This is a genomic window from Moraxella sp. TY6, assembly GCF_048551375.1.
Classification (GTDB): domain Bacteria; phylum Pseudomonadota; class Gammaproteobacteria; order Pseudomonadales; family Moraxellaceae; genus Faucicola.
Genome location: NZ_JBLYZJ010000019.1, coordinates 1 through 40843, shown reverse-complemented (window position 1 = coordinate 40843; position 40843 = coordinate 1). Strand labels below are relative to the sequence as shown.

General features: G+C 44.0%; 39 protein-coding genes. 19 read left to right on the top strand and 20 right to left on the bottom strand.

The window, feature by feature from the left end; genetic code table 11:
- Positions 1-239: 239 nt before the first annotated feature.
- The 5 genes from rpmI (at position 240) to ACK1U4_RS11160 (ending at position 5187) form a co-directional block, all read left to right on the top strand.
- Positions 240-437 carry a 50S ribosomal protein L35 gene (rpmI, locus tag ACK1U4_RS11180; RefSeq protein WP_419401860.1) on the top strand — a complete coding sequence of 66 codons (198 nt, stop codon included), beginning with the start codon at positions 240-242 and terminating at the stop codon, positions 435-437.
- 40 nt (positions 438-477) lie between these two features.
- Positions 478-834, top strand: coding sequence for a 50S ribosomal protein L20 (rplT, locus tag ACK1U4_RS11175; RefSeq protein ID WP_419401861.1), 357 nt, complete (start codon positions 478-480; stop codon positions 832-834).
- A gap of 121 nt (positions 835-955) precedes the next feature.
- Complete coding sequence (pheS, locus tag ACK1U4_RS11170; protein WP_419401862.1) at positions 956-1996, top strand: phenylalanine--tRNA ligase subunit alpha; 1041 nt, start codon at positions 956-958, stop codon at positions 1994-1996.
- Positions 1997-2284: 288 nt separating this feature from the next.
- Positions 2285-4687 (top strand): phenylalanine--tRNA ligase subunit beta, encoded by a 2403-nt coding sequence (gene pheT, locus ACK1U4_RS11165; RefSeq protein WP_419401863.1) that lies wholly within the window; start codon positions 2285-2287, stop codon positions 4685-4687.
- Between the two features lie 182 nt (positions 4688-4869).
- Entirely contained in the window at positions 4870-5187 is a 318-nt protein-coding gene (locus ACK1U4_RS11160; RefSeq protein WP_419401864.1) for an integration host factor subunit alpha, read from the top strand.
- A gap of 67 nt (positions 5188-5254) precedes the next feature.
- Here the strand turns inward: ACK1U4_RS11160 and ACK1U4_RS11155 are convergent, their stop codons facing one another.
- The 7 genes from ACK1U4_RS11155 to ACK1U4_RS11125 all read right to left on the bottom strand — a co-directional run bounded on the left by ACK1U4_RS11155 (position 5255) and on the right by ACK1U4_RS11125 (position 12627).
- Positions 5255-6238 carry a MetQ/NlpA family ABC transporter substrate-binding protein gene (locus ACK1U4_RS11155; protein ID WP_419401865.1) on the bottom strand — a complete coding sequence of 328 codons (984 nt, stop codon included), beginning with the start codon at positions 6236-6238 and terminating at the stop codon, positions 5255-5257.
- Positions 6239-6452: 214 nt separating this feature from the next.
- Entirely contained in the window at positions 6453-7142 is a 690-nt protein-coding gene (locus tag ACK1U4_RS11150; RefSeq protein WP_419401866.1) for a methionine ABC transporter permease, read from the bottom strand.
- Between the two features lie 28 nt (positions 7143-7170).
- Positions 7171-7908, bottom strand: a complete 738-nt coding sequence (locus tag ACK1U4_RS11145) for a methionine ABC transporter ATP-binding protein (protein ID WP_419401867.1) — start codon at positions 7906-7908, stop codon at positions 7171-7173.
- 88 nt (positions 7909-7996) lie between these two features.
- Positions 7997-9775 (bottom strand): M61 family metallopeptidase, encoded by a 1779-nt coding sequence (locus tag ACK1U4_RS11140; protein WP_419401868.1) that lies wholly within the window; start codon positions 9773-9775, stop codon positions 7997-7999.
- A 115-nt stretch (positions 9776-9890) separates the two neighbouring features.
- Positions 9891-10910, bottom strand: a complete 1020-nt coding sequence (locus ACK1U4_RS11135; RefSeq protein WP_419401869.1) for an asparaginase — start codon at positions 10908-10910, stop codon at positions 9891-9893.
- 208 nt (positions 10911-11118) lie between these two features.
- Positions 11119-11886 (bottom strand): M48 family metallopeptidase, encoded by a 768-nt coding sequence (locus ACK1U4_RS11130; protein ID WP_419401870.1) that lies wholly within the window; start codon positions 11884-11886, stop codon positions 11119-11121.
- 117 nt (positions 11887-12003) lie between these two features.
- Entirely contained in the window at positions 12004-12627 is a 624-nt protein-coding gene (locus tag ACK1U4_RS11125; RefSeq protein ID WP_419401871.1) for a PH domain-containing protein, read from the bottom strand.
- Between the two features lie 329 nt (positions 12628-12956).
- Between ACK1U4_RS11125 and ACK1U4_RS11120 the strand changes: the two genes are divergently transcribed.
- A complete protein-coding gene (locus tag ACK1U4_RS11120) occupies positions 12957-13214 on the top strand; it encodes a hypothetical protein (protein WP_419401872.1) in 258 nt (85 codons plus the stop codon).
- A 174-nt stretch (positions 13215-13388) separates the two neighbouring features.
- On the opposite strand, the gene hemH is transcribed toward ACK1U4_RS11120, so the two are convergent.
- On the bottom strand, positions 13389-14408 hold the full coding sequence (gene hemH / locus ACK1U4_RS11115) for a ferrochelatase (RefSeq protein WP_419401873.1): 1020 nt from the start codon (positions 14406-14408) through the stop codon (positions 13389-13391).
- A 36-nt stretch (positions 14409-14444) separates the two neighbouring features.
- Positions 14445-15188 (bottom strand): substrate-binding periplasmic protein, encoded by a 744-nt coding sequence (locus ACK1U4_RS11110; protein WP_419401874.1) that lies wholly within the window; start codon positions 15186-15188, stop codon positions 14445-14447.
- Positions 15189-15720: 532 nt separating this feature from the next.
- On the opposite strand from ACK1U4_RS11110, the gene ACK1U4_RS11105 reads away from it, so the two are divergent.
- The 3 genes from ACK1U4_RS11105 (at position 15721) to ACK1U4_RS11095 (ending at position 18388) form a co-directional block, all read left to right on the top strand.
- Complete coding sequence (locus ACK1U4_RS11105; RefSeq protein ID WP_419401875.1) at positions 15721-16089, top strand: FeoA family protein; 369 nt, start codon at positions 15721-15723, stop codon at positions 16087-16089.
- Positions 16090-16217: 128 nt separating this feature from the next.
- On the top strand, positions 16218-18107 hold the full coding sequence (feoB, locus tag ACK1U4_RS11100) for a ferrous iron transport protein B (RefSeq protein WP_419401876.1): 1890 nt from the start codon (positions 16218-16220) through the stop codon (positions 18105-18107).
- Between the two features lie 143 nt (positions 18108-18250).
- Positions 18251-18388, top strand: coding sequence for a hypothetical protein (locus ACK1U4_RS11095; RefSeq protein WP_419401877.1), 138 nt, complete (start codon positions 18251-18253; stop codon positions 18386-18388).
- A 40-nt stretch (positions 18389-18428) separates the two neighbouring features.
- Here ACK1U4_RS11095 and ACK1U4_RS11090 read toward each other — a convergent pair whose 3' ends face one another.
- The 8 genes from ACK1U4_RS11090 to ACK1U4_RS11055 all read right to left on the bottom strand — a co-directional run bounded on the left by ACK1U4_RS11090 (position 18429) and on the right by ACK1U4_RS11055 (position 27776).
- Entirely contained in the window at positions 18429-18989 is a 561-nt protein-coding gene (locus tag ACK1U4_RS11090; protein ID WP_419401878.1) for an NUDIX hydrolase, read from the bottom strand.
- A gap of 231 nt (positions 18990-19220) precedes the next feature.
- Complete coding sequence (locus ACK1U4_RS11085; protein ID WP_419401880.1) at positions 19221-20645, bottom strand: amino acid permease; 1425 nt, start codon at positions 20643-20645, stop codon at positions 19221-19223.
- 173 nt (positions 20646-20818) lie between these two features.
- Complete coding sequence (gene gabT, locus ACK1U4_RS11080) at positions 20819-22081, bottom strand: 4-aminobutyrate--2-oxoglutarate transaminase (RefSeq protein WP_419401879.1); 1263 nt, start codon at positions 22079-22081, stop codon at positions 20819-20821.
- A gap of 221 nt (positions 22082-22302) precedes the next feature.
- Positions 22303-23757 carry an NAD-dependent succinate-semialdehyde dehydrogenase gene (locus ACK1U4_RS11075; RefSeq protein ID WP_419401898.1) on the bottom strand — a complete coding sequence of 485 codons (1455 nt, stop codon included), beginning with the start codon at positions 23755-23757 and terminating at the stop codon, positions 22303-22305.
- A 47-nt stretch (positions 23758-23804) separates the two neighbouring features.
- Entirely contained in the window at positions 23805-24134 is a 330-nt protein-coding gene (locus ACK1U4_RS11070; RefSeq protein WP_419401897.1) for a DHCW motif cupin fold protein, read from the bottom strand.
- A gap of 173 nt (positions 24135-24307) precedes the next feature.
- Positions 24308-25483 (bottom strand): acyl-CoA dehydrogenase, encoded by a 1176-nt coding sequence (locus tag ACK1U4_RS11065; RefSeq protein WP_419401896.1) that lies wholly within the window; start codon positions 25481-25483, stop codon positions 24308-24310.
- 163 nt (positions 25484-25646) lie between these two features.
- The gene (locus ACK1U4_RS11060) at positions 25647-26534 is read right to left on the bottom strand and encodes an IclR family transcriptional regulator (RefSeq protein WP_419401895.1); all 888 of its coding nucleotides are present in this window, start codon (positions 26532-26534) and stop codon (positions 25647-25649) included.
- Positions 26535-26543: 9 nt separating this feature from the next.
- The gene (locus ACK1U4_RS11055) at positions 26544-27776 is read right to left on the bottom strand and encodes a CaiB/BaiF CoA transferase family protein (RefSeq protein WP_419401894.1); all 1233 of its coding nucleotides are present in this window, start codon (positions 27774-27776) and stop codon (positions 26544-26546) included.
- A 303-nt stretch (positions 27777-28079) separates the two neighbouring features.
- Between ACK1U4_RS11055 and ACK1U4_RS11050 the strand changes: the two genes are divergently transcribed.
- Positions 28080-28682 carry an NUDIX hydrolase gene (locus tag ACK1U4_RS11050; protein ID WP_419401893.1) on the top strand — a complete coding sequence of 201 codons (603 nt, stop codon included), beginning with the start codon at positions 28080-28082 and terminating at the stop codon, positions 28680-28682.
- A 91-nt stretch (positions 28683-28773) separates the two neighbouring features.
- Here ACK1U4_RS11050 and ACK1U4_RS11045 read toward each other — a convergent pair whose 3' ends face one another.
- Positions 28774-30531 (bottom strand): D-alanyl-D-alanine carboxypeptidase/D-alanyl-D-alanine-endopeptidase, encoded by a 1758-nt coding sequence (locus ACK1U4_RS11045; protein ID WP_419401892.1) that lies wholly within the window; start codon positions 30529-30531, stop codon positions 28774-28776.
- Between the two features lie 295 nt (positions 30532-30826).
- On the opposite strand from ACK1U4_RS11045, the gene ACK1U4_RS11040 reads away from it, so the two are divergent.
- The gene (locus tag ACK1U4_RS11040) at positions 30827-31579 is read left to right on the top strand and encodes a hypothetical protein (protein WP_419401891.1); all 753 of its coding nucleotides are present in this window, start codon (positions 30827-30829) and stop codon (positions 31577-31579) included.
- A 171-nt stretch (positions 31580-31750) separates the two neighbouring features.
- Here the strand turns inward: ACK1U4_RS11040 and ACK1U4_RS11035 are convergent, their stop codons facing one another.
- Both ACK1U4_RS11035 and ACK1U4_RS11030 read right to left on the bottom strand, forming a co-directional pair.
- Complete coding sequence (locus ACK1U4_RS11035; protein WP_419401890.1) at positions 31751-32392, bottom strand: 3'-5' exonuclease; 642 nt, start codon at positions 32390-32392, stop codon at positions 31751-31753.
- An 8-nt stretch (positions 32393-32400) separates the two neighbouring features.
- The gene (locus ACK1U4_RS11030; RefSeq protein WP_419401889.1) at positions 32401-34275 is read right to left on the bottom strand and encodes a DUF294 nucleotidyltransferase-like domain-containing protein; all 1875 of its coding nucleotides are present in this window, start codon (positions 34273-34275) and stop codon (positions 32401-32403) included.
- A 296-nt stretch (positions 34276-34571) separates the two neighbouring features.
- Here ACK1U4_RS11030 and ACK1U4_RS11025 point away from each other — a divergent pair, with 296 nt between their 5' ends.
- The 8 genes from ACK1U4_RS11025 to ACK1U4_RS10990 all read left to right on the top strand — a co-directional run.
- A complete protein-coding gene (locus ACK1U4_RS11025; protein ID WP_419401888.1) occupies positions 34572-34778 on the top strand; it encodes a hypothetical protein in 207 nt (68 codons plus the stop codon).
- Positions 34779-34795: 17 nt separating this feature from the next.
- Complete coding sequence (locus tag ACK1U4_RS11020) at positions 34796-34999, top strand: hypothetical protein (protein WP_419401887.1); 204 nt, start codon at positions 34796-34798, stop codon at positions 34997-34999.
- Positions 35000-35036: 37 nt separating this feature from the next.
- Positions 35037-35282 (top strand): hypothetical protein, encoded by a 246-nt coding sequence (locus tag ACK1U4_RS11015; RefSeq protein WP_419401886.1) that lies wholly within the window; start codon positions 35037-35039, stop codon positions 35280-35282.
- Positions 35283-35284: 2 nt separating this feature from the next.
- Complete coding sequence (locus ACK1U4_RS11010; protein ID WP_419401885.1) at positions 35285-36061, top strand: prolipoprotein diacylglyceryl transferase; 777 nt, start codon at positions 35285-35287, stop codon at positions 36059-36061.
- Positions 36062-36115: 54 nt separating this feature from the next.
- Positions 36116-36289, top strand: a complete 174-nt coding sequence (locus ACK1U4_RS11005) for a hypothetical protein (protein WP_419401884.1) — start codon at positions 36116-36118, stop codon at positions 36287-36289.
- 49 nt (positions 36290-36338) lie between these two features.
- The gene (locus tag ACK1U4_RS11000) at positions 36339-36746 is read left to right on the top strand and encodes a hypothetical protein (RefSeq protein ID WP_419401883.1); all 408 of its coding nucleotides are present in this window, start codon (positions 36339-36341) and stop codon (positions 36744-36746) included.
- A gap of 43 nt (positions 36747-36789) precedes the next feature.
- Entirely contained in the window at positions 36790-38343 is a 1554-nt protein-coding gene (locus ACK1U4_RS10995) for a radical SAM protein (protein ID WP_419401882.1), read from the top strand.
- A gap of 137 nt (positions 38344-38480) precedes the next feature.
- Positions 38481-40843, top strand: a 2363-nt coding sequence (locus ACK1U4_RS10990; RefSeq protein WP_419401881.1) for an ESPR-type extended signal peptide-containing protein, incomplete at its 3' end; no start/stop codon positions are given.

The window sequence follows — 40843 nt, the reverse complement described above, 5'->3', positions numbered from 1 at the left end:
TCTCTATTCATTTGTCGGCTCTTAGTGACTTGCTTTTTTTTATAATACCTTGTTTTTATTGAAGTGCGTAACTTCAGAACCTAAGTTAAGAAAGATTTGATTAAAAATTACTAGCTAAAAGCATAACCATCTGATAAAATACTGCCTCCCACCTCAAGGCAAAATTTTGGTTAATCACTAATTAATAAAAATTTTTGACAAACAGGTTAATTTTCATTATTGAGAACGAAGAGGCTACTATGAAAGTAAAACTCAAAACTCGCCGTGGTGCTGCCAAGCGTTTCAAAAAAACCGCCAATGGTTTAAAACGTAAACAAGCATTCAAACGTCACATCTTGACCAAAAAATCTCCTAAACGTATTCGCCAATTACGTGGGTGCAAAATGGTACACGTGTCTGATGAAGCCCGTGTATATCGTATGTGTCCTTATATCTAATTGACTGATTAAATTATATTTTTATTATTAGGAGTAAATTATGGCTCGTGTAAAACGTGGTGTACAGGCAAATCGCCGTCATAAAAAAGTATTGGCTCGTGCAAAAGGTTACTACGGAGCTCGCTCACGTGTATTCCGTGTCGCAGTACAAGCAGTAACAAAAGCTGGTCAATATGCGTATCGTGACCGCCGTAACAAAAAACGTTCATTCCGCCGTTTGTGGATTGCTCGTATCAACGCAGGTGCAAGACTAAATGGTCTAAGCTATAGCCGTTTAATCAATGGCTTGAAAAAAGCAAACATCGAAATCGACCGCCGTGTATTAGCAGATATCGCTATGCATGATGCACAAGGTTTCACTGCATTGACTGAAAAAGCCAAACAAGCTCTTGCTTAATTGATTTTCTCATAAAAAAAAGCCATTCGCTTCACGGTGAATGGCTTTTTTTATGACATTTACATTCTGCCTTAAACCCTTTAGAATACTATCATTTTAGCCATCTAACGATAATTGACTTATGACTGATATCACTGCACGCCTCGCCCAATATTCCGAAACGTTAACCGACCTTAGCCAAGACCAATTTGCCGAATTTACCGATTTGGCAAAACATCTGATTGCCACCGCCCAAAATCCGCAAGATTTACAAGCCGTTCGAGTGACTTTAACAGGCAAAAAAAGCCACCTTACCACATGGTCAAAACAGCTCGGTAGCCTAGATGCTGACGGCAAAAAAACCATTGGCGGACAACTGCATGAGGTGCGTAGCCAAATCAACGACCGCCTACAACAAGCCCAAGCCGACCTTGAAGCCCAAGCCCTCGAAGCCAAGCTTGCCAGCGAGTCAATTGACATCACGCTACCTGCTCGTGGACAGAATGCAGGCAATCTGCACCCAGTCACCATGACCGCACAACGCATGGAAGGGTTTTTCCGCCAAGCAGGATTTGAGATTGCGACAGGACCAGAGGTCGAGAGCGATTATTACAACTTTGAGGCGTTGAATATCCCAAGCCACCACCCTGCTCGTGCCATGCACGACACTTTTTATTTTAATGCCAATTATGTGTTGCGTACCCATACCAGTTCGGTGCAGATTCGCACGATGGAACAGGGCAAATTGCCAATTCGTATCGTGTGTCCAGGGCGTGTATATCGCAATGACAGTGACCAAACGCATTCACCGATGTTTCATCAGCTTGAGGGTTTGTATGTCAGCGAATCGACCAATTTTGCTGAATTAAAGGGCTTAATCCATGAGTTTTTGCAGGCGTTTTTTGGCAAAAAATTGACGGTGCGTTTCCGTCCGTCATATTTCCCATTCACTGAGCCGTCTGCGGAGGTGGATATTTTGGCGGATAATGGTAAATGGCTTGAGGTAATGGGCTGTGGTATGGTGCATCCGAAGGTGTTGTCAAATTGTGGCATTGACCCAACCAAGTATCAAGGTTTTGCGTTTGGGATGGGGATTGAGCGGTTTGCGATGTTGTATTATGGCGTGAATGATTTAAGATTGTTTTATCAAAATGACGTTAGATTTTTAAAGCAATTCGCCTAGTATTAAACAAGGTCATTAAAAATGTTACAAACTTATGAGGCACTTATTGCCGAAGAAATGAAAAACTGGCAACGTTCTGACAATAATTAAACCTATCAAATTAGGACTTACGCATTTAACCAAATCGTAGGTTGGGTAGAGCTTGCGATACCCAACAATTTCAATGGTTTATGTTGGGTGTCATTCTTCCACCCAACCTACAAATGGCATTTTTAGGTAAGTCCTACAAATTTTAAATGGTGTATAAAACGCACCTTACGGACACAAAAAAGTTAGAGTAAATTTAACATGAAAATTAGCGAAAACTGGCTACGCCAATGGGCGAACCCAACCCTAACAGCCGAACAAATCGGCGAACAACTCACCATGACAGGCTTAGAGCTTGACGACTTAACCCGTGTCGCCAAAGACTTTAGCGGTGTCGTCATCGGTGAAGTCCTCACTTGCGAACAACACCCAGATGCTGACCGCTTGCGTGTCACCACCGTCAATGTCGGTGAACATAGCGAAACGCCCTTACAAATCGTCTGCGGAGCTCCCAACGTCGCCGTTGGCGTGCGTGTGCCTGTCGCCCTTGTCGGTGCAAAATTGCCACCTGCACAAGGCGATGAACCATTTACCATTAAAAAAGGCAAACTGCGTGGCGTAGAGTCGCAAGGGATGCTGTGTGGTGGTAGCGAAATCGACTGTGATGACGGCGTGGACGGCTTGCTACTATTGCCAAGCGACGCCCCCATTGGCATGGATGTGCGAGCCTACCTTGGGCTGGATAACCATGTGCTAGACATCTCGATTACCCCCAATCGTGGCGACTGCTTTAGCGTGCGTGGGATTGCTCGTGAATTGGCGGTGTTAAACAACCTTGAATTTAAACTACCATTTGACAATGTCACCGCACCTGTGACCGAAAATGATGTACAGGCGGTCAATGTGACAACGACTGATTGCCCACGTTATTACGCCCAAGTGGTCAGCGGTTTGACAGGCACGACCGCCTCGCCAGACTGGCTAAAACAAGCCTTGACCGCCTCCAACGTCAAGCCTCGCAATCTATTGGTGGATGTCACCAATTATGTATTGCTCGAATTGGGTCAGCCGTTACACGCTTTTGATGCCGAAAAGCTAGTCGGTGCGATTACCGTGCGTCATGCCAAACAGGGCGAAACTTTGACCTTGCTAAACGAACAAGACATCACCTTGACTGGCGATGAATTGGTAATTGCCGATGAAGAGGGCGTGATTGCCCTTGCAGGGATTATGGGCGGACTTCGCACTGCCGTGACCGATGACACTCAAAAAGTCGTCATCGAAAGTGCGTTTTTTGCCCAATTAGCGATTGCAGGTAAGGCTCGCCGTTTTGGCTTGCATACCGATGCGTCACAACGCTTTGAACGTGGCGTGGATTTTGAATTGCCAAAACTTGCCCTAGACCGTGCCGTCAATCTGCTACACACCTTGGGTGGTGGCAAAGTCGGTCAAATTACTTTGGTCGAAAAAGTGGAAGCATTGCCAAAACGTGAAGCGGTGCGGTTGCCCGTTACCAGTATCAATAAATTGTTGGGGGCGGATATTGCCACCGAAACAGCGGTAGCGATTTTAAATAGCTTACAAATCAGTACCACTGTGGAAAATGACACGCTAGTCGCCACGCCACCAAGCCACCGTTTTGACATTGCGATTAGCGAAGACTTGGTCGAAGAAATCGCTCGCATTTATGGCTATAACAACATTGCCAATCGTTTGCCTGCATTTGAGGCGAGCCTATTTGACAATAAAACCCAAAATGATTTGCATAATCTAAAAATGGCGTTGGTGAATCAAGGCTATTTTGAAGCGGTGAGTTTTAGCTTTAGCGATGCCAAAATTGAGCAACTGTTTGACAGCAAAAATTTTGCCGAACCGCTTGCCCTTGCCAATCCGATTTCAGCCGATTTGGCGGTGATGCGTAGAACCTTGCTGTCTAGCCTGTTGGCTTGCGTGCAGTATAACTTGAATCGTCAAGCGACCCGAGTGCGTTTATTTGAAACTGGGCTACGTTTTGATGGCTCGGATATTGCCAGTCTAAATCAAGTGGAAAGCCTTGCCTTGGTGGCGGTGGGAACGACCAATCCAGAACAACCGCTTGATAGCCGTGCGATGGATTTTTATGACCTAAAACATGATGTGGAAGCCGTCATGCCTCGCCATGCGTTGAGCCAAATCAGCTATCAACGTAGCCAACAGCCATTTTTGCATAGCGGTCAAAGTGCGGATATTTTGGTCGATGGTAATAATATTGGTTGGTTAGGACAATTACATCCGCAAGTTGCTAAAGCCCTTGATTTGCCAACGACTTGGGTAGCACAGCTTGATTTGCAAGCGTTAATTGCCCTACAAAATGGCGATAAAACCATTGCCTCACCGAGTAAATTCCCACACGTTCGCCGTGATATTGCTCTGCTTGTGGATAAAGCGATTGCCGTGCAAGACATTTTGGCGGATATTCGTGCGACTGGCGGTGAGCTTTTGAAAGACAGTTGGTTGTTTGACGTATATGAGGGCGATAAATTGCCAGAGGGTAAACGCTCATTAGCGTTTGGATTGGTGTGGCAAGAGGCAGCTAGTACGCTTGCTGATGATAAGGTCAATCAAGCGATGCAACAGGTGGTTGAGCGTTTGGCAACCAACCATCAAGCCACATTGCGTGATTAATCATTGGCTTATGTTAGCTACAAAGGCGGATTTTCAATAATTCGCCTTTTTATATGATAAACATTAATTGTCTTATGTTGTTTATCTTATACTTAACATATCTTTGTATTATTTTTGTCGACTAAGAATAGTAAATTTGTTAATATAACATTTTCGGCAGTTGCCATAGGAGAAAAGACAATATGACTAAACCGTCCGATATTGCCAAAACGTTAACCAAGTCTGAAATGATTAATCATTTGATGGAAAATCTTAGTATGACTCGCCAAGAAAGTCGTTGTTTTGTCGAAACTTTCTTTAATGAGCTTTCACATCATTTAATTAATGGACATCAAATTAAATTGTCAGGGTTTGGCAACTTTGAAATCAAAGACAAAAAACAACGCCCTGGTCGCAATCCCAAAACAGGGGAAGCCGTGAGTGTCACTGCTCGCCGTGTTGTCACCTTTAAGGCAGGACAAAAAATGCGTCGTGCGGTGGAAGACAGTTTATTTAATTAAAATTGTTTGTTATTCAAAAAAGGAAGCCGAGGCTTCCTTTTTTATTGATTATTTGAGGTCAATACGATTACTTGGTCGCTGATGCACTCGAAGCGGTAGCGGTTGCACTGGCTTGAGCAGGTGCATTATTTGGATTTTCACCCCAAATCGCAGGGTATTTATAGCCTGGGAACGTTTGGTGAGCGTATTGCTTAAATTCGGCTGAATTATAGGCATTGGTCACGTCTTTAACCCATTGTGCGTCTTTGTCTTTGGTGCGAATCGCTGACCAATTCACATACGCATAGCTTGGCTCTTGGAATAGGGCTTCGGTGATTTTCATACCTGAACTGGTGGCATAGTTACCATTTACCACGGCAAAATCCACATCCGCTCTGGCACGAGGCAATTGGGCGGCTTCTAATTCAACAATTTTGATGTTTTTTGGATTTTCAGCGATATCTGCTTTTGAGGCGGTCAATGGGTCAATATTGGCTTTTAATTTTACCCAACCCAATTCATTGAGCATAACCAATGCACGTGCAAAGTTACTTGGGTCATTTGGAGCAGCGACTGTTGCACCGTCTTTGACTTGTTTTAGGTCGTTGAGTTTACCTGGATATAAGCCCAATGGTGCGGTTGGCACTTGGAAAGCTTCTACGATATCAAGGTTATTTTCTTTTTTGAAGGTATCCAAATATGGTTTATGTTGGAATACGTTAAGGTCGATATCACCATCTGCTAGGGCTTTATTGGGGCGAACATAGTCCGAAAACTCGACCAATTTGACTTTATAGCCTTGTTTTTCAAGCTGTGGCTGTACAGATTTTTTGACCATATCACCAAAGTCGCCCACGGTCGTACCAATGACGATTTCAGGTTTATTGGGGTCAATCCCTGTGCTAGCGGTGGCTTGAGTGGCACTTGCACCTGTGGCAACGCTGGCGGTTGGGGCTGTGCCACTGGCTTGGGCGGTGGTTTCGGTTTTGGTTTCAGGCTTGGTACAGCCAACAAGGGCAAGTCCTGCAATACCCAAACCTGCAAAAAGTTGAGAAAGATTCAAAGTTTTCATTCGGTCACTCCAAAAAAAGGCTAAAAATCAATGTTATCACACTGGATAAATTGGTCATGCTACCTTACCATAATCTTTTCCAAAAGGTTATATTTTATTAGATTATGTATGTGAAATTTTTTCATATTTGGCTTAATTTTTATCATCAATATTATTATCAATAAAAAAAAGCATACCACCTTATAGCAGTATGCTTTTGATAATTCAGTAAATTTTAGCGTTTATCAAGTTTATGAGCCAACATATTGCCCACGCTTTGAATGATAATCACCATAATCACCAATAAAACCACCATAAAAATCATCACGTCATTTTGGTAGCGGTTATAGCCATAGCGAATCGCCAAGTCCCCTAGCCCACCACCGCCAATCATGCCTGCCGCCGCACTGTACGACAACAAGCTAATCATCAAGGTAGTAATACTCAAAATCAGACTGGCACGAGATTCGACCAATAATACTTTGCTGACAATCGTCCATTTACTCGCCCCCATGGATTGGGCAGCTTCGATGATGCCACGAGGCACATCACGCAAGTTTTGTTCGACCAAACGGGCAAAATAAAACACCCCTGCCAATGCCAACGCAAAGGATGCTGCCACAGGCCCAATGGTCGTACCAACCAAAATACGTGTCATCGGAATCACCACAATCATCAAGATGACAAACGGAAATGCTCGCATCAAATTGGTGAGGTTGCCAATACCTGCGTACAGATGCCGACTTTCGCTGAGTTGATTTTTACTGGTCATAAACAATGCCACGCCCAATAGCGTGCCTAATACCACTGAGGCAACGGTTGAGATTCCCACCATGATAAGGGTTTCCCAAAACGCTTGCCAAATCTCGTCACGCATGCCCCAAAGGTTGTCCATTGCGGATTGCCAAGTTAGTTGATTTGCCATGAAAATACTCGTAAATAACGGTTAAAAATCAATCTTCAGTAATTAATAATTGCCCAATATCCGTGGTCGCACGGATTTCACCCTCGTGTACGTCTGCCACTTCGAGCAATGTGCCTTTATCCAACAATGCCACACGATGGCATAATTTGCGAATCACGGACATTTCGTGGGTGACGATGACGATGGTGACGTTAAATTTTTCATTGATTTCTTTAAGGCACGCCAGCACTGATTTGGTGGTGGCAGGGTCAAGTGCCGAGGTCGGTTCGTCAGCGAGCATGACGTGAGGGCGTGGGGCTAACGCTCGTGCGATACCTGCACGCTGTTTTTGTCCGCCTGATAACTGGGCAGGGTAATGGTTAGCACGGTCTGCCAAACCAACAATCTCAAGGCATTCCATCACTCGAGGCATGATATCAGCTTTTTGCCACCCTGCCACTTCAAGGGCAAAGGCGACATTGTCCGCCACGGTGCGGTTTGCCATCAGGTTAAATTGTTGAAAAATCATGCCAATATTTTGGCGTGCATGGCGTAAGTCATGGTTGGACAAAGCGGTCAGCTCTTGCCCATCAATGGTGACTGTGCCTGCGTCTGGGCGTTCGAGTAGGTTAATCAGACGCAACAGCGTTGATTTACCTGCCCCAGAATAGCCCATCAAGCCAAAGATTTCACCTTGGGCAATGTGTAGCGAGGTGGGGTGTACCGCATCAAACCAAGTGCCATTTTGGGTTTGAAAGCGTTTTGTAACGTTATCAAGTTGAATCATGACCAGTGACCACAATAAAAAAGGCTAATTTTACCATAGCTTGTGGTGGAATGTTTAGCAAAGATTGACTAAGCATTTTCCACGATGACTAATTCCAAGCCAACCAGCCCAATTTATCTTGAGCTTTTAGCACCCATTTTTCACCATTTACCACACTACCCTCATCAACAGGCTCAACTTCCAGCACTAGCAATTCATCACGGCGGAAAATGTGACAAACTACCGTATCCTCGCTGATGGCTTGGGTTTTAGCGGTAGATTTTAGCCATTTTTCGGTGGCTTTAATGCCGTCAATCGCCACAATCACATCATTGGCAGAAATCCCTGCACCACTTCCTTGACTGCCCCTTACCACCCGTTGCACTTTTAGCCCGCTAGGGTCGCTCACCACTTTTAGCCCCCATATTAGGCTCGTGTCATCGGTTTTTTCGATATGAACACCCTGCTCGGTCAGCAACTCGGCTAATGGCAATTCGGTCGTACCCTCAACGTAATTGGCTCGGAAATCTTGCCAAACCTGTTTGGGTAAAAATTCACTCATCATCGCATCCAAATTGGCATCGGTCATACCAAAGCGTTGATTCGTTTCTAATTTTGCCTTGCCATAAAAGGCTTTTATCACGTCAAAAATGCGTTTGCCCTGTTGCATCAAGGTCAAATCAAGGCACAACGCCACCAACGCCCCTTTATTGTAGTAGCTAATGCCTGCGTTTGGCGTGTTTTCATCGCTTCGATATAGCTTAATCCACGCATCAAAGCTCGACTCCGCCACACTTTGCAAGGCTCTGCCGTGGGTTTGATGATAGCGATTAATTTGTTCGGCTAATAACTTTAAGTAGCTTTTTTGCGAAATCACGCCACTTTGTTGCAACATAAAATCATCGACATAACTGGTAAAACCTTCAAATACCCACAGCAAATTGGTGTAACCCTCGGTGCTCAAATTGGGGTTTAAAAACACCGCAGGGCGGACGGTTTTGACCCACCACGTATGAAAATATTCGTGGCTACATAAGCCCAAAAAGCGTTGATAATTGTCGCTCGGCTCATCGGCTTCATAAAAACTCGGCAAATCATCACGAGGGGTAATCAGACTGGTGCTTTCCAAATGCTCAAGCCCACCGTAATCATTGGCAGTCGCCATCGTCATAAATAGATAATCGTCAAACGGTGTGTCGCCTAGCCAATCGACATAGCTTTGGCAAATACGGCTTAAATCGCTTTCTAGGCGTTCAAGGTCGCTTTGTTGCACCCCTGAAATGACAAAACGGTGGGGAATCGGTTTGTCATCCTTATTAATAATTTCAAACCAGAACTCGTCCTGCTCGGCAATTTCAAATGGGCTATCGGTCAGTTGTTCGTAATTATCGGCTTGAAGTTGGTAGATGGTTTGGGTGCGTTGTTGGTGCATTTTATCCGCTAAAGCGGTGGCAAGGCTGACTTCCACACCATTCACGTCAATAAAGTCTTGCGGACATAACAATTCAGCTTGAATGGGCTGATGCTCTTGCCCTTGCACGGCTAACGCCAGTGAGGTGAAATTACCATACAGCCGAGTTTCATCGACATACGCCCCTCGCACCGATAAATCATAGGCGTAAACTTCGTAATGTACGGTAATGTAGTTGCCTTGTTGGGCGGTGATTTGCCAATGGTTTTTATCGAGTTTGTTTAGGCGTTGGGTTTGATTATCAATGGTCGCAGACACGGCGGTGATATGCTTGCTAAACTCACGAATCATATAACTGCCTGCTATCCATGCAGGTAGCCAAAGGGTGGGATTGGCTTCATGTGCAGTAAAAGTGAGCGTGACATCAACAAGGTGTTCACGGAAACGGGCGAAATTGAATTGGTAGTGGATGGTCATAATTATCTGCTTTTATCATCAAATTTGTCACATTTTAACAGAATTAAAAAAGCCATATCACAACGATATGGCTTTTTTATGCCTGATAGTATGACAATAATGGTGAAAATATGGTTTATTTAAAACGTTGGCGAATCGTTGGTAAACCGTCTTTATTTACCAATGCCAAAGTCAATAATACACGAGATTTTTGTGGGTTTAAAAAGCCACTGCTAATGCCTTCATCTTCTGGTACATCGACATAGCCATTCTCAACACGAGTCGAACGCACGATAGGAAAACCTTTAGCAGTCAACTCTTTAACACGAGCAATCATCGGTACAGACAAGCTACCTGCCCCAGTCCCTGCAATCACCACCCCTTTTGCTCCATTGGCAATCGCTGAATCTAGCTGTGAGGTATCAGTGCTTTGGTAGCCATAAATAATTTCGACCTTTGGCAAGCTGTCAAATTTGCTTACGTCAAATGACGATTTGTTGGTGATAACTTGAGGGGCATAATAGAATTTTGGGGTCAAGCCAATCATTTGCCCATAACCACCTGCTTCCACTGATTTAAAGGTGTCTGGGGTATTGGCATTGGTTTTGGTGATATAGTAGCCAGAGCCGATACGGTCATTCATCACTACCATCACGCCACGGTTTTTGGCATCGGCATGGGTGGCTACGCTCGCTGATTGAAGCAAATTCATATAGCCATCAGCACTCAAAGAAGTTGATGGACGCATTGAACCAACGAGAACGATTGGCTTGGTCGGTTTGGTGGTCAACGACAAGAAAAATGCAGTTTCTTCAAGGGTATCCGTACCATGGGTGATGACTGCCCCTGCGGTGTCGCCTGCAAGGTCGCTGTTTAATTGCTTGGCAAGTTTTAGCAAAATCTCGTTGCTCATATCATTGCTGTCCACGCTAGCGACTTGGTAGCCTTTGACATTAGCAATGGTTTTGAGTTCTGGCACGCCTTCAATCAGTTTATCTACGTTTAATTTAGCCACACTATAGCGAGTGGTATCGGTATTGCTGGCTGATGTCCCTGCAATCGTACCGCCTGTGGCATAAATATTAAGATTTGGCAAAGCGAATGCTGATGTTGCCATCATCAAAGGTAGTATCATGCTATATTTAGAGATTTTCATAATGTCCTCAAGATTTTTGCTGTTATAGTTGATATTAGTTTTAGGGCGTTGAAAAACACGCCTATCGGCAACTTGGTCATATTATTGTCATAATTGATAACAAATTTACCATTGAATACCCTCAAGATACCGATTGTCTTATTGTATGCCTTTTTTTGATGGCTGACAAAGATTATTTATAATCAAATTAAGTTTGGTGATATCGCTATCATAGCGATTGGTGGCTATCATCATCAAGGTGATTGACTTTTAGACGCTGATGCCAAACTTGATAATCTGGCATCACTCGCTCAACATGCCCCCAAAACTTTGCCGAATGATTGGCTTCATGCAAATGGCATAGCTCATGCACCAACACATAATCCGTACATCTCAACTCAAACTGGGCAAGCCATATACTTAACCGAATGGTGCGGGCATTCGTGCTACAACTGCCCCAGCGAGTTTTCATGGTGTAAGGGGTGATTTTGGTGGCGGATTTTCCGACTTTATGCTCCCAATACAGTTGCCGAATTTCAATAAATTTCACGAGCCAAAACTTAAAGATACTCACCAGCGTTCTTGGAATGTCAGTTGTACTAAAGTCTGTGCTGTGTTTGAAATATAGGGAAAACAACGCTTGAACCGTTATTTTCTCCCCTTCAAAATAAATGTCACTATCAAGAGTTAGATTTTGCAAGTCTTGAATATCGTTGAAGTAGGTGGATTTTTTGGGTTTAAATTTTTGGCGTTTATGTTGTTTTTGCTGAAAGTCGATTGCCCACGCTAGGCGGTTTTGCAGTGATTGGATTAGGGCTTGTTTTGGCAATTGGACAGGATATGACACCGTCATTAATGTGGTAAATGGGGCATCATTATCTAAAGGTTTGAGTCGAAAGTTGATGTTTTTGACTTTTTTGGGTTCAATGATAAGTTTGATATTGGCGTTGGCATACGTTGATAATAGGCTATTTAATATGTTGTTGTGGTCACACATTTCAAAGATTTTTTATGTAGAGGCTTATTGCATCAGCCAAATTCATCACTTTAACACAAGGGCGTAAGTATTACGCCCCTACAAATTTTGCCAATATCCGTATCAATTTACCCATCATTACTGACGCAAATAATGCTCAAAAATTGCCGAAAAGTCATACTGACGAATCGCATTCAACCGCTCGCCATACGCCGTTTCCACCTGTGCCACCGTCTGATTGACCACATCAGGCAAGTTTAGCACCACATTTTCGGACAACTCACGCAAACTAAACATATTCGTTACTGTGCTAAATGAACGCTCTAATACCGCTTCTTTATGGGCGATAACTTTGCATTGCTCACTAATGGCGGTCAAGGCTTTGTAAATATCACGGATTTGTTCGATTTGGTTTTTGTCAATATCAATCGAAAATGCCATACCGCCCAAGCTAAATTTCAGCTCGGCATCCATGTCCATCGTGCCTGCGGTTTCAATCATAATATTGCTGGGCTGATAATAGCGGTATGGATAGCGTTTAAGTAGGCGTCTTTTACTGGTTGCCGACTGCCCATCAAGGTGAATAAAAGCGGTATTGGTAAAGCAATATTCGTCCATTTTGGACTTGATGACAAAGTAGATGCGTTCATTGTCTTCGTGAAAAATATAGTCATCAATGTCAGTTTGGTTAAATTGGCTTGGCGGAATGATTTTACCAATATCACTTAACCCAAAAGCGTCTGAAGCAAGATTTTTAAACATAATTTTTCCTTAATGGTATGGTCGTTTAAACTAAAAATAAGACAGTTTTGTAGGGGGGTATTACATACGCCCAAAATTTTAAAGTCTTGTTTTTGATTTAACTCAATATATTATGCCGTTATGACGTATTTTCCCCATTATCCAATCTTTTATCTTAAAAATCAAAACAAACATCCACCCAATACCAAGCCATTTTGCAAAGTTTAGATAAGCAACACAATTACCACAATTCGTTGAATTATTAACAAAAATAACCGTGGTAGCCAAGCCAAGGCTTTGTTATGATAGTAAAAAATTCCTCAAAACAATACAACAATAGGGAAAATCTGATGAAAAATACCGCCAAAATCCTACAACATCTTACCGATATTGACCCAGACAATTTTGAAGTAGAGCTTGATGATGAGTTTTTATCTAGCCTGCATATTGGCACGGAAGAAAGTGGGCTGACGCTGACCCACCCACAAGATATGGATGAGGCTCGGATTGATGAGGTATTGGTGGAAGATAGCTTTAATGAACAACATTATCCCACCATTCAAGACATCGCCGACCCTGAAGCGGTGGAAGAAAGCTATCGGCATTGATTTTTATCGTTGTCTAAACTAGAAATAAAACAGTCTTGTAGGGACGTATTGCATACGCCCAAAATTGCAAAGTTTAATTTTTGATTGCATTCACAAGCCATCAACGACCAAAAAATAGGGCGTATTCAATACGCCCCTACCGTTTATAGTTTTTTAAACACAATTTATCAAAAATTAATAATACCCCAATAAATTGTCTTGCCACGCTTTGAGGTGGGGCAATGCCAAAGTTTCTAACAAATCAATATGCCCCTCATCGCTGTTTAATGCAGGGATATAATCATAGCTTTTTCCACCTGCCTGTAAGAAAACATCTCGATTTTCCACCGCCAATTCCTCAAGCGTTTCAAGACAATCTGCCGAAAATGATGGGCTAACCACTTGCACTGACCCAACGCCCTGTTTACCCCACTCTTCAAGGGTTTGGCTGGTATAAGGCTTGACCCATTCTTGCTTGCCAAAGCGTGACTGAAAGCTACATTCCCATTCCTCTCGCTTTAACCCCAATGCTTGTGCCACTTGCCCTGCGGTACAGCGACAGCGTCTAGCATACGGGTCGCCTTTGTCCTCGTATGGCTTGGGGATACCATGAAAACTAAACAGCAGTTTTTGCGGTTTACCATGCGTGGCTTGAAAGCGTCTGATACTATCCGCCAACGCCCCAATGTAGAGCGGATGAGCAAAATAATCCTTGATAAAACTGACACTTGGCAAATTGCGTTGCCCCATTCCCCATCTCGCCAATACGTCAAACACCGCCCCTGTGGTGGTGGCAGAGTATTGTGGATATAGGGGCAACATCACGATATGCTCGACTTTATCCGCCGTCAATTGGGTTAACATATCGGACAAAGCAGGCTTGCCATAGGTCATACCGACATGCACACTGACATCACAGGGAAATTTATGTTGGGTTAGGCGTTGCTCAAGTAATTCGGCTTGTTGAAAGGTGATTTTTCGCAGGGGAGAATCACCATCCCACACACTTGCATACGCATGGGCGACTCGTTTGGGGCGAGTGGTTAGCACGAATAAATTAAGAATGATTTGCCAAACAAGCTTAGGGATTTCGATGACCCGTGTATCGGATAAAAACTGTTTGAGGTACGTCCGCACCGCAGGCACAGTTGGGGTATCTGGCGTACCAAGATTGATAAGAATAAGGGCGATTTTTGGGGTGGTAATGGGTTTCATACGGTTATTAGTAAAACAGTGGTGGGTTTGGGCAAGTTATTTTGCTGGCATAATATCTGGCTCAACCCCAAACCATTTTTGGTACATTTGGGTATATTTACCATTTTGAATCAAGGTTTTAATACCTTTATTGATTTGATTGGTCAATTTGGGATTGTCGTTTTTGATTAGTATCACTAATGGAAATGGGCTGTCAAAATATGAGCCATTACCTGTCAAGGTCAGTGGATAATTGGGGTTTTGATTTAGGTAATATCGCAATGTATTACGACTACCGACCCCTGCATCGGCTTGACCTGTGGCGACCGTTTTGAGAAGGTCGATATCTGATGGCACTTCGATTAGCTGAGTATTGGGCTGAAGTAAATTTTTCAGTTCTTTGGCATAAATACTGTCTTTACCTACCACCACTTTTTTACCACTTAAATCATTTATGGTATGGATATTATTTACGGTTTTTTTGACCACGATGGTATCTTTGCCATAATTATAAGGAATGCTAATAAGGTACTTTTGTTGAAGTTGAATATCTTCAATGTCGCTTAACGCAATGCCACCCAGTACGATATCATGCGTACCTGATGGTAAGGTTTTGACCAAACTATCCCAAGCAATCGGTTGAATTTTAACCTTGAAACCTTCCTGCTGTGCAATTTGCTCAATTAAATCAATGTCAAAACCCACTTGTTTTTTGCTGTCATCAACAAAGCTATAAGGTGGAAAATCCGCATCAATCGCCACATGATACACAGGAGTAATTAGATTGGTTTTTTGTTCCATATCAACAGGTGCTGTATCTTTGGTTGTATATGATGACCCATCATTACATCCTGCAACAAACAATAGACTAGCCATCGTAGCTATATGCTCACCTCGTAATACCATTCGATCGCCCTTATTGTCTTTTGCCCAATACTACCTAATCACATATCAATTGTGGTTTATCCTACAATTCATGTGATGATTAGCATACCCTATTTAAATAGTAAATGTCTACCAGTCTGCTGATTATGATTGGATTTTTCTATCGATTTAATATAGATGCAACATAATAATCAATAAACTTAAATACTATCATCAGAAACCTTAGCACACTACTACCATTGGCGAAAGTCTCAAAAAGTAATAAAGACCCACCTGTTAATAAGCTTAAGGCAAGTAGTTTTATCACAAAACATTCGGATACCTTTAACAGAATTTAATAGCCAAAACACCTTGCTTTTAACAAGCAAAAGTATAATAATATTTATTATTAAAAGACAATATCTCTCATTTTCATTATCATTCCTTTATTCATTATGAGAAACATCGTATGACCAGCATACCCTTAGATGCAGATTTTGGTGATTCTTCGCTTCGTTTTAGCCCAATCAATATCCATTCATCAGCCACGCCCCCATCCATGACACCCCAAGAGTGTACTAATGTTCGTGATTTGTTGAGTTTGCCACGCCATCAAATTGTTTATATTGATGCCATCACCACCAACCCTGCTTTTGGTGCGGATGATGCGATGGTGAGTAAACGCTTGTTTGATTTAGGATTTTTACCCAATACTGCCATAAAAGTGGTAGCAAAAGGGCTGTTCGGTCGTCCACCATTTGCCGTGCAGTTGGCAGGTGGCTCACAATTTAGCTTGCGTAAAGAAGAATTAGCAAAAATTCAATGCCGATTGGTGTGATTTTTTATGATTTGACTTTTCGTGACTTGATATCACAATAACATTGGCTTTGTAGGGGCGTATTGAATACGCCCTTTTATTAAAGCCTTATTTATCATTGAATTACCAAGTATGACTTTGGGTATGATATGGCAATTACATTAGCCTTAGTAGGCTCGCCAAACTGTGGCAAAACCGCCACCTTTAATGCGTTGACAGGGGCGAAAGCCAAAGTCGCCAATTACTCTGGTGTGACGGTGGATAAAAAATTCGCCCAGTGGCTAGGTGACCCTAGCATGACGATTTTGGATTTACCCGGTACGTATAGTTTGCGGACGACTAGCCCAGATGAGCAGGTCACTCGTGAGGTGCTACTGGGACAACAGGCAGGCGAAGCACCGCTCGATGGCATTATTGCAGTGGCGGATGCGACCAATTTACGCTTGAGTTTGCGAATGTTATTGGAACTCAAGCAGTTGGGCTTGCCGATGTTGGTGGCGTTAAATTTATCCGATGTGGCAAATGCTCGTGGTGTGGTGATTGACGAAACCGCTTTATCCCAAGCCCTTGGCGTGCCTGTGGTCAAAACCGTTGCCATCAAGCGTGAAGGCTCGGCAAAACTGCACCAACTGCTACAAGATTTTATCACCCATCATACTGCCAATCCCCCTGTCCGTCTGACCGATAGCCAACATTTTCACCAAATTGCCGATACCATTGATAATCTCGATGCCTCTGAATTATATGCCGAGGTTGATGCGATTATCGCCCAAGCCGTGCATGAAAAAGGCGAGTTACCTCATTGGCATGAGCGTGTTGACGGCGTGTTGTTGCACCCTGTTTGGGGGATGATGATTTTACTGGCGGTGCTGTTTGTGATGTTTCAAGCGGTGTATGCGTGGGCAAGTCCGCTGATGGATGCGATTGAGGGGGCGGTTGGCAGTCTTGGGGCGTGGCTTACAGCGACTTTAGGTGAAGGGCTGTTACAAAGTTTGCTGGTTGATGGTGTCCTCGCTGGGGTCGGTGGGGTATTGGTGTTTGTGCCTCAGATTGCGATTTTGTTTTTGTTTATCTTGGTGCTAGAAGATTCTGGCTATTTGCCTCGGGCGGCGTTTTTACTGGATAATTTATTGGCAAAAACAGGTCTGTCGGGGCGTGCCTTTATTCCGTTATTATCAAGCTTTGCTTGTGCCGTGCCTGCGGTAATGGCAACTCGTACCATTCCCAATGCTCGTGAACGCCTTGTGACGATGGCACTTGCACCAATGTTGACTTGCTCGGCTCGCCTGCCCATTTATGCGTTGGTGATTGGGGCGGTAATTCCAAATACGCCTGTGTTGAGATGGTTTAATTTGCAGGGTTTGACGTTATTTGGGCTGTATTTGGCAGGGATTATTTCGGCAAGTTTGGTGGCATTATTGCTGAAATATCTTGCTAAAGTGCAAGGTCAGCAAGGTTTGACCGCCTTAATGATGGAATTGCCAACCTATCGCTTGCCCAATGTGCGTCATATTGCGGTGAGTTTGTGGGATAAAGTTAAGGCGTTTTTGGTGCGTGCAGGGACGGTGATTTTTGCGTTATCGGTGATTTTGTGGGTATTGGTGACGTTTCCCAAAGCCCCTATCAATGCCACTGCTCCTGCGATTGATTATAGTATGGCAGGGCGATTGGGGCGGTTGATTGAGCCGATTTTTGCACCGATTGGCTTTGATTGGCAGACCTGTATTGCGATGATTCCCGGCATGGCGGCTCGTGAAGTGGTGGTCGCAGGCTTGGGGACGGTGTATGCGGTGGGTGGTGATGAGGAAGCGGTGACAGATGGTTTGTCACATATTATTCATCAAAATTGGGGCTTGCCAACAGCGTTTGCATTTTTGGCGTGGTATATATATGCACCGATGTGCTTGGCGACTATTGCGACCATCAAGCGTGAAAGCCACTCTGCTAAGTACACGACTGGTATTGTGGCGTTTTTGTTTGTGTTAGCTTATATCGCCTCTTTTATCACCTATCGGGTGACAGCGATGTTAATAACTTAACAATAAATGGTAGGGGCGTATTGCATACGCCCAATAATCAACATCTCAAAAAGGGCATAAACCTTACGCCCCTACAATACGATATTTATTTTTAGTATTAAATAGTGCGTAAAACGCACCTTACGAATTTAAAGGCAAAAATAATGAATCCTCAATTACAAACACTGATTGTAATTATAATGGTGCTGATTGCCACGATTTATATTTTGCTAAAAGCCAAAAAACGCTTAACCACCAAAAATACTGCTTGTGGTGGGTGTGGTAAGTGTGGACATTCATAAGGGCGTAAGCATTACGCCCCTACATTTTGACTGTTAACAATTATTCCGTTAAATGCACATCTTTCATAATGACTTGTTGATGAATCGGAAAATCCCCCAATTGATGCCCTGCTTTGCGGTCAGCGAAATAATGTTTGAGGGTTTCAATCACATTTTGAAATGCCAAATCTTCCCACGGCATATCATCTTCGCTAAACAACGCACATTCTAAGCTTTCTTCCCCTACCCCAAATTTACCGTCTTTGAGCGACCCAATAAACATGGCATGAATTTGCCCAATATCAGGGATATCATACAAACAATATAGTTGTAGCCCCTCGCCTGTTGCTTCGGCTTCTTCGACACATTCACGGTTGCCCCCTGCCAGCATGGTTTCACCCAACTCCATAAACCCTGCAGGCAATGTCCAATAGCCATGCCGTGGCTCAATCGCTCGGCGACATAACAGCACTTTATCCTCATGGATTAGGATACAGCCGTTGATGACTTTGGGATTTTCGTAGTGAATATAGCCACAACTGGGGCAAACCAAACGGGGACGGCTATCTAATGGGGGGATTTTTTGTTCGGCTGGGTGTCCGCATTGTAGGCAGAATGGCATGGATTATCCTTATTTATTATCACTAAGTAACTAAACAAATTGAAATTATAATCTAATTTTCCGTGGGTTACGCTTCGCTAACCCACCCTACGATATTGAATGTTATAAGATAATTTTGTTTCGGTACTTATTTTATCAATTTCATTCCTATACTAACATTGATTGGCGAATTTGGATACTCCCATAAAAAAAGGCAATCCGTGGATTGCCTTATTTGTTACCGTGTCAAAATTAAGCAGATTTACGTCCACCTGTACCAATACCGAATTTTTGGGCAATGATACCCATGGTGACGATGACCCCTGCCAACATTGAGGTATAGATGACTTCATTGCGTTGTGAACCTTCAAAAATCATCACAATAATAGATGCAATAATCACGAAGATAACCAAATACGTCAACCAAGGGAATAACCACATTTTAAAGCTGATGGGTTTGTTTTCCGCTTCCAGTTTACGTCTCATAAATAATTGTGAGAATGCAATTGCCAAATACACATACAAAGCCACTGTCCCTGTCGCTGTCATCAACACGTCATAGATATCCATTTTCTCAGTGGCAGTAAAATAAATCGCCACAAACGCAAAGAAGCTAGAAATCAAGACGCTCACCCAAGGTGTGCCTGTTTTTTCGCCTGTGACTTGCATGATACGATGGGCATCGCCACGTTTTGACAATGAAAACAGCATCCGAGAGCAAGTGTATAATGCTGAGTTAAAACAGCTACATACAGAGGTTAATACCACAAAATTCACAATATTACGAGCATTGGGAATGCCCAACGCACCCAAAGTCACACTATAAGTCCCATAGGTTGGGTCTTTTAATAACGGATTGTTATAAGGTACAAGACAAACCGCAATAAAAATCGAGCCTACGTAAAACAGGATAATCCGCCACACCACTGATTTGGTGGTTTTGACAATTTCTTGGCTTGGGTTTTCGGATTCTGATGCAGCGACCGTCACCACTTCCGCCCCAATAAAGGCAAACATCACGCCTAATAAGGCTGTCACGACCGCACCCGGCCCATTCGGCATAAAGCCTTCACTGGTCAGATGGGTAAAGCCTCGTGCATCAAGACTGCCCAACGGCCATAGGTTCATAATTGCCAAGCTACCAATGATAAGGAATATGACAATCGCAATGACTTTTACCAAGGCAAACCAAAATTCAAATTCGCCATAGTTTTTGACATTCATCAGATTGACGACCATCAGTGATAAGGTCACTATCAACATATAGCCCCATATCGGTATCATCGGAAACCATAGGTGAAGGATTTTGCCTGCGACATACGCTTCCCACCCCATCAGTAACGCCCAAAAATACCAATATAACCAGCCAATGGTAAAACCTGCCCAACGTCCGATAGCACGGTCTGCATAGGTCGAGAATGAGCCAGTGTCTGGTTGTGACACCGCCATCTCACCTAGCATACGCATGACCAAGACCACCAGCATACCGCCTGCCAAATACGCAAGGACAGCCGCAGGACCTGCATTAGCGATGACTTTACCAGAACCGATAAATAACGCTGCCCCAATCACCCCTGCAATCGAAATCATGGTGAGGTGTCGAGATTTTAAACCGCCTTTTAGTTGTGCTTTTTTTGCTTGGGTGTCATCGACACCTAACTGCAACGATTCACTCATTGCCATGACTAACTCCTTTTAGTCTAACTTGGAATAATGGCTTTAGAACTGACGCAATATCATTGCTTGTAGGTTGGATTAATCCTATCAACCCTAACGTTATCAATACTTTGTGTTGGGTCTTATACTTCGACCCAACCTACCAATAGATTTTTGTGTCAGCCCTAACGAGATTAGGCAAGTGCCTCTTTGATAATCGCCAAAGCTTCATCAAGTACACTGTCTTCAACGGTCAAGGGTACCATCACACGAATGGTATTAAAGTACATACCACAAGAGGCTAATAATAAACCTCGCTCAAATGCTTTGGCTTTAAGGGCATTGGTGGTTTCAACGTCTGGATTGCCTTCGCTATCCACGACATCAAATGCCAACATCGCACCTTTATGACGTACGCATGAAATTTTAGGGTTATTTAAATCTGTTAAAAAAGAAGCAATTTTTTCACCAATCGCTTGGCTACGTGCTAATAAGCCTTCTTCTTCAATGATTTGCATCACTTGTAAAGCAGCAACTGTACCCAATGGGCTACCTGCATACGTACCGCCCAAACCGCCTGGTTGTGGAGCATCCATGATATCAGCACGTCCAATTAATGCTGAAATGGGGAAACCACCTGCCAAGCTTTTGGCACTGGTCATCAAATCTGGCTCAACGCCTAATTGCTCTGTGGCAAACAACGTTCCTGTACGCCCAAAACCTGATTGTACTTCATCAAAAATCAATACGATGCCATGTTTATCACAAATTTCACGTAATTTTTTGGCATACGATGGGGTTAATTGGTGGAAACCACCCTCACCTTGAACTGGCTCAACAATCATCGCTGCCACTTCAGATGGGTCGATATCGGCTTTAAAAATCATCTCAAGCCCACGCAAGGCTTCTTCTTCACTGATATGATTTTCAGGGGCTGGGAATGGGGCATGGAAAATAGAAGCAGGCATTGGACCAAACGATTTTTTATACGGAATCACTTTACCTGTCAAACCCATTGCCAACAGGGTGCGACCATGCCAGCCACCAACAAACGCAATCACCCCCGGACGACCTGTTTTGGCACGGGCGATTTTGATGGCGTTTTCGACCGCTTCTGCCCCAGTGGTGAGCAAGAAGGCTTTTTTGTCGCCACTGATTGGGGCTTTCTCGCACAATTTTTCACATAGCTCAACGTAGCTTTCGTAGTTGGTGATTTGGGCTGAGGTGTGTGAAAAACGTTGTAATTGCTCGCTCACGGCTGCTACGATTTTTGGGTGGCTATGCCCTGTATTTAAGACGGAGATACCACCGATAAAATCAATATAACGTTTGCCTTCTACGTCCCAAATTTCGCTATTTTTGGCTTTATCAGCAAAAATCGGAAAGGCGACTCCTAAACCATTGGGTAAGACTTTTTTACGGCGTTCTAATAGGCTTGCGTTGGTTAGATTACTCATGTCAAACTCCTTTTTTATAAATGATGGTTGGTGTTACATTACGATTTTGGGCGTATGCAATACGCCCCTACAAAATCTATATGATTAATATAGGACTTACGCATTTAACCAAATCGTAGGTTGGGTAGAGCTTGCGATACCCAACAATTTGAAGGGTTTATGTTGGGTGTCATTCTTCCACCCAACCTACAAATGGCATTTTTGCGTAAGTCTTATAATAATTAAGTAATATCAGCACACCAATATTTGGTGGTGACGTATTCTTCAATACCGTATTTTGAGCCTTCACGTCCAAAGCCTGATTGTTTGACCCCACCAAAAGGGGCGACTTCGGTTGATAAAAGCCCTGTGTTTTGGGCAACCATGCCGTATTCAAGCCCTTCGGTCACACGCCATGAACGTGCCATGCTTTGCGAATAAAAATAGGCTGCCAATCCATAAATCGTATCATTGGCATGGCGAATGACTTCTTCTTCGGTTTCAAAAACGAACACAGGGGCGATTGGACCAAAAATTTCTTGGGTGGCGATATCCATATCACTATTGATATCGGTCAAAATAGTCGGTTCAAAGCTGAGAGCAGAGGCTGAATGTTTTTTACCGCCTGCGACCACAGTCGCACCTTTACTGACCGCATCTTCTAGCAAGGCTTGGACTTTATCCATCGCATCTTGGTTAATCAATGGCCCGATTTCAACGCCTTGCTCTAAGCCATTACCGATTTTTAGGGCTTCGACTTTTTTCTTAAAAATGGCTAAAAATTGGTCTTTGACACTAGCTTGGACGTACACACGGTTGGCACACACGCACGTTTGTCCTGCATTGCGGTATTTTGAGATAATCAAGCCTGTGGCGGCTTTTTCGAGGTCAGCATCGTCAAATACGATAAAGGGAGCATTACCACCCAACTCCATAGACAGTTTTTTGACGGTTGAGGCACATTGAGCCATCAATTTACGTCCAACTTCAGTTGACCCTGTAAAGGATAGTTTGTGAATACGTTCATCCGTGGTCAATACATCACCAATCACCGAAGATTTACCTGTGACGATTTGAATCACGCCTGCAGGAATACCTGCACGCACGGCAAGTTCACCCATCGCAAGGGCTGTCAGTGGGGTTTCGGTCGCTGGTTTGACAATCATGCTACAGCCCGCTGCTAAGGCTGGGGCAACTTTACGAGTAATCATGGCAGCAGGAAAGTTCCACGGTGTAATCGCCGCACACACGCCTACGGGTTGTTTGAGAATGACATAACGCAAATCAGGGTTGGTGGCTGACATCACATCGCCATACACACGCTTGCCTTCTTCGGCAAACCAACGGATAAAGCTGTTGGCATAGGCGATTTCACCACGTGCTTCGGTCAAGGGCTTGCCTTGCTCGGTAGTCATAATGGTGGCGAGGTCATCGGTGTTGGCATCAATCAAATCTGCCCATGCCATCAGTAGTTCACCACGTTTTTTGGGGGTCATTTTTGCCCATTCGACTTGAGCAGAGGTGGCATAATCCACAGCTTCCACCACTTCTTCACGGCTGAGGCTCGGAATTGTACCAATAAAGCTATTATCAAATGGGTTGGTGACATTGATGGTGTCGCCACTGTTTGCAGGTCGCCATTGATTATTGATAAGCACAGTGTCTTTGATAAGACTGGTATCTTTGAGATTTAACATCATTCAAACTCCCTGATTGATTATGTGATGGACTGACTGCTGAGGTATTAATCCACAATAAATAACTTCGCCCCTGTGGTAGTTGATGAGCGGTGTGGCACGGTGTCATCAGCGACTTGGTAAGTCATGCCTGCGGTCAATACAAATTTACGTCCGTCTTGTAGTTCGGTATGTAGCTCACCTTCCACACAAAGCAAGATATGACCTTTGTTGCACCAATGGTCTGACAGATAACCTGCTGAATACACCACCGAATGAACATTGATATCGCCAAATTGCAAGCTACGCCATTCTGACGTACCTGTTTCGCCTTGATTTTGGGTGACAGGGACTTGTGTCCAGTCGGTGACTTGAAAGGGAATGTCGGTCATTTTCATGGTGATAGTCCTTATCTTAAATGTTTCAATCCACATCTGCAATGAATATCAAATCCAATATTGTAGGCTAAAAGTAAGACATCAGCCAAACATCTAAAATCTTCAATAGGGCGTAAGCATTACGCCCCTACAACCTATAAATTAAAACGTTGGATTTGGTATCAGAAACTACATTAAGAAAATGCTTGTAAGCCAGTTTGAGCTCGACCCAAAATCAAGGCATGAACGTCATGTGTGCCTTCATAGGTATTGACAGCTTCAAGGTTCATGACATGGCGAATGACATGGAATTCATCCGAAATACCGTTACCACCGTGCATATCACGAGCCACACGAGCGATGGCTAAAGCTTTGCCACAGTTGTTGCGTTTGATGAGGGAAATCATCTCTGGGGCGGCTTTGTCTTCATCCATCAAACGTCCCACACGCAAGGCAGCTTGTAAGCCTAGAGCGATTTCGGTCTGCATATCGGCAAGTTTTAGCTGTACTAGTTGAGTGTTGGCTAATGGGCGACCAAATTGTTTGCGGTCAAGGGTGTATTGACGAGCTGCGTGCCAACAGAACTCAGCCGCTCCCATTGCACCCCATGCGATGCCGTAGCGTGCTTTGTTTAGACAGCCGAAAGGTCCTTTAAGTCCACGGATATCTGGGAAGGCATTTTCTTCTGGCACGAATACGTTATCCATCACGATTTCGCCTGTGATAGAGGCACGCAATGAGAATTTACCTTCGATTTTAGGGGCAGACAGTCCTTGCATCCCTTTTTCGAGGATGAAGCCACGGATTTGACCTTCATCATCTTTTGCCCATACCACAAACACATCGGCAATCGGTGAATTGGTAATCCACATTTTTGCACCTTTAAGCTGATAACCACCATCGACTTTTTTGGCACGAGTTTCCATCGAAGCAGGGTCAGAACCTGCGTTTGGCTCGGTCAAACCAAAACAGCCCACATATTCACCTGTGGCAAGTTTTGGCAAGAATTTTTGTTTTTGCTCTTCTGTGCCATACGCCCAAATTGGGTGCATCACCAAGCTTGATTGCACACTCATGGCAGAGCGGTAACCAGAATCCACACGCTCAACGGCACGAGCAATTAAGCCATACGCCACACTTGATAGCCCTGCACAGCCATAACCATCAATGGTCACACCCAATAAGCCAAGCTCGCCCATTTGACGCATAATATTACGGTCAAAATCTTCGTTACGATTGGCTTGGATAATGTTTGGCATCAATTCATTTTGGCAAAAATCCGTTGCCGAACGATACACCAGACGCTCTTCTTCGGTCAGTTGTTGGTCAAGTAGTAGGGGGTCTTCCCATTGAAAGTTAGGTTTTGACATGGCGATATCCTTTTTTACATTGAACTAAATTCATTCAATTACACGCTACTGTTTCGCAGAATGAAACATTATTTCCGTATAATAAAACCATTAAATCAGACTCTTGACGAGTTGTAAATGATTTTTTGCAAAATCACGAAAAAATCCTTGAGTATTATATTGATTAAATCATGGCGATACGTTGGCTAATCTCTTGTGCCAGTTGGCGTAATGCAGGCAAGACTTGGGTAATCAGCCAATTGACTTGGCTATCAGACGCAGACAGGGCGGTATTGGGATGGGGCGACACACGAGGAACACTGACATTGATGGCGTAATGCGGTCGAGCATTGCTTGGCTGAAATGACTGAGCGGATTGCAGGGCGTGGGGTGGTTGGGAAGATTGAGGCATACCGACAGCCACTGCCAAAATTTCAGGCAAAAACTCACCATCGGATAGGGCATATTGTTGGGTTTGGTATAATAATTTGGCTTGGTTGAGTTGTTCACTGACCCCCTTATATGCCATCGGCGATAGGTGTTGGGCTAGCATGGCAAGCATTTGGGTTTGACTGTCGGCATCACTGGTGGCAAAAAACGCACGCCCAATGGCGGTGCTTGCCATTGGCACTTCTGAGCCGACCTGCAAATTCACTGATACCCTTGCAGGACTGCGATAACACGCCACATATCGCATCACGCCATTGTCATAGGTGGCGATATTCACCGATACTTGATGGGCGATGGCAAAGGCTTGTAGGCTGTCGGCTGTCAAGTTTGAGATATCATACAAGCGTGAGGCAACATGACCCAATTTTAGGGCTTGAATACCGACTTGGTAGCTATTTTTATCCGCCTGTGACAGATAACCTGTCGCAAGTAGGGTAAAAATCAGCCGTGATACGGTGGCTTTTGGCAAGCCTGTTTTTTCGCATAGCTGTTGATGGGTCAAGCTCGGCGTATGGCGGTCAAAACAGGATAACAACATTAACCCACGTGCCAAAGCGGTAACATAGCGTGAGTCATCCGCTTGTTCGGAAAAATAAGGGTCATGTTGTACGGTACGGCTCATGGGAATATCCTATTGAATCACGCCCTGTTGGCGTAGGGTCGCCAGTTTAGCATGACTCAAAATGCTTGACAAAACACTGTCTGTGTCCTCACCGAGCATCGGTGGAGCTTTACGATAACTCACAGGTGTGTCAGACAGCTTGATGGGTGAGCCAATCAAGGTCAAGCTATCCTGCAGTGGATGGGGTAAAGTCACGAGCATTTCACGAGCTTGCACTTGTGGCTCAGCAACTGCTTGGGCGATATCATTAATCAAGCCCACAGGCACTTTTACTGCATGAATCAGCTCAACCCAACGTGAAGCGGTATTGGTGGCAAAATGCTGAGTCAATATACCCACCAGTTCCTCACGATGTTTGACACGGTTGGCATTGGTGGCAAAACGTGGCTCAGTTGGCAATTCGGACAAGCCCACTGCTTGACATAAGGCAGTAAACTGGCTGTCATTACCACAGGCAATGATAAAATCTTGGTCACTGCCACTAAATACTTGATATGGCACAATATTAGGGTGAGCATTGCCATAGCGTTGTGGCACATTACCTGAAGCAAGGTAATTCATGCCTTGATTGGCAAGCATGGCAATCTGCACATCCAGCAATGCCATATCAATGTATTGCCCTTGACCTGTGTTGGTACGATGCAATAACGCCGCCTGAATAGCAATGGTGGCATATAAACCTGTCATCACATCGGTCACAGCTACCCCAACTTTTTGTGGGCCACCACCTGCGATACCATCTTTTTCGCCTGTGATTGACATCAAGCCACCCATGCCTTGAATGATAAAATCATACCCCGGCTCTGAGGCTCTTGGGCCAGTTTGCCCAAACCCTGTAATCGAGCAGTACACCAATTTTGGGTTAATGGCTTTTAGGGTATCATAGTCAAGTTGGTATTTTTTGAGTGAGCCTGCTTTGTAGTTTTCGATTAACACATCGCTGGTTTTGACCAATTCATGAATAATCGCCTGCCCTTCTGCGGTGGCAATATCCACAGCGACTGAATGTTTATTGCGATTGGCGGTTTGGTAATAGGCGGCCTCAAGGGTGGGATTGCCTGTATTGTCTAGCATCCAAGGTGGCCCCCAACGGCGTGTGTCATCACCGACTTGCGGACGTTCGATTTTGATGACCTCTGCCCCCAAATCCGCCAAAATCTGTCCACACCACGGCCCTGCCAAAACACGGCTTAAATCCAATACTCGAATGTTTTGTAATGCCCCTACACCCTCGTTGCTCATATGACGCTCCTTGTTCTATGATTAAATGCGGTGATATAAGAATATCGTTAGGTTAATTTTGTTTCATTTTGTGGAATTTCAATTCTGCTAGATGAAACTATTAATAGGCAGTGTAGCGGCTAAAAAATGGCTTGTCAATCTGATTTGCGGTTGGCTTGACATAATTTTTACGGTAATTTGCTAGAAATATGCTAGGATTGAGGCGTATATTTTGATGAAAACATGGTAAACAAAACAGCAAATCAACCTATTGTTGAAAAAGACTGTGAAATAATGAGCTAAACTTTAACTGCAAAAAATCTTATGACAAAATCTAAATTTCAAAGCCCTCTACTTACCCAACTTGCCGAGCGGATAGCGACATTGCCATTCGACCCTAGCCCACAGCCGTATGCCGTGCTAGTCGCCATCACCGATGAAGCCGAGCCGAGAATGCTCTACTCACTACGAGCCTCCGAAATGCGAGAACACGCAGGCGAAGTATCCTTTGCAGGGGGCAGACGAGAAGACACAGACGACAGCAACCAAGCCACCGCTCTACGAGAAACCTTTGAAGAAACAGGCATTCACCCAAGCCAAGTACAGATTTTGGGCGAGTTGCCGATTCATCATGCCAAAAGCGGTCGCCCTGTCAAACCCATCATTGGGTTGATTCCGCCCAATGTCACACTTGTCCCAGAAGTGGGCGAAATTGCACGGCTATTTTGGGCGGATTTGGCGACCTTGATTGAGCAACCAACGGTGGATTATGCGTATGATTTGGGCGAACAAGTGATGATTTCACCGAGTTTTTTGGTCGATGGGGAAACGGTATGGGGACTGACAGGGCGAATCACTGCCAGTTTATTGGAAATTGGTTTTGATAGAAAAACTGCGTGGTATTTTAAGGTTGAGGATAAACCATAAAAATATATCAACGTAAGGTGCGTCATACGCACTCATTGAATATATTGATTTTAAACGGTGCGTAGAACGCACCTGACAAAGACCTCATCAACTATTTCACCGCCGTCCACGCCAGCATTTCATCCAGCACGGCTTTGGCTTGGCTATTATTTTTGACATTATCAGCATTTATCATACCCACCACCGCATACCATTGCCCAGACTGCCCTTGGATATAGCCTGCCATACTGGTCACATTGTCAAGCGTGCCTGTTTTTATCCACGCCCGCCCAATGGCAGGGTTATTGGGTTGTCGCCATTTAAGTGCCTTAATCGTGCCCGACTCCCCTGCCACGCCCATTGAATTACGATAGGTGTCAAAATTTGGTGAGCGATAAGCGAAATTTAGCAATGCCAACAAACTATTGGGCTTGACTTGACAATCTCGGCATAGCCCAGACGCTCGGCTCATCACAGGGGCGGTGGCATTGGGTAAATGCTGTTGCCACCATGTATTCATCACCGCAAAGGTTTTGGGGTAATCGCTTACGCCTTTGGGCGTGGTTAATTGGCTGTCTAAATTTTGACTATCTGCATTTTGATTAGCCAACTTTTTACCCTCAATATCCTTTTTTCCTTCAATATACAAGGGCAATGACAAGGCAATCTGCTCGGTCATCACATTATTGGAATGTTGGTTGATGTCTTTGATTTGCTCACTCAACGGATTGGAAGCCACATAGCCAATGAGTTTGGGGGCGGTAGGTTTGGCAGTGAGTTTCAGATACCAACGCAAATACCACGGCATTGCCTCTGGAATATTGACCTTAGCAGGGGGCAGGTCTGCGGTATCAGCAAAGCGAATCTTGCCTGTAAACTGGGGCATAATCTGTTGCCAATCGGCAGTAATCATGTCCTTGACCATGTTATCGCCATTGGGAAAACTTAGCCATCGCTGTTGTCGCCCACAATGCACCGAAGGCATTTCACTAAACTGCAACTGGGTTGGCGTAACCTCAGCAATCCATTTATCCGCACCAGCTTGGCAAGGGGCTTGACTAAGGGCAAGCTCGGTTGGGGCATTGTAGTTGGCAAGCTTTGGTGTGACCGTCACCGTAAAATGGTCTATGTCATTGGGTTTAATCGTGGGCTGATTCGCTGTGCCAGCATCCTCACCCTCTGGCATGACAGATGGCTCATTGGCTTCGGTAGCAGGGCTAGCAGTTGGTGTTGTAGAGGCAGTTGTTGCAGGAATTGCCGTGGGCTTTGCCACAGGATTTAGCTCAACTTTTAATGTGCCAAAATCGGTTAATAACGCATTGGGCTGGGCATTATAAGGGCGATATCCCCTACCATCAAAGGCATTAATGTCAAAATCCACCCCACGAAATTGGCGATTATTGATAATCAAATCCCCTGTTATCCGCTCAATGCCATGCGACTTGACCATACTTAATAGCTGATAAACCTTGGCACTGTCTAGCTTGGGGTCGCCACTGCCTTGAACAATCACATCGCCATACAACGTGCCTTGCCATAGCATACCGTCTTGATACAATTTGGTTTGCCACACAAAATCTTTACCCAAGCTATCTAAGGCGATAAAGGTAGGGATTAATTTTTGTGTAGAAGCAGGCGTGCGAGGGATATCGGCTTGATAATCAATTAATTTGGGCAAGAATGCACCTTGCTCGCCCTGTTTTCCCAAGGGTTGCACCACCATGCTGACGCTGTCTTTGGACAAATTGGCTTCAAGGATTTTCTGCTCGATAATCGGTGGCAAAACCTCAGCCCATGCTGTCTGACAACCCAACAGCCCAACCATGCCTAAATAAATACTCACATGGATTAATCGAAGTCTGTTACTCATGCCCCAACGCCTTTTTCTGCCCAACCGATGACTTATTAAAAAAAGGGAAAACTTTAGCATAACGCTGTTGCATTTTTCTACATTTCTTTGCAATTTTTATGGGTTTATTTTGCTAAAATGGATATCCTGTTTTCACAACCCCTTTTGTTCTTTATCCTTTTGTTCTTTATATAGTACATTAAGTTAGGATAACTACTTTGGCATTTTGGGCGTATGGCATACGCCCCTACTGACTTATTACTTTTAAACAACGCTATTTTATTGTGTATAGTTTCACTCACCGTATGAGAATTTTATGACTGCAACTCAAAACCGCTTTGCCACCCTTACTGCCATTGCGTTGGCAATTTCATTGACCGCTTGTTCAAAAGCCGATGATAAAGCCAACACCACCACAGCAACTCAGCCTGCCTCTACTGCTTCGCCAGCCTCTGCTACGCCTGTCGCATCTGCCCCTGTGGTTGCTTCAGTTGCCAGTTCTGCACCGACCGTAATCGCCAGTAGCACGACCACGACTGTCACCACTGAAACAGCGTCTGCACCGACCGTTGTTGCTCCTGCCGTGCTACCTACCAACTCAGCAACCACCGCTCCTGCCAAAGCAGAAGGCAACGTTGCTCTAAAAGCGGATTTGACCACCTTATTTAAAACCTTAAATCAGATGGATAAAGACACCATAGCCCAGCAAGAAAAAATGGCAAAAAAAATGCAAAACGCCAAAACCCCTGCTGACCAAGCCTCATTCTTTAAGGACGTGGTAGCTCAATTAGACAACCAAAAAGCCACCTTAACCAAGCTAAAATTCAATGACCCTCGTGTCGCTCAAGCTCGTGATAAAATGGTCGAGAGCATCAATAACAGCCGTACTGGTACATCCGCCCTTATCAAAAAACCAACAGCAACCCCAGAAAACAGCCCAGAAATTGCCAAATCCATGGAAAAAGCCCAAAAATCAGCGATGGAAGCTCGTGAAATGCTAATGAAACTGACCGAAGAAGCAGGTATCAAACCAAATGCTCAAGCACCGCAGGGTCAAACTAAGAAATAATCAGTAGTGTAAGTTTTGTTCACCATTTTCTTTGAATCTCCCCCAACCCCCTCTTTACAAAAGAGGGGGCTTTGCCCTATACACAAATCTGATACGAGGGGAAGTCCCCCTTTTTTAAAGGTGAGGAATATATTCCGCAAGAGGGGGATTAAAACTTAACATACTGCACCATCAATAATTTAAATGAGCAAACACCATCGCCACCATAATGGCATCATTGAGCGAGTCGTGTGTAGGCAAGCGAGGAATGGCAAATTCATCAATCAACTCATTTAAGTGCTTGCGTTTCACCACATTATCAGGATTTCGGTTGGCTTGTTGGCGGTGTTGTTGCTCAAGCAAACTAACATCCAGCATGGCATTGGGTAAATTTACCCCTAGCCACGGCTTTGTAATGGCATTGATAAACGCCATATCCATATCCACACAAAACCCCACCACAGGGCGATTGCCAATAAAATCCAACAGTTGCGGTAACATCGCCTCATAGCTAATGCCATTTTCCACATCAGACGGACGCAAGCCATGAATGATAATGCTATCACGACTCGGCATCACTGGTGGACGGCAAATCAACGACAACGCATTACCTGTGTCTATCTCTACGCCGTGGGCGGTTTTGGCAATTTTGACCGCCCCAAGGCTCAAGATATGGTCAGTTTTTGGGTTTAGCCCTGTCATTTCGAGGTCAAGACTGACCCATTCATCGGTTGGTGGCGTGTCAAATAGGTGGGCGTATTGCGGTTGCAATAGGCTTTGTTTTTGCCGTGCGACTTTATTTTGGCTAAAAAATTCACTGATTTTGTTAAACATAACAGCCTCTAAAAAATATCCAACCGATAATGATGGGTGATAAAACCTTTAAAGTCTTTAACAATCGCCAAGCTTTCTTTTAACAAATCCTTTTCAAGTGCCGAAAGCTGATTGGGATTGACCTTACGAGCGGATTTATCAGCCGTATTCAAGGACACTTCAAGGCGTTTTGCCATCAAAAAATCCAACGCTTCCGCCACATTTTGGGCGGTGGTTTTATCAATGGCATTTTTTTCGCCCAAAAGCTGTAGCCGTGTGCGTGTGTTGGTCGCCTCAATGCCATGTTCTAACGCCAATGTCCGCACGCCATGCACGATGGGGAAAATCCCTGCTTTTTTGAGGTCAATGTCATTGTCTTGACCGCCTGTGAATTTTTGCCAAAACCCACCGCTATCGCCAAATTGCAACATCGGTTTAGCAAAACGATTAAGAAAATTGCTACTGGTGGCACTTTTTAACGCAATTTGCCAATGCTGACGCAGTTGCTCAAACAGCTTGGCATCACCACACACCACATGAGCATCGACCAAGGTCGCAAACCACATCATATCCTCACTGCTACCACTGGCAAGCCATTGACTGATTTGCTTTTCAAAGGCGGTCACGGTTTTTCGCCAACGCTCATTTTTTAGCATAATATTGCCATCGCACAGCGGATAGCCCATGTCGGCAAGGGCGGTGTTAAACGCCTCTGCATAACTCAGCAAATTATCATCTTTAAAACCATTGCGGATAATCAAGGCGTTATCTTGGTCAGTCCGCATGATTTGCTCGCCTCGCCCTTCCGACCCCATCACCAGCAGACAGGTGTTGTGGTAGGTCAAGGTCGGCACTAGCAACTGCCAAGTACGGTCAAAAACGTGCAGATTTAGCCCTTGCACCATTCGGCTGATGACATGGGTTTTGATGCCATTTTGCTGTTGTTGGCGGATAAATTTGCCAATCATATCAACCGCTTGGGTGACTTCCTCAAGGGTTTGGGCTTGCTCGATACGAGCCACGATTAAATGCGAATGGTTGGTGAGATAATTGAGCAATTCGGTCTGACCCAACACGCCCACAATCTCGCCTTGCTGGTCGATGATGGGCAAGCGGTGAATACGGCTGTGAAGCATTGTGAGCAAGGCTTCACTGACATCTTGCCCTGCGTGAATGGTGCGTAATTTGAAATTGGTATATTTCAGCACAGGCGTGGTGGCAAAGTCGGCTTTTTCGCCAATCGCTCGGCAAATATCGGTTTGGGTAAACATCCCAATCCGAGGGATAAACTCGGCAATATCGGCTTTTGCCACGCCTTGAGCAATAAGTTTATCTCGCTCGCTGTCGCTAATTCGCATGGTGGATTTGACCAAAATATGTTTGGCATCATGCTGGGTCATCGCCACCGTGGCTTCGTATAAAGTCGCTGTATCTTCGACAAAATGCGGTGGCTTGATATGACTGCCCATCGTGGCAATCGGCTGATACAGCAATTGTTGGCTTTCGGACTGGGCTTGGCGTGCTTGGTGGTGGCTAAGGCGTGCGGATAAGTCGGCAAACAGGGCGTTTTTTAGCTGAGGATTTTGTTCGGTAATCTCGCCCAACACCTTGCCATTGATACGGTATAACAGGCTTTGCTGTTGGGTGACAAAATGAAAGTGCTTGCCATCTCGGTCTTTGGTGTCAAACCAATCGGCAATGTTCAGCCCTGCAATCAATTCATCGCCTTGGAACTGGTGCAGTTGCCCTTTGATGATGATAAAAAAGTCGCCTTGCCAGTCAGTCGGTAGGGTCTGTTGGCTGTCAAGATACACGATTTGGCTATGTTGGCTGAGGTGCTGTCGCTCGCTGTCGGTGAGGGTATCAAACGGCGGTTGGCGTAGGTAGGTGAGGTCGTTACTCATAAAACATTCCTTGTTGTGAGTAGGGATAAGGTCATTATAATCAAGATGGTGGGGTATCACAATGAGAAGCTTAAAGGGCTTACGAAATTTGTAAATTTATTTTGATAAATAAAGACGCTAGACCCCTGTATTTACAAGCTTGACGAGTAATCAAAAATATCTTCGTCATGCCTGCGAAGGCAGGCATCCAGTGTCTTTTGTCAAAGCCCTGTAGATAAATCAAGCATTGTTTGCTATTGTTGTGGTGTATTTGATGGGATTGGATTTTTTGGCAAGGCGTTAATGGGTAAAATACGATGAATTATGTGGGATTTTTATGTTTGGGCTTGGGGATTTTGAGTTTGGTCGGTGGGATGATTTGCTTGTTATTGGCATTGGTCAGCCATGAAAAAGCCATTCAAATCAAAGCCAAACGCTTTGCTTGTTTGTTTTTACCATTGGCGTTTTTGCTGTTGATGGTCGGTGGGGGGATGACCTTTTCGATTTTATTTCCGAATGAATGATAAAGTAAGAGGTAGTGATGGATATTGTCAATCTGTGGCTAGGTGTACTCGGTATTTTAAGCGTGGTGGCGGTGGGCGGTATCATCATGCTGATTGTTGGGGTGGTCAAAACCAACAATGACTATATCCGTAAAGGCATTATTTTGGGGAGTTTGCCTGTGATATTTATTGGATTAAGCCTAATAATTGGGCTTGGTATATGCTTTATCGCATTAAATTAATTGGCTAGTTTGAATTAAAGAGAACAGAACAATGCACATGAATGATTTTCTAGGTAACTTTTTTGTCGTATTAACCATTGGTTTTTATGTGTTATGTGCGGTTTGTTTTATTGGCTTTCCCATTAGCTTTATTGTCGCTTTATGCCAAAAAGAGCCAACCAAACGTCACCATTACTTTATCTTGAGTGCAAAATTATTTTTATTATCCTTGCTATTTTTTGTCATTGGCTTTGGTAGTTGTGTAGGGATTTTTAGCCTACAAAGTGGTGGCAGTTGGAACTAAATATGACCATTCCCTATCACCCCCTTGATGCTCACACCGCCCACATTGTGCATTTTATCTTTGAATGGGCGGGCGTACTCACAGGCGTTCAGCTTTATCGACTGCTTAAAAAACGCCATATCGCCAACTCACCCACTTCACCACAAGCAGGGGACTTTTTTTCTCCCAGTAATTTTGCGGTGATTGTCGGCTGTATTTTGGGAGCAGGGATTTTTAATAAAATCCTATTCGTCCTCGAAGTCCCCCAAGCATGGCAACAATACGGTGTGATGTCACTGGCATTGGGACAGACCATTGTCGGTGGTTTGATTGGTGGATGGGCAGGGGTAGAAATCGCCAAAAAAATCGTGGGAGTGAAGCACTCGACAGGGGATTTGTTTGTTGTGCCGTTTTGTGTGGGTTTGATTGTGGGTCGGATTGGGTGCTTTGTGGCAGGCTTGCATGATGGCACTTATGGCGTGGCGACTGGATTGCCGTGGGGCGTGGATTTTGGGGATGGTGTAATTCGCCACCCAACACAAGTTTACGATATGCTGTGGTGTGTTGCGATGCTTGGCTTAGTAAAAGCATACGGTAAACAATGGCAAGCGGTGTCGGGTTTGAGGTTTAAGGTGATGTTTGCAGGGTATCTGCTGTGGCGGTTGTTGGTGGATGGGTTAAAGCCTGTGCCTCATGCGTATCTCTTTGGATGGTCAGCGATTCAGTGGGCGTGTGTGATTGTGTTGGTGGGATATTTGCCGTTGGTTATTAGAGATATGGCTAGGTTGAAACAGCAATGAAAATTTTTTAAGCGTAACTAATCCAACATCAAGAGTCTATAAGGATTATCCATTATGCCACAACCCAATGATTTAAATCACAACAAGCAAAACCTTAGCCCCCAAGTTGATAGACCGCTTTTAACCCAGTCAGAATCTGTACCAAAAAGCGGTTTTTGGCAAGGTTTTTTCCTAGGAAGTTTATTTACTTTGATGGTAGGCTTTGGTGTGTGCATGATGATTTTATAAGCCGTAAAAACAACACCATATTATAGTAACTTAATATAAAGGGTATCTTATGAAGCTTCACCCCAATTTCTTTCAAATACTCATATTCTCAAGTTTAATATCTTTACCATTTGGCAATTCATACGCTAAAAACCCAACCAATTTATTCGACAACTTGATGGATGAAGTAAATCCTTCACCATTACTACTTAATTGTTCTTTTAAAGAGAAAAATTTAGATAAAAAATGTAAACTGCTAGTGGAATACATGGGTTCAACAATGGGTCATGCGGTCACTGTTTATTTTCCCAATGGCAAAAAAGCAAACTATCGAGTAACGGATTACGACCAAAAAGTGATGGTAGGCTATCAAGATGATAATACGGATTATCACGTTAAATCCACGGCAACCACCTTTAATATTTATCGCAATCAACAATTATGGATAAAAATGTGGAAAGCACCCACTAAAAAATAACGCTTCAATCAGCTAAATCACGCCAATTTTGGATAATTTGATTATGTCACGCAAAAACCGCCCCTACCACTTTTACGACACCACCTCATCTGTCTGTAGCGTCTGCCTTTACCCAGTCGAAGCCAAAATCATCTTCAAAGACAACCACGTCTATATGGACAAATGGTGTCCCACCCACGGCACAGAGCGGGTGCTAATTATGGACGATGCCGACTACTACCGCAAATGCCGAGAAGTGTATGTCAAAGCCCCAGAAATGCCCGAATACTTCGCCACTCCCATGCAGTACGGCTGTCCCTACGACTGCGGACTTTGCCCAGACCATATGCAACACTCTTGCCTGTCAATCGTGGAAATCACCGATGTCTGTAACCTCGACTGCCCCGTATGCTTTGCCGACAGTGGCATGAGCCGAGAAACTCGCCTCCCCCACCTACCCTATCGCCACAAATCGCTCGACACCGTCAAAGCCATGCTTGACACTGTGGTCAAATCCGAGGGCGAACCTGATGTGGTACAACTGTCTGGCGGTGAACCGACCTTGCACCCTCAGCTTTTTGAGATTTTGGACTATATCAAAACCCTACCGATTCGCCATGTGATGATAAATACCAACGGCATTCGCATTGCCAAAGAAACTGAATTTGTCGCCAAACTTGCCGAATACGCGTACAGTACCAAAGGGCAAGGGCTAGAGATTTATTTACAATGCGATTCGTTAAAAGATGAACGCATTCAAGTATTGCGTGGGGCAAGTCTTGTCAAAATCCATGAGGACGCACTCGCCAATCTCGACCAACACAACCTATCCACCACCCTAGTAGCCACCATCAAAAAAGGCTTAAACGATGATGAATTTGGTGACTTGATTGAGTTTGCCAGTGGTTATAACTGTGTGCGTGGCATTAGCTTTCAGCCGTTATCGGAAGCTGGGCGAGTGGCGGACGAAAGCCTACTCACCGACAGCAAAAAACGCCTTACTATCTCTGAAATCCGCCGAAAAATCGCCGAGCAGTCCGACATTTTTACCCTTGATGACATCGTGCCTGTACCGTGTAATCCCGACACCTTGGCAATGGGCTATGGGTTAAAAGTTGAGGGAAATATAACGCCACTCACTCGCTATGTAACCCCTGACGTGATTATGCAGGGCGGGGAAAATACCATTTTATTTGAGCAAAATCCTGCCGTGCAGAATCAAGCCAAACAGCATTTAATCAAAGTCTTATCCACCAACCATTCCCCCGAAAGCCAAGCCAATTGCCTGTCCGAGTTGCTGTGCTGTCTGCCAAAAATTCAAGCCCCCCATCTTGGCTATGACAATGTATTCCGTGTGATGGTGGTGCAGTTTATGGATGCTCAAAACTTGGATATCCGTAGCCTCAAAAAATCCTGTATTCATTTCGCCACCCTTGATAAAGATGGCAATGGCAAAATGATTCCGTTTGAAAGCTACAATCTATTTTATCGAGATGATAAAGCGGTGAAATTAAAAGAAATTCAAACCGCCTTGGCTAAAGGGTTTGAGGTAAGGGATTGTTTAGAAATAACAAAAAGTGACTATAACAAAATGATTGTTGTTGATAACATTGCGTAATATTACTGTCATATTTGATAATTTTTGCAAGATTTTCTAAAAATTCATTTATTTTTCACTTATGTTTACCAGTAATTGTAATATTATTTTGAATGACAATGGTCAAATTATTGGGTGTTGTTGCATAAGGGAAATGTATGAATCAAGTGTATCGTGTGGTATTTAATCGTTCTTTGGGTGTGTGGCAGTGTGTGTCAGAGATGGCAAAAGGTCAAGGGAAATCTAAATCACTAAAAGTCGCAGTTTTTTCAACACTATTTATTTCCACAAGTGGCATGACAGCTACTTTTAATGATGGTCAGACCCATGATTATGTTGGGTCAACCATGCTAGATGGCAAAATTGACATTGCTAATCCCAATACCGTGGTGAACATTGTTGATGGTCAAGCTCAAATAGGCGGAACAAATACCTACCCTGTTAATACAACCACAGTAAGTAATCAAGCAACCCTACAATCAACAGGTTTGATAGTGGGTGGAAACTATACGGCAAATGTAGACCTAGATAATGCGAATATTATTTCTAAAGATAATTCCGCCATTGGACTAAATGCCACAGGTACGGTCAATGCCACTAATGCTTCTAAAATGACCATCACCAACACTTTGTCAATTGGCAATGATAACGTTGGTACGCTCAATTTATCTGGCACAAATACCACATTGACTATGCTACAAGGTGATAAATCAAGCGGTGTAGTAACTGTAGGTGAGCGTTCAAATGGCACTCTAAATGTGACTGATAATGCCCAAGTTATTAGCAATCAGATGATTGTAGGCAGAGAAACAGGCTCAACAGGTACTTTAAACCTTAGTAATAAAGCTAATATCACCATGTCTGATATATTAGCCATTGGAAACAAAGGTAATGCAGTTGCCACTATCAATGATAGCACTGTCACAGCACGAAATATTACCCTCGCCAATGAAAATGGCACAGCCAATGTCACCGCTGATAAAGGTACGTTTAATAGCGATTATTTGCTGATTGGTGTGGTTGGTAATGGGACATTTAATGCCAATAATAGCTCCTTTACTACGAATGAAGTAGTATCAGTAGGCGAACAGGATAAAAGCCAAGGCACGCTTAATTTAACCAATTCTACCATTAAAACAAAATCCATGAATGCAGGATATGATGCAGGTAGTACAGGCACTTATAATTTAACTAACGCCAATATACAAAGTGATAATACAAGTATTGGTGTTGCAGGTAAAGGTACATTAAACCTTAATGGTAGTGACACACAAGGCTCATCAATCCGAACAAAAAACCTAGTGGTTGGAGATACTGCCACAGGTGTGGGTAATATCAATATCTCAGCACCACAAAACCCTACCAATACTGTTACTGGTATTTATGCTGATTCAATCATCTTGGGAAATAATCAAGGGTCAGTCGGCAACATTACCGCTACAGAAAGTTTAGTGGATATCGACACCCCTCAAATAATTGTGGGTAATCATGGTACAGGTACTTATACTTCAAATCATGCGTGGACACAAGAAACTGATGGTAAATGGTACAACCAAACATCCAGCATTGGAAAGATGACTTTAGGTAAAGAAGCTGATGGTAGTGGAACACTAAATCTTAATGAAGGTGCGTTAGAAATTGGTACTTTAGTCGTGGGTGAAAATGGTAAAGGTATCGTCAATGGCAATGATGGTTGGCTTGCAATTAAAGATAATATAGAAAAATCACCTACGGCAAAACAATCAGATATGTTTCTGAGTGGTATAGACATAGACGTAGAGAACACACAAGACCAATTTTTTAAAGGCTTTACTAAAGATAATAAAATTGAATTAGGTACTAAAGGCTTGAGTTTATCTGTTGGTGATAAAGAAAAAGTCACTTTTGACCCAAACGCCGTTTTAACAGGCAATGTCGGACAGATAAATGACAGCAATTTCCCTAATGATATGAAAGGGGGCTTTATCAAATATGGCGAAGGTGATTTAATCATGTCCGCCAAGAATATGCAGTGGACTGGCGACACCATCGCTCTTGAAAGTAAAGTTATCATCAATGATGACTATACTCTAAAAGCAGGTGACAGATTGGGTGTGTTTGTAGACTTTAACCCTGATGGGACAGCCCGTATTGACAATGAACAAGGTCGCTTTATTTTTAATGGTAAAGCAGATATTAGCCAAGGCGATTTTCATGTTACTTTGTTCAAAGATGTTGCCAAAATTAATCCCGATAATGTTTGGAAAGACATTATCACAGCCAAAGAACTCGTTGGTCAATTCAAATCGGTAACCGATAACAGCCCACTTGTGGACTTTTATGCCGACTACAGCGACCCTAACAAAGTCCACCTACAACTAACCGCACCAACGCCAACGCCAACGCCAACGCCAACGCCAACGCCAACGCCAACGCCAACGCCAACGCCAACGCCAACGCCAACACCAACACCAACACCAACACCAACACCAACACCAACACCAACACCAACACCAACACCAACACCAACACCAACACCAAC

Coding starts and splice junctions, on each gene's coding strand:
- ACK1U4_RS11035 (WP_419401890.1), bottom strand. CDS start 32,392: ATGTTTAACAAAATCAGTGAATTTTTTAGCCAAAATAAAGTCGCACGG.
- rplT (WP_419401861.1), top strand. CDS start 478: ATGGCTCGTGTAAAACGTGGTGTACAGGCAAATCGCCGTCATAAAAAA.
- ACK1U4_RS11005 (WP_419401884.1), top strand. CDS start 36,116: ATGCCACAACCCAATGATTTAAATCACAACAAGCAAAACCTTAGCCCC.
- ACK1U4_RS11140 (WP_419401868.1), bottom strand. CDS start 9,775: ATGACCATCCACTACCAATTCAATTTCGCCCGTTTCCGTGAACACCTT.
- ACK1U4_RS10995 (WP_419401882.1), top strand. CDS start 36,790: ATGTCACGCAAAAACCGCCCCTACCACTTTTACGACACCACCTCATCT.
- pheS (WP_419401862.1), top strand. CDS start 956: ATGACTGATATCACTGCACGCCTCGCCCAATATTCCGAAACGTTAACC.
- ACK1U4_RS11120 (WP_419401872.1), top strand. CDS start 12,957: ATGAAAAATACCGCCAAAATCCTACAACATCTTACCGATATTGACCCA.
- ACK1U4_RS11085 (WP_419401880.1), bottom strand. CDS start 20,645: ATGAGTGAATCGTTGCAGTTAGGTGTCGATGACACCCAAGCAAAAAAA.
- ACK1U4_RS11155 (WP_419401865.1), bottom strand. CDS start 6,238: ATGAAAACTTTGAATCTTTCTCAACTTTTTGCAGGTTTGGGTATTGCA.
- ACK1U4_RS11160 (WP_419401864.1), top strand. CDS start 4,870: ATGACTAAACCGTCCGATATTGCCAAAACGTTAACCAAGTCTGAAATG.
- gabT (WP_419401879.1), bottom strand. CDS start 22,081: ATGAGTAATCTAACCAACGCAAGCCTATTAGAACGCCGTAAAAAAGTC.
- ACK1U4_RS11010 (WP_419401885.1), top strand. CDS start 35,285: ATGACCATTCCCTATCACCCCCTTGATGCTCACACCGCCCACATTGTG.
- ACK1U4_RS11095 (WP_419401877.1), top strand. CDS start 18,251: ATGAATCCTCAATTACAAACACTGATTGTAATTATAATGGTGCTGATT.
- ACK1U4_RS11135 (WP_419401869.1), bottom strand. CDS start 10,910: ATGAAAATCTCTAAATATAGCATGATACTACCTTTGATGATGGCAACA.
- ACK1U4_RS11055 (WP_419401894.1), bottom strand. CDS start 27,776: ATGAGCAACGAGGGTGTAGGGGCATTACAAAACATTCGAGTATTGGAT.
- ACK1U4_RS11025 (WP_419401888.1), top strand. CDS start 34,572: ATGAATTATGTGGGATTTTTATGTTTGGGCTTGGGGATTTTGAGTTTG.
- ACK1U4_RS11145 (WP_419401867.1), bottom strand. CDS start 7,908: ATGATTCAACTTGATAACGTTACAAAACGCTTTCAAACCCAAAATGGC.
- ACK1U4_RS11110 (WP_419401874.1), bottom strand. CDS start 15,188: ATGGAACAAAAAACCAATCTAATTACTCCTGTGTATCATGTGGCGATT.
- ACK1U4_RS11105 (WP_419401875.1), top strand. CDS start 15,721: ATGACCAGCATACCCTTAGATGCAGATTTTGGTGATTCTTCGCTTCGT.
- ACK1U4_RS11045 (WP_419401892.1), bottom strand. CDS start 30,531: ATGAGTAACAGACTTCGATTAATCCATGTGAGTATTTATTTAGGCATG.
- ACK1U4_RS11075 (WP_419401898.1), bottom strand. CDS start 23,757: ATGTTAAATCTCAAAGATACCAGTCTTATCAAAGACACTGTGCTTATC.
- ACK1U4_RS11000 (WP_419401883.1), top strand. CDS start 36,339: ATGAAGCTTCACCCCAATTTCTTTCAAATACTCATATTCTCAAGTTTA.
- ACK1U4_RS11150 (WP_419401866.1), bottom strand. CDS start 7,142: ATGGCAAATCAACTAACTTGGCAATCCGCAATGGACAACCTTTGGGGC.
- rpmI (WP_419401860.1), top strand. CDS start 240: ATGAAAGTAAAACTCAAAACTCGCCGTGGTGCTGCCAAGCGTTTCAAA.
- ACK1U4_RS11030 (WP_419401889.1), bottom strand. CDS start 34,275: ATGAGTAACGACCTCACCTACCTACGCCAACCGCCGTTTGATACCCTC.
- ACK1U4_RS11060 (WP_419401895.1), bottom strand. CDS start 26,534: ATGAGCCGTACCGTACAACATGACCCTTATTTTTCCGAACAAGCGGAT.
- ACK1U4_RS11050 (WP_419401893.1), top strand. CDS start 28,080: ATGACAAAATCTAAATTTCAAAGCCCTCTACTTACCCAACTTGCCGAG.
- ACK1U4_RS11125 (WP_419401871.1), bottom strand. CDS start 12,627: ATGTTTAAAAATCTTGCTTCAGACGCTTTTGGGTTAAGTGATATTGGT.
- ACK1U4_RS11090 (WP_419401878.1), bottom strand. CDS start 18,989: ATGCCATTCTGCCTACAATGCGGACACCCAGCCGAACAAAAAATCCCC.
- ACK1U4_RS11070 (WP_419401897.1), bottom strand. CDS start 24,134: ATGAAAATGACCGACATTCCCTTTCAAGTCACCGACTGGACACAAGTC.
- ACK1U4_RS11020 (WP_419401887.1), top strand. CDS start 34,796: ATGGATATTGTCAATCTGTGGCTAGGTGTACTCGGTATTTTAAGCGTG.
- ACK1U4_RS11040 (WP_419401891.1), top strand. CDS start 30,827: ATGACTGCAACTCAAAACCGCTTTGCCACCCTTACTGCCATTGCGTTG.
- ACK1U4_RS11065 (WP_419401896.1), bottom strand. CDS start 25,483: ATGTCAAAACCTAACTTTCAATGGGAAGACCCCCTACTACTTGACCAA.
- pheT (WP_419401863.1), top strand. CDS start 2,285: ATGAAAATTAGCGAAAACTGGCTACGCCAATGGGCGAACCCAACCCTA.
- ACK1U4_RS11130 (WP_419401870.1), bottom strand. CDS start 11,886: ATGTGTGACCACAACAACATATTAAATAGCCTATTATCAACGTATGCC.
- ACK1U4_RS11015 (WP_419401886.1), top strand. CDS start 35,037: ATGAATGATTTTCTAGGTAACTTTTTTGTCGTATTAACCATTGGTTTT.
- hemH (WP_419401873.1), bottom strand. CDS start 14,408: ATGAAACCCATTACCACCCCAAAAATCGCCCTTATTCTTATCAATCTT.
- feoB (WP_419401876.1), top strand. CDS start 16,218: ATGGCAATTACATTAGCCTTAGTAGGCTCGCCAAACTGTGGCAAAACC.